The organism is Halotia branconii CENA392, from assembly GCF_029953635.1.
Taxonomy (GTDB): Bacteria; Cyanobacteriota; Cyanobacteriia; order Cyanobacteriales; family Nostocaceae; genus Halotia; species Halotia branconii.
Genome location: NZ_CP124543.1, coordinates 5,997,837 through 6,055,507 on the forward strand (window position 1 = coordinate 5,997,837; position 57,671 = coordinate 6,055,507).

The 57,671-nt window shown below is 40.2% G+C and carries 48 protein-coding genes and 2 riboswitches (2 of these 50 cut by a window edge); of the genes, 23 read left to right on the forward strand and 25 right to left on the reverse strand.

The window, feature by feature from the left end:
• The 4 genes from uvrB to QI031_RS26325 form a co-directional block, all read right to left on the reverse strand.
• Window positions 1-1,788, reverse strand: partial view of an excinuclease ABC subunit UvrB gene (gene uvrB / locus QI031_RS26310; RefSeq protein ID WP_281482526.1) — the 5' portion only. It extends 210 nt beyond the left edge of the window; the window shows 1,788 of its 1,998 coding nt (coding positions 1-1,788); it begins with the start codon at window positions 1,786-1,788; the stop codon falls past the left edge of the window.
• Window positions 1,789-2,031: 243 nt separating this feature from the next.
• The gene (locus QI031_RS26315) at window positions 2,032-2,457 is read right to left on the reverse strand and encodes a hypothetical protein (protein ID WP_281482527.1); all 426 of its coding nucleotides are present in this window, start codon (window positions 2,455-2,457) and stop codon (window positions 2,032-2,034) included.
• A 72-nt stretch (window positions 2,458-2,529) separates the two neighbouring features.
• The gene (locus QI031_RS26320; protein WP_281482528.1) at window positions 2,530-3,069 is read right to left on the reverse strand and encodes a DOMON-like domain-containing protein; all 540 of its coding nucleotides are present in this window, start codon (window positions 3,067-3,069) and stop codon (window positions 2,530-2,532) included.
• Window positions 3,066-4,184, reverse strand: a complete 1,119-nt coding sequence (locus tag QI031_RS26325) for a phosphotransferase enzyme family protein (protein ID WP_281482529.1) — start codon at window positions 4,182-4,184, stop codon at window positions 3,066-3,068. The genes QI031_RS26320 and QI031_RS26325 overlap by 4 nt, the downstream gene beginning before the upstream one ends.
• 315 nt (window positions 4,185-4,499) lie before the next feature.
• Here QI031_RS26325 and sat point away from each other — a divergent pair, with 315 nt between their 5' ends.
• Window positions 4,500-5,678 carry a sulfate adenylyltransferase gene (gene sat / locus QI031_RS26330; RefSeq protein WP_281482530.1) on the forward strand — a complete coding sequence of 393 codons (1,179 nt, stop codon included), beginning with the start codon at window positions 4,500-4,502 and terminating at the stop codon, window positions 5,676-5,678.
• 217 nt (window positions 5,679-5,895) lie between these two features.
• Window positions 5,896-8,046, forward strand: a complete 2,151-nt coding sequence (locus QI031_RS26335; protein WP_281482531.1) for a caspase family protein — start codon at window positions 5,896-5,898, stop codon at window positions 8,044-8,046.
• 71 nt (window positions 8,047-8,117) lie between these two features.
• On the opposite strand, the gene QI031_RS26340 is transcribed toward QI031_RS26335, so the two are convergent.
• Window positions 8,118-9,026, reverse strand: a complete 909-nt coding sequence (locus tag QI031_RS26340; RefSeq protein ID WP_281486127.1) for a 1-aminocyclopropane-1-carboxylate deaminase/D-cysteine desulfhydrase — start codon at window positions 9,024-9,026, stop codon at window positions 8,118-8,120.
• 324 nt (window positions 9,027-9,350) lie between these two features.
• On the opposite strand from QI031_RS26340, the gene QI031_RS26345 reads away from it, so the two are divergent.
• The 6 genes from QI031_RS26345 to QI031_RS26370 all read left to right on the forward strand — a co-directional run bounded on the left by QI031_RS26345 (window position 9,351) and on the right by QI031_RS26370 (window position 18,591).
• Window positions 9,351-11,363: a PAS domain-containing sensor histidine kinase gene (locus tag QI031_RS26345; protein ID WP_281482532.1), complete on the forward strand. Its 2,013-nt coding sequence runs from the start codon at window positions 9,351-9,353 to the stop codon at window positions 11,361-11,363.
• Window positions 11,360-11,836: a response regulator gene (locus tag QI031_RS26350; protein WP_281482533.1), complete on the forward strand. Its 477-nt coding sequence runs from the start codon at window positions 11,360-11,362 to the stop codon at window positions 11,834-11,836. Before QI031_RS26345 ends, QI031_RS26350 begins: the two co-directional genes overlap by 4 nt.
• Window positions 11,836-13,821 (forward strand): hybrid sensor histidine kinase/response regulator, encoded by a 1,986-nt coding sequence (locus QI031_RS26355; RefSeq protein ID WP_281482534.1) that lies wholly within the window; start codon window positions 11,836-11,838, stop codon window positions 13,819-13,821. Before QI031_RS26350 ends, QI031_RS26355 begins: the two co-directional genes overlap by 1 nt.
• Before the next feature lie 264 nt (window positions 13,822-14,085).
• A complete protein-coding gene (locus QI031_RS26360) occupies window positions 14,086-15,750 on the forward strand; it encodes a choice-of-anchor I family protein (protein WP_281482535.1) in 1,665 nt (554 codons plus the stop codon).
• Window positions 15,751-15,968: 218 nt separating this feature from the next.
• Window positions 15,969-17,924, forward strand: coding sequence for an amylosucrase (locus QI031_RS26365; protein ID WP_281482536.1), 1,956 nt, complete (start codon window positions 15,969-15,971; stop codon window positions 17,922-17,924).
• Between the two features lie 61 nt (window positions 17,925-17,985).
• The gene (locus QI031_RS26370; RefSeq protein WP_281482537.1) at window positions 17,986-18,591 is read left to right on the forward strand and encodes a Uma2 family endonuclease; all 606 of its coding nucleotides are present in this window, start codon (window positions 17,986-17,988) and stop codon (window positions 18,589-18,591) included.
• 39 nt (window positions 18,592-18,630) lie between these two features.
• Here QI031_RS26370 and QI031_RS26375 read toward each other — a convergent pair whose 3' ends face one another.
• The 5 genes from QI031_RS26375 to QI031_RS26395 all read right to left on the reverse strand — a co-directional run bounded on the left by QI031_RS26375 (window position 18,631) and on the right by QI031_RS26395 (window position 23,333).
• Window positions 18,631-19,257, reverse strand: a complete 627-nt coding sequence (locus QI031_RS26375; protein WP_281482538.1) for a restriction endonuclease subunit R — start codon at window positions 19,255-19,257, stop codon at window positions 18,631-18,633.
• Window positions 19,258-19,276: 19 nt separating this feature from the next.
• Window positions 19,277-20,344: a glutaminase A gene (gene glsA, locus QI031_RS26380; RefSeq protein ID WP_281482539.1), complete on the reverse strand. Its 1,068-nt coding sequence runs from the start codon at window positions 20,342-20,344 to the stop codon at window positions 19,277-19,279.
• Window positions 20,345-20,658: 314 nt separating this feature from the next.
• Complete coding sequence (locus tag QI031_RS26385) at window positions 20,659-21,375, reverse strand: class I SAM-dependent methyltransferase (RefSeq protein WP_281482540.1); 717 nt, start codon at window positions 21,373-21,375, stop codon at window positions 20,659-20,661.
• Window positions 21,376-21,402: 27 nt separating this feature from the next.
• Window positions 21,403-22,098: a response regulator gene (locus QI031_RS26390; RefSeq protein WP_281482541.1), complete on the reverse strand. Its 696-nt coding sequence runs from the start codon at window positions 22,096-22,098 to the stop codon at window positions 21,403-21,405.
• Window positions 22,095-23,333, reverse strand: coding sequence for a sensor histidine kinase (locus tag QI031_RS26395; RefSeq protein WP_281482542.1), 1,239 nt, complete (start codon window positions 23,331-23,333; stop codon window positions 22,095-22,097). Before QI031_RS26395 ends, QI031_RS26390 begins: the two co-directional genes overlap by 4 nt.
• 456 nt (window positions 23,334-23,789) lie before the next feature.
• Between QI031_RS26395 and QI031_RS26400 the strand changes: the two genes are divergently transcribed.
• The 3 genes from QI031_RS26400 (at window position 23,790) to QI031_RS26410 (ending at window position 25,812) form a co-directional block, all read left to right on the forward strand.
• A complete protein-coding gene (locus QI031_RS26400; protein ID WP_281482543.1) occupies window positions 23,790-24,656 on the forward strand; it encodes a hypothetical protein in 867 nt (288 codons plus the stop codon).
• A 295-nt stretch (window positions 24,657-24,951) separates the two neighbouring features.
• On the forward strand, window positions 24,952-25,476 hold the full coding sequence (locus tag QI031_RS26405; protein WP_281482544.1) for a Spy/CpxP family protein refolding chaperone: 525 nt from the start codon (window positions 24,952-24,954) through the stop codon (window positions 25,474-25,476).
• Between the two features lie 54 nt (window positions 25,477-25,530).
• Window positions 25,531-25,812 carry a DUF2147 domain-containing protein gene (locus QI031_RS26410; RefSeq protein WP_281482545.1) on the forward strand — a complete coding sequence of 94 codons (282 nt, stop codon included), beginning with the start codon at window positions 25,531-25,533 and terminating at the stop codon, window positions 25,810-25,812.
• A 66-nt stretch (window positions 25,813-25,878) separates the two neighbouring features.
• On the opposite strand, the gene QI031_RS26415 is transcribed toward QI031_RS26410, so the two are convergent.
• On the reverse strand, window positions 25,879-29,001 hold the full coding sequence (locus tag QI031_RS26415; protein WP_281482546.1) for an MFS transporter: 3,123 nt from the start codon (window positions 28,999-29,001) through the stop codon (window positions 25,879-25,881).
• A gap of 637 nt (window positions 29,002-29,638) precedes the next feature.
• Between QI031_RS26415 and QI031_RS26420 the strand changes: the two genes are divergently transcribed.
• Together QI031_RS26420 and QI031_RS26425 are read left to right on the forward strand one after the other, a co-directional pair.
• A complete protein-coding gene (locus QI031_RS26420; protein ID WP_281482547.1) occupies window positions 29,639-29,842 on the forward strand; it encodes a chlorophyll a/b-binding protein in 204 nt (67 codons plus the stop codon).
• Window positions 29,843-29,884: 42 nt separating this feature from the next.
• Window positions 29,885-30,088: a chlorophyll a/b-binding protein gene (locus QI031_RS26425; RefSeq protein WP_281482548.1), complete on the forward strand. Its 204-nt coding sequence runs from the start codon at window positions 29,885-29,887 to the stop codon at window positions 30,086-30,088.
• Between the two features lie 92 nt (window positions 30,089-30,180).
• Here QI031_RS26425 and QI031_RS26430 read toward each other — a convergent pair whose 3' ends face one another.
• The 7 genes from QI031_RS26430 to QI031_RS26460 all read right to left on the reverse strand — a co-directional run bounded on the left by QI031_RS26430 (window position 30,181) and on the right by QI031_RS26460 (window position 37,353).
• On the reverse strand, window positions 30,181-31,320 hold the full coding sequence (locus QI031_RS26430; RefSeq protein ID WP_281482549.1) for a sensor histidine kinase: 1,140 nt from the start codon (window positions 31,318-31,320) through the stop codon (window positions 30,181-30,183).
• A gap of 179 nt (window positions 31,321-31,499) precedes the next feature.
• A complete protein-coding gene (locus tag QI031_RS26435; protein WP_281482550.1) occupies window positions 31,500-31,901 on the reverse strand; it encodes a hypothetical protein in 402 nt (133 codons plus the stop codon).
• Entirely contained in the window at window positions 31,902-32,399 is a 498-nt protein-coding gene (locus QI031_RS26440; protein WP_281482551.1) for a Rab family GTPase, read from the reverse strand. It lies immediately after the preceding gene.
• Window positions 32,400-32,413: 14 nt separating this feature from the next.
• On the reverse strand, window positions 32,414-34,201 hold the full coding sequence (locus QI031_RS26445; protein WP_281482552.1) for an OmpA family protein: 1,788 nt from the start codon (window positions 34,199-34,201) through the stop codon (window positions 32,414-32,416).
• A gap of 99 nt (window positions 34,202-34,300) precedes the next feature.
• On the reverse strand, window positions 34,301-34,891 hold the full coding sequence (locus QI031_RS26450; protein WP_281482553.1) for an OmpH/Skp family outer membrane protein: 591 nt from the start codon (window positions 34,889-34,891) through the stop codon (window positions 34,301-34,303).
• Between the two features lie 363 nt (window positions 34,892-35,254).
• Window positions 35,255-36,592 (reverse strand): SLC13 family permease, encoded by a 1,338-nt coding sequence (locus QI031_RS26455; protein WP_281482554.1) that lies wholly within the window; start codon window positions 36,590-36,592, stop codon window positions 35,255-35,257.
• A gap of 116 nt (window positions 36,593-36,708) precedes the next feature.
• Window positions 36,709-37,353, reverse strand: a complete 645-nt coding sequence (locus tag QI031_RS26460) for a universal stress protein (RefSeq protein ID WP_281486128.1) — start codon at window positions 37,351-37,353, stop codon at window positions 36,709-36,711.
• Window positions 37,354-37,560: 207 nt separating this feature from the next.
• Window positions 37,561-37,672: riboswitch (cyclic di-AMP (ydaO/yuaA leader) on the reverse strand.
• A gap of 891 nt (window positions 37,673-38,563) precedes the next feature.
• Here QI031_RS26460 and QI031_RS26465 point away from each other — a divergent pair.
• Window positions 38,564-39,880, forward strand: coding sequence for a sensor histidine kinase (locus tag QI031_RS26465; protein ID WP_281482555.1), 1,317 nt, complete (start codon window positions 38,564-38,566; stop codon window positions 39,878-39,880).
• An 82-nt stretch (window positions 39,881-39,962) separates the two neighbouring features.
• Here the strand turns inward: QI031_RS26465 and rnc are convergent, their stop codons facing one another.
• The 5 genes from rnc to QI031_RS26490 all read right to left on the reverse strand — a co-directional run bounded on the left by rnc (window position 39,963) and on the right by QI031_RS26490 (window position 45,144).
• Complete coding sequence (gene rnc / locus QI031_RS26470; protein ID WP_281482556.1) at window positions 39,963-40,646, reverse strand: ribonuclease III; 684 nt, start codon at window positions 40,644-40,646, stop codon at window positions 39,963-39,965.
• 75 nt (window positions 40,647-40,721) lie between these two features.
• The gene (locus QI031_RS26475) at window positions 40,722-40,979 is read right to left on the reverse strand and encodes an HNH endonuclease (RefSeq protein WP_281482557.1); all 258 of its coding nucleotides are present in this window, start codon (window positions 40,977-40,979) and stop codon (window positions 40,722-40,724) included.
• A gap of 541 nt (window positions 40,980-41,520) precedes the next feature.
• Entirely contained in the window at window positions 41,521-42,945 is a 1,425-nt protein-coding gene (gene glgA / locus QI031_RS26480; RefSeq protein WP_281482558.1) for a glycogen synthase GlgA, read from the reverse strand.
• Window positions 42,946-43,063: 118 nt separating this feature from the next.
• A complete protein-coding gene (hemC, locus tag QI031_RS26485; protein ID WP_281482559.1) occupies window positions 43,064-44,035 on the reverse strand; it encodes a hydroxymethylbilane synthase in 972 nt (323 codons plus the stop codon).
• Between the two features lie 410 nt (window positions 44,036-44,445).
• Window positions 44,446-45,144, reverse strand: coding sequence for a phosphatase PAP2 family protein (locus tag QI031_RS26490; RefSeq protein WP_281482560.1), 699 nt, complete (start codon window positions 45,142-45,144; stop codon window positions 44,446-44,448).
• Between the two features lie 413 nt (window positions 45,145-45,557).
• On the opposite strand from QI031_RS26490, the gene QI031_RS26495 reads away from it, so the two are divergent.
• Window positions 45,558-46,550, forward strand: coding sequence for a YegS/Rv2252/BmrU family lipid kinase (locus QI031_RS26495; RefSeq protein WP_281482561.1), 993 nt, complete (start codon window positions 45,558-45,560; stop codon window positions 46,548-46,550).
• A gap of 6 nt (window positions 46,551-46,556) precedes the next feature.
• Window positions 46,557-48,119, forward strand: coding sequence for a metallophosphoesterase family protein (locus tag QI031_RS26500; RefSeq protein ID WP_281482562.1), 1,563 nt, complete (start codon window positions 46,557-46,559; stop codon window positions 48,117-48,119).
• A 425-nt stretch (window positions 48,120-48,544) separates the two neighbouring features.
• On the opposite strand, the gene QI031_RS26505 is transcribed toward QI031_RS26500, so the two are convergent.
• Complete coding sequence (locus QI031_RS26505) at window positions 48,545-48,949, reverse strand: hypothetical protein (protein ID WP_281482563.1); 405 nt, start codon at window positions 48,947-48,949, stop codon at window positions 48,545-48,547.
• Window positions 48,950-49,299: 350 nt separating this feature from the next.
• Between QI031_RS26505 and QI031_RS26510 the strand changes: the two genes are divergently transcribed.
• Window positions 49,300-49,890, forward strand: coding sequence for a thioredoxin family protein (locus tag QI031_RS26510; RefSeq protein ID WP_281482564.1), 591 nt, complete (start codon window positions 49,300-49,302; stop codon window positions 49,888-49,890).
• Between the two features lie 118 nt (window positions 49,891-50,008).
• On the opposite strand, the gene chlP is transcribed toward QI031_RS26510, so the two are convergent.
• Window positions 50,009-51,265: a geranylgeranyl reductase gene (chlP, locus tag QI031_RS26515; protein ID WP_281482565.1), complete on the reverse strand. Its 1,257-nt coding sequence runs from the start codon at window positions 51,263-51,265 to the stop codon at window positions 50,009-50,011.
• A gap of 650 nt (window positions 51,266-51,915) precedes the next feature.
• Window positions 51,916-51,991, forward strand: a riboswitch (Fluoride riboswitch).
• A 321-nt stretch (window positions 51,992-52,312) separates the two neighbouring features.
• Here chlP and QI031_RS26520 point away from each other — a divergent pair.
• The 6 genes from QI031_RS26520 to coaBC all read left to right on the forward strand — a co-directional run.
• Complete coding sequence (locus tag QI031_RS26520) at window positions 52,313-53,653, forward strand: voltage-gated chloride channel family protein (protein ID WP_281482566.1); 1,341 nt, start codon at window positions 52,313-52,315, stop codon at window positions 53,651-53,653.
• A 157-nt stretch (window positions 53,654-53,810) separates the two neighbouring features.
• Window positions 53,811-55,481, forward strand: a complete 1,671-nt coding sequence (locus QI031_RS26525; protein ID WP_281482567.1) for a dipeptide ABC transporter ATP-binding protein — start codon at window positions 53,811-53,813, stop codon at window positions 55,479-55,481.
• Between the two features lie 349 nt (window positions 55,482-55,830).
• Window positions 55,831-56,322 carry a GNAT family N-acetyltransferase gene (locus QI031_RS26530; protein ID WP_281482568.1) on the forward strand — a complete coding sequence of 164 codons (492 nt, stop codon included), beginning with the start codon at window positions 55,831-55,833 and terminating at the stop codon, window positions 56,320-56,322.
• A gap of 94 nt (window positions 56,323-56,416) precedes the next feature.
• Window positions 56,417-57,037, forward strand: coding sequence for an alpha/beta hydrolase (locus tag QI031_RS26535; RefSeq protein ID WP_281486129.1), 621 nt, complete (start codon window positions 56,417-56,419; stop codon window positions 57,035-57,037).
• A 152-nt stretch (window positions 57,038-57,189) separates the two neighbouring features.
• A complete protein-coding gene (gene isiD / locus QI031_RS26540) occupies window positions 57,190-57,402 on the forward strand; it encodes a protein IsiD (protein WP_281482569.1) in 213 nt (70 codons plus the stop codon).
• Between the two features lie 222 nt (window positions 57,403-57,624).
• Window positions 57,625-57,671 carry the start of a bifunctional phosphopantothenoylcysteine decarboxylase/phosphopantothenate--cysteine ligase CoaBC gene (gene coaBC, locus QI031_RS26545; RefSeq protein ID WP_281482570.1) on the forward strand. Its footprint extends 1,189 nt past the window's final position, so only the first 47 of its 1,236 coding nucleotides appear in the window; the start codon lies at window positions 57,625-57,627; the stop codon falls past the right edge of the window.

Consider the following 57,671-nt stretch of genomic DNA (forward strand, 5'->3'; position numbering starts at 1 on the left):
TAAAATTGCGTTACTCGATTTTCTCATAATTGATTGTGGGGTAATTCCGTGCATCTGGTTATATGCTCTTTGGATGCCACGCCGCCTGTCAGTCTCATCAATAGCTTTAATCATGCTGTCAGTAAGATTATCAGCATACATAATTGCTTGTCCCCGTACATGACGCGCGGCTCTACCAATAGTTTGAATTAAAGAACGCTCGGCACGCAAGAATCCTTCTTTATCTGCATCTAAAATTGCTACTAAAGAAACTTCCGGCAAATCTAAACCTTCCCGTAGCAAATTCACACCAACTAAAACATCAAATTTGCCTTCGCGTAAATCTTGCAAAATTTCAATGCGCTCAATTGAGTTAATCTCTGAATGCAAATACCGCACATTAATACTATGGTCTTGCAGATATTCGGTTAAATCTTCCGCCATGCGCTTCGTTAATGTGGTAATTAACACTCGTTCATGGAGGTCAATTCTATCTTTGATTTCTCCTAATAAATCATCAATTTGTCCTTCGGTGGGACGCACAGAAATTTCTGGATCAATTACCCCAGTAGGTCGAATAACTTGCTCAACTATGTGATCTTCAGAAACTTCTAACTCCCAATTACCTGGGGTAGCGGAAACAAAAATACACTGATTCACCTTTTGCCAAAATTCTTGTGCTTGCAAAGGACGATTATCAGCAGCACTGGGAAGCCGAAACCCATGTTCAATTAAAACTTTTTTCCTAGCTTGGTCGCCGTTGTACATACCACGAATTTGTGGCACTGTAACGTGAGATTCATCAATTACTAATAACCAATCTTTAGGGAAATAATCAATTAAACACTCTGGCGGTTCCCCAGCTTGTCGTCCTGCTAAGTGACGAGAATAGTTTTCGACACCGTTGCAATAACCAACCTCACGCAACATTTCTAAGTCATAACGTGTGCGTTGATCTATGCGTTGCGCTTCTAATAATTTCCCAGCTTGCTCTAAATCTGCTTTTTGTTGTTTTAATTCTGCCGCAATGTCATCACAAGCCACCTCTAACCGTTCTTCTGGGGTGACGAAGTGACGCGCCGGATAGATGTTCACTGCTTCTAAACTTTTGATAATTTCACCAGTCACCGGATCAATATAGCGAATCGCGTCAATTTCATCGCCAAAAAACTCTACACGAATAATTCTGTCTTCATAAGCTGGGCCGATTTCTAAAACATCACCCCGGACGCGGAACTTTCCTCGACCCATTTCTATATCGTTGCGGCTATACTGCACTGATGCCAAATCGCGTAAAATCTGGCGTTGATTGACTTCCATACCTATTTGCAGAGGAATGGCAGCTTTAAGATATTCTGCTGGCATACCCAAACCGTAGATACAGCTAATAGAAGCAACGACAATCACATCACGACGTTCAAAAAGCGATCGCGTCGCTGAATGTCGTAACATATCAATCTCATCATTAATCGAAGCTGTTTTTTCAATATAAGTATCGCTAACTGGAATATACGCTTCTGGTTGATAATAATCGTAATAACTGACAAAATACTCAACTGCGTTGTCGGGGAAGAAATCCCGCAATTCGTTACACAACTGAGCTGCCAGAGTTTTATTGTGAGCGAGGACTAAAGTCGGCTTACCAATTTTCTCGATGACTGCGGCTACAGAAAACGTCTTACCTGTTCCCGTCGCCCCTAGTAAAGTTTGATAGCGGCTGCCAGATTGGATACTGGTAGTGAGTTGGGCGATCGCTTGTGGTTGATCACCTGTGGGAGCGAAAGGAGCTTGAAGATAGAAATTTTTCATAAAGTTTTATGAGAAATAGAAAGACCCTATCTTATGGTAGCGATCCCACTAGTCCTTTGTAGAGACGGCAATTTATCGCGTCTGAATCGACCTATGAATATTTTTAAACAATGGTTTAATTTGCGAAAAGATAAAAATGATTAGTAGTAGATATATGAGTGGTTAACAACTAATAAGTTTTTTAAGGCTTGAGGGAAGTTATTTCCGTTTCTTAGTGCCTCCCTCAGATATCTAAACGGAAGTTTAACGAACAGCAACAGCTTGTAATTGTTGCACATGAGTTTTAAAAACAAACCAAGTCTCACCTTGGCGGTTACATGGCAGCGGTTTTTCAAATCTGACTTCCCAATAATCTCGCAAGCGTTCACCGTTACCGTTGGGACTCACCACCCGACTATCATCTCTACTCACAATAGACGAGACAAAAAATTTCTCACCTTGTCCAACGCCACATTTTTGATCTGCTTGTTGAATATCACCTGACTGGAGATACCAGCTTTGTGTTCGCTTAAAAGTAGTACCGCCTGGATTTGTAACTCTTAAAACGCGTATTACAGGAGTAGTTTGAGAATATACGGTGTCAGCACTGACTACCCCCAAAATTCCACACACTAAACTAAGACTCAATATTAATCTCTGCGGAGGCAATTTTTTGTTAATACTTCTCATTGGGAAACTTTTAAATGTTTAGTATAAGTTTCAACCATAATTGCATAATTTTATATGAATTTTAGGTATAACTCACAACGTTATTATGAAACTTTCTCGCAGATGAAAGTCAGCTTCTACACCTTGATGAGTTAATGCCCAATAAGTCACTTCACCATTTGTGCATTTGATTACAGTTGTAATGCCTACTACGATCGCCTGATCTGCCAAGATGATTTTACTTAAATCCATATCTAAGGTGATCGCTAAACTATCTAATTGCTGCTTTGCACAAAATGGCAGTATTGTCAATATTTTTTCCTCTTGCATTCCTTGACGATATCCATCAAAGCGATAGACATTCCAATGTCCAGCAGGAGAAAGGTTAAATTCCCAATAACGTTGAGAATCTTTGATGCAAACAAAGAACTCAAAGCAGGTATCTTGCCATAATTCGTGCTTTCGCATCGGTGTAGTTGATGATGGTGCGATCGCTATTTCTTTTAGATTGCCTAAAAGCTGATAATTAATTGCCAGTTGATGATTATTTCGGACGATATCACCTGTAATGTTCAAATTAGGCAATATTTCAGTAGAGGGAAATGGTTGCAAAGAAAAAATTTGCTTGTTCATTTCATATCTTGAATAATAGTGCGAATCTGATTTTCTTGAGATTCGATACTCTCAGTTAATTTAAATTGGACGATCGCTCTAATTAAGTTATGTTCTGGATGCTTGACTTTAAAGTAAACATCTCCAGCTAAATAATCAGCAAAAAATCTCAGTCCCAATTCAAAAGCAATTAAACGAATGGCATCGTACATATAGGCATAATCATTTTCCGTCAAAAATGCTTTAGCGATCGCCAAATAACCTTGGAGGATTCCCTGACACAAGTCAGTATCGAAATAAACATCTTCCCACTGTTCTGTTTCTTCTCCAGCAGGATTGCAACCTGAACGCAGACAGTCACCGATATCATAATGTACCAACCCAGGCTTAACGGTATCGAGGTCAATCACGCTAACTGCTTGCTGGGTAACGGTATCAAACATGACGTTGTTGATTTTGGGATCACCGTGCATCAGCCGCAACGGTAGCTTGCCTGTAGCTTTAGCATTTTCTAGAATATGGGCAAAAGTCTGGCGATCGCTAACAAACTGCAAGCAATAATTCACCTCAGGAGATTGACGCGCCGTTGTTTTCGCCAAAATCTCAATATAGTTTTGCAGATAAAGCGGTGTAATATGGAAACCTTCTAAAGTATCGGCAAGTTTTTCAGCAGGTAAATCACTGATTAAATTGTGGAACATACCCAAGGCGTAGCCGATTTCTGGGGCAAAAGAGCGATCGCCTAAAGTATCAAAAGACTGGGAACCTTTAATAAAACTAATTGCTCGCCAAAATGATCCCTCAGCATCATTACAGTAATCCTGGGCATCCTTCGTCAACAACACACGCGGCACTTCCCAACGACGATTGACAGGAGTGCATTGTAAACGTTGGTGAACATGCTCAGTTAAAATACGCATATTCTGCATCACCAGTTGGGGCTGACGAAACACCTGTGTATTGATACGTTGCAAGATAAAATGCTTTTCACCAGAAGCAGCCAAAGTTACCAAAAAGGTGTCATTAATATTACCACTTCCAAACGCTCGTACGCCTGTAACTTGACCTTGAAGCGTGAATTGCCCCGCAATGGCAACCAGATTTTCCGTATCTTGTGCCTGAATATCTTCTGTCATATTGGTTTTTACCTACTCCCCACATCCATTGCACAAATGCAATAGGGGATATCGTAGCCTAAGTTTCATCAAAAGGCGACGGGAAACCCACTTCTTCAAGGAGTGGGAGGAATAGTACTTCGGCTTACTTCGACTTCGCTCAGTAACCAACACTCAGTAACCATCGCCCCGTCGTTGTCAGTTGTTAGTTAATTACTGCCCCATGCCCCATGCCCAATTCTCAATTCCCAAAATCTTTTTCCCGCCGTGCCAGCATTTTGATAAGTTAGTACATAGTTTGAAACAATTGCAGTTAACGCAAAGAGGGGATTTAAGTTGAGTCACTATCCAGATGCCATTGCCCCCCACGGTGGACAATTGGTTAACCGTATAGCTACAGCTGAACAAAGGGCAGAATTTCTTTCAAAAGCTGACTTTTTGCCGCGAGTGCAACTTGACGAGCGAACAGTTTCTGATTTAGAAATGATCGCGATCGGCGGTTTTAGCCCCCTAACGGGTTTTATGAACCAAGCAGACTACGATCGCGTGGTTACGCAAATGCGGTTAGCCAATGGTCTTGTATGGTCAATACCGATTACATTGTCGGTAATACAAGAAGTTGCTACTTCCCTTAAGGAAGGTGACTTAATTCGTCTGGATAACCCCCAAGGAGAGTTTATTGGGGTTTTGCAACTCACACAAAAATACCATTACGATAAAACCCGCGAAGCGATTAACGTCTACCGCACTGATGATGCTAAACATCCTGGTGTGCAGGTAGTTTACAACCAAGGTGCTGTCAATCTTGCAGGTGATATTTGGCTACTGCAACGCGATCGCCATGCTCATTTTCCTGCTTACCAAATCGATCCAGCCGCTTCACGGCAGATGTTTAAAGATAAAGGTTGGCAAACAATTGTAGGCTTTCAAACTCGTAATCCTATCCACCGCGCCCACGAATACATCCAAAAATGTGCTTTAGAAACTGTGGATGGTTTATTTTTACACCCGTTGGTAGGAGCCACAAAAGAAGATGATATCCCGGCTGATGTGCGGATGCGTTGCTATGAAATTTTGCTAGAACATTACTATCCTCAAAATCGGGTAATTTTGGCAATTAATCCCGCAGCCATGCGTTATGCTGGCCCTAGAGAAGCCATTTTTCATGCTTTAGTTCGTAAAAACTACGGTTGCACTCATTTTATTGTCGGACGGGATCATGCTGGTGTTGGTGACTACTACGGCACTTATGATGCTCAATACATCTTTGATGAATTTGAGCCGAGTGAATTAGGTATTGTACCTATGAAGTTTGAACACGCTTTTTACTGTATGCGTACCAAACAGATGGCGACAACTAAAACAAGTCCCAGCAAGCCAGAAGAACGCGTTCATCTCTCAGGTACAAAGGTTAGAGAAATGCTACGTCGAGGTGAATTACCCCCACCAGAATTTTCTCGTCCGGAAGTAGCAGCGGAATTGGCACGGGCGATGCGAGTACAAGTACTGGCTTAACAGTGAACACTTCGACATGGTTCGACTGCGCTCACCAGCCGCTCAGTGCATCGCAGTTAATAGTGAACACTTCGACATGGTTCGACTGCGCTCACCAGCCGCTCAGTGCATCGCAGTTAACAGTGAACACTTCGACATGGTTCGACTGCGCTCACCAGCCGCTCAGTGCATCGCAGTTAACAGTGATAATTGGTAACTGATAACTGATAACTGATTTATGAAGCGTCGGACTTTTTTTAAACGGATTGGTTCAATACTGGCGGCGTTGGGTGTAGCTGAGACAGAGTGGTTGGCTTTAGGCGATCGCTATTATCAAGCCTTGGCACAACCCACTCCGCGTAAATTGGCATTGTTGATCGGCATCAATCAATATCAAAATCAAAAAAGCCCATCTTTGAGTGGCTGTCTCACTGATGTAGAACTGCAAAGAGAACTATTGATCCATCGGTTCGGTTTTCAAGCTGCCGATATTCTCACTTTAACTGAAGAACAAGCTGATAAAAAATCAATAGAGACGGCTTTTGTGGAGCATCTGGGCAAACAAGCTAAGTCTGGGGATGTAGTTGTCTTCCACTTTAGCGGCTATGGTACTCGCATCAAATCCGCAGAACTGGCGGATACAGTGCTAAACGCTTTAGTTCTAGCCAAAGAGTACTACATAGAAGATGAGAAAATAGTCAACTACTTATGGGAAGAAAATTTACTGCTATTACTGCGATCGCTTTCTACTGATCGTGTTACAGCAGTATTGGATACTAGTTACTATACTCCTACTGGGCAATCCACAGGCTGGGGGATTCGCGCCCGTCCAGAGTTAGTCGCCACACAATTAGCAGCAGCAGAACTCGACTTTCTCGAACAACTCAAAAATCAGACTACACTCAAAACACAAAACCCAGAATCGAGCAATGTAGCGGTATTATCTGCAACTTCTGACCCCAAACACTTAGCCAGAGAATTACTATTTTCTGGTTTTAGTGCTGGATTATTTACCTACGCCTTAACCCAATATCTCTGGGAAACTACCCCAGCCCAGACAATTCAATTTAGCCTTTCTCGTATTGGCAGTTCGATGAATCAGCTAAGTAGTAAACAGCAACCAGGGTTATTGAGTAGTAAGAAGAATAAAACTTTAACTATCGGCAATTTTTTCCCAGACAATTTGATGGCAGCAGAAGCAGCAGTCATCAAAGTTGAAGAAGACGGAAAAACTGCTGATTTGTGGTTAGGAGGAATACCTCCACAAGTGTTGGAATATTATAGTGCAAATTCCCGGCTATCCTTACCAACGGGAGAACAATTAATATTGCGATCGCGTAGTGGATTAATTGCAAAAGCCTCAATAGCCCAATTTGCAGCTACAAATTCCCTCAAAGTCGGACAACTTCTCCAAGAAACTGTTCGCGTCTTACCTCGAAATATCAAATTAACGGTTGCTTTAAATACTGAACTTGAAAGAATTGAACGGGTAGATGCTACAAGTGCTTTTGCTGCAATTGATCATGTTTCTCCTGTGATATTGGGAGAACGAGCCGCCGATTATGTGTTTGGTAAACTATTACAACCTCCCAGTCGCTATGGATTATTTTCTTTAAATGGTGAGGTGATTGTTAACACCACTGGGGAAGTTGGAGAAGCAGTGAAACTAGCAGTGCTGCGGTTAGCGACAAAATTCCCCACCTTATTAGCAGCGAAACTATGGCGACTCACAGAAAATGAAGGTTCTTCTCGCTTGGCAGTCAAGGCAACTTTGGAGATCGTTAACAGCTTATCGTCACGGGTTGTAATCAAACGGGAAACCTCACGAACTGTAAGTTTAGAAAAATCGAGTTCAACTTTAGCTTCAACTACTCCCATTCCCATTGTGCCTATCGGTAGTCAGATACAATATCGAGTGCAAAATCAAGGCGATCGCCCATTATATTTAATGCTACTGGGATTAAAAAACAATAGAACAGCGATCGCCTTTTACCCTTGGCAAACTTTAGAAGAATCTGACATTTCCGAAACCCAACCCATGCTGGAACCAGTAGTTATTGCCCCTGGTCAAACAGTCACAGTACCACAAACAAATGCTGCACCGGGATTAATGGTTTCGGGGCCAGCTTATGAATGTGAATATCAACTGATTTTCAGCACTGCCCCTTTTAGTAAAACTTTGGCAGTTTTAGAAGCCGCTAAATCTCCAACAGCAGATCGACAGTTCATGAGTACATTAGTAAACCCTTTAGAAGTTGCAAAAGCTTTACTGCAAGATTTGCATAATACTAGTACTATCAAAGCCGAGATGAACGGTACAACCTCAGAATCATATATGTTAGATGTGAATAATTGGGCAAGTCTTAATTTTAGTTTTCAAGTAGCTTGAGGAGGCAGGAAAGAGGCAGGGAGCATACTTCGACTGCGCTCAGCAACCAGGGGGCAGGGGCAATTCGATTTTTAGAAATGCGATCGCTCTTTCATACCGATGTTACCTTGTAAGCCTCCAGTATGGATCAACAATAAGCGATCGCCTGGCGGAAAAAATCCCTGCTGTAATAAATCCATCACGCCGTAAAACATTTTAGCGGTATATACGTAATCAAGAGGTATGCCGTGTTCTTGCTGAAATTGCTGGCTAAACAGTAATAATTCATCGTTTACCTTGGCATAGCCGCCGAAGTGGTAATTACATACTAATTCCCAAGATGCTGGAAAACTATTAGGTTTGGGTGTATTCTTCAGCAAGATTTCGATTTCCTGTCTGAGAAACTCTCCATTTTTGAGTATAGGAAAAGCGATCGCTCTTTGCTTTGGATGCAGCGAAAGGACAATACCAGCTAAGGTTGTACCCGTGCCGCAAGCTACACATACAGTATCAAATTCTGCTGCTTCGCAAATAATCTCAGTACAGCCACGTATACCGTTTAAATTACTACCACCTTCAGGAATCACAAACACTTCACCAAAGCGTTGCTGTAAGTCTTGCTGCAACTGGGGTGTATTTCGCTGTCGGTAAGTCTCACGGTTCAAGTAGACAAGCTGCATACCCTGCTGTACAGCAAAACTTAAGGTGGGATTTAGCGGTAGTTTCTCCTCTCCCCGAATCACACCAATGGTGCGGAAACCTAAAAGATTTCCAGCTGCCGCAGTCGCAAAAATATGATTAGAATAAGCACCGCCAAAAGTCAGCAGGGTTGTGAAGTTTTTTTGTTTAGCCTCCAAGAGGTTGTACTTAAGTTTGAACCACTTATTACCGTTAACTAAAGGGTGCATCAAGTCGAGACGCAACACAGATAATTCAACATTAGCCCGATGAGCGATCGCACTGTTTATTTGCTGTATGGGAGCAGGCAGTGGAGTTAACATTTCATACTTCACAGAATGAATTACCTCTAAAGATAGACAAATGCTTCTATCTACTGGCTGATAATTAAATGTAGTGGACACTATATTTCACTTAACCCTTCTCTACGAGATCCTAAGCGTAGCTAGCTTCTTTGTAGGGTTATAGATTCGCTTGGCGTTAACCAAATAATTACTAAATTCGTAATGACGCTCCTGCGTCGCTACCGCTTACGCTAACGTAATTCGTAATTATTTGGTGTCATAGCTTCCACCAATTTATGTAAAGCCTGCGGCATAGCTGCGCTTAGAGCGTAGCGGGGCGTAGCCCATTATCAATTACGAATTATGTTGACTAGGGGTGATGAAATCAAGATGCTGATGCAGAGCATCAATTGGGCTGCTACACCGATTGGAACTGCAAAAAATTGGTTACAAAGCTTACGAACTGCGATCAGCATTTGCCTAGGGTCTTCTTTACCCATGATGCTGTTTTGGGGTACAGATTTAGTTCAATTTTATAACGATGCCTATCGTCCCTTGTTAGGAGCCAAGCATCCTCAGGCATTAGGACAACGAGCGCAAGAATGTTGGTGTGAAACATGGGATGTAATTGAACCTATATTGACAGGGGTTTTAGCCACAGGTCAAGCAACATATTTAGAGAACCAGCTACGGTTGATTAATCGCTACGGCTACCTTGAGGAATGCTATTTCACCTTTTGTTATAGTCCTATTGAAGATGAAACCGGAGCGATCGCGGGGGTATTGATGGTAGCTACCGAAACCACAGCAACTCCTGCGGGGAACACTAACACCATCAAGCAGACGGAGTATGATACCCTCAAAGCCGAAATAACCGAGTTGCACTTGATCACAGATACCTTACCAGTCTTGATCTCCTTTGTGGATGCAGAACAACGTTATCGCTTCAATAACCGAGAATATGAAATATGGTTTGGGCATTCGGCAGCGGAGGTCTATGGAAAGTATCTTTGGGAAGTTTTGGGTGAATCTGCTTATGAAGCCATTCGTCCCTACGTAGAGCAGGTATTGGCAGGACAGCAAGTTGCCTATGAAACCCAAGTACCTTACAGATTCGGTGGCACACGCTACATTAGATCTACTTATGTACCTCGGTTCAATAATCAGGGAACCGTTGAAGGATTTGTGGCATTAGTCAGCGATATTAGCGATCGCAAGTTGGTAGAGGAGGAGTTGCGCGAAAGCAAAGAACGACTGAGATTTGCATTACAAACCGCAGAACTGGGCGATTGGGATTTGGATTTGAGAAACCAAACTGCTCAGCGTTCCCTGCGTCATGACCAAATCTTTGGCTATGAATCTCTTCTGCCAAAATGGACTTATGAAATGTTCCTAGAGCATGTTGTACCAGAAGATCGGGCTTTAGTCGATGCCAAATTTCGGACTGCTCTCACTAATAATCAGATCTGGAATTTCGAGTGCCGTATTCGCCGTGCTAATGGGGAATTAAGCTGGATATGGGCACGCGGGCATATCTATTTTAATGCCCAAGGAGAAGCAGTCCGGATGTTAGGACTGATCGCCGATATTAGCGATCGCAAGCGAGCTGAAACAGAAATTTGGCAATTAAAAGAAAGCTTAGAGCAACGCATTCAAGAGCGCACAGCCCAATTAAAAATTGCCAATCAAGAATTAGAATCCTTTTCTTATTCAGTTTCTCACGACTTACGCGCTCCATTGCGCCACATTGCTGGTTTTGTAGAATTGCTACAAAAACGGGTAAATTCAGCGATTTTAGATGAAAAAAGTCAGCATTATTTACGGACTATCGCCGCTACTGCAAAACAAGCAGGTATTCTAATTGATGAGTTGTTAACATTTTCGCGTATGGGGCGCACTGAAATGCGTCACATCGCCCTGAATATGGAGCAACTAGTAGCAGAGACCATACGCGATCTAGCTACAGAAACTAAAGGACGCAAAATACTTTGGCAGATCGACTCTCTACCAGAAGTGCAGGGCGACCCCTCAATGCTGCGTCTTGTTCTTTACAACTTAATCGGGAATGCCGTTAAATATACCAAGACTCAAAACCCAGCCAAAATTACTGTTGGAAGTACCAATGATCAAAACGAAGTTATCTTTTTCGTGCGAGATAACGGCGTTGGCTTTAATATGCAGTATGTACACAAGCTGTTTGGCGTATTTCAACGGCTACATACTGACCCCCAATTTGAAGGTACGGGCGTGGGATTAGCAAACGTGCAGCGCATTATTCATCGGCATAATGGTCGAGTCTGGGCAGAGGGTATAGTTGGTAGGGGAGCTACCTTCTATTTCTCGCTGCCCAAGTTGTTGAGAAAGGAGAAGGAATGAAAGAACTGAAGCGAATTTTGCTGATTGAAGATAGTGCCAACGATGCGGAGTTAGTATTAGCTGCTCTCTCGGAAAACCATCTTGCCAACGAAGTAATAGTGGTACGTGACGGAGAGGAAGCACTAGATTATCTTTATCGGCGAGGACTGTTCCGCTTACGTATGGAGGGACATCCTGTAGTAGTGCTGCTCGATTTGAAATTACCTAAAATCGATGGGCTAGAAGTGCTGACACAACTCAAATCTGACCCCAAAATGCGAGTAGTGCCGATAGTAGTATTAACTTCTTCAAAAGAAGAACCAGACTTAGCTCGATGCTATGAATTAGGAGTTAATGCCTATGTTGTGAAGCCTGTAGATTACCATGAATTTGTTGATGCCATTAAGGGTGTAGGGCTATTTTGGGCAGTAATTAATCGGCCTCCTTTAGGCGCTCTACCTTCTGCTCCTCATCGTTTACAGGAGAACAAATAATGGGTTTACTGCATTTCCTCCTGTTGGAAGACAGTTTGTTAGATGCAGACCTGATTCAGGTGATTCTCAACGAAGGGGGCATTGATTGTGAATTGTTACGAGTCGAAACCAATGCTGACTTTCTGGCAGCTTTGGAAACCAAGACTTTCAGCTTAATTCTTGCCGATTATGATCTGCCATCTTTTGATGGGATGGCTGCCCTCGAAATTACCCGCGATCGCTTTGCCGATATTCCTTTTATTTTTGTCTCTGGGGTGTTGGGTGAAGAATTGGCAGTAGAAGCTTTAAAAAACGGTGCTACCGATTATGTATTAAAACAACGATTAGGGCGATTAATTCCTTCTGTACAACGGGCATTGCGAGAAGCCCAAGAACGCCGCGATCGCCTACGTGCTGAAGAGTCTTTACAAAAAAGCGAAGCTAAGTATCGCCGAATTGTGGATACATCTTATGAAGGCATCTGGATGATTGACGCTCAAGGGTATACAGAATTTGTGAATCAACGAGTGTCACAGATGTTAGGTTATGCGGCTGAAGAAATCCTTGGTCGTTCCTGGTTTGATTTTATGGATCAGACTGATGATATGTCCACTCAAGAGCAGCTCGAATGGCTGACAACTCCAGAAAATGAACTCAAAGAGGGACGATGGCATTGCAAAGATGGTTCCTACATCTGGACACTGATTTCTGCTAAAGCCATTTATAATGATCAAAATCAAGTTGTCGGTGCGATCGCCATGCTAACTGACATTACTGATCGCAAGCAAGTTGAAAAAGAACGTGAACATCTTCTAGAACGCGAACAAGCAGCACGAACAGAGGCAGAGGCCGCTAACCGGATCAAAGATGAGTTTTTAGCAGTACTTTCTCATGAATTGCGATCGCCATTGAATCCGATTTTAGGTTGGTCAAAACTCTTACAAAGCCGTAAATTTGACGAAGCAGCCCTCAACAAAGCCCTAGCAACCATTGAACGCAACGCTAAATTACAAGTTCAACTAATTGAAGACTTGCTAGATGTTTCTCGCATCCTTCAAGGTAAACTCAATCTCAACATGGCAGCAGTTGATTTGGCATTCACCATTGAAGCGGCAATGGAAACGGTGCGTTTGGCAGCAGAGGCCAAATCTATTCAAATTCAAACGATGCTTGACTCTGATGTCAGACAAATTTTGGGTGATACAGCACGTTTACAACAAGTCTTCTGGAATCTTTTATCGAATGCTGTCAAGTTTACACCGGATGAGGGAAAAGTAAGTGTGCGATTGGAATACATTGACACTCATGCCCAAATTACCATTAGTGACACAGGTAAGGGCATCGATCCTGAGTTTCTACCTTATGTATTTGATTATTTTCGCCAAGCTGACAGTAAGACTACTAGAAAGTTTGGTGGTCTTGGGTTAGGTTTAGCAATTGCCCGTCGCTTAGTCGAGATGCACGGTGGCACAATTGATGTAAAAAGTCAAGGTGAAGGGCAAGGAGCTTTTTTTACAGTTAGGCTACCGTTAATCAAGAATAACGCCATGATCAAGGGTACACAGGTCGATTTCACAAATGTCACTACTGCTGATTCTCCCCTTATAGGGATACAAATTTTAGTTGTGGATGACAATACTGACACCCGTGATTTTTTTAGCTTTGTGTTAGAAGAGTTTGGTGCATTTGTAACCGCAGTGTCGTCAGCGAGTGAGGCATTACAAGCTTTAACACAAGCAAAACCAGATATCTTGATCAGCGATATTGGGATGCCAGAGATGAACGGCTATATGCTAATGCAGCAGGTGCGGGCTTTAGAAGCAGAACAAGGCAGAGAAAAGATACCAGCGATCGCCTTAACTGCTTATGCCAGCGAAATCGATCATCAACAAGCACTAAAAGCCGGATTTCAGCAGCACCTCGCTAAACCTGTACCCCCAGAAGAATTGCTGACGGCGATTTCTAGTTTATTACAGTCAGAAGGGTCAAAAGTAAAGAATACGTGAAAATACGGATTTTTACCTTCACTTAACCTAAAAGTTCTGTTTACTTAACCTTTGACCAATAATTTGCAAATGTACCCGTAGTTGTTAGTCGTTTCTATCCTGCGTAATAGCTGTCAATAACTATAGTCTACTTGACCAAAGGAGATGAAGACTCCGCATAGCTACTTTACAGCTAAGTGGTGCTTTTTCGTGCGCTCAATTTGCGGTTATGAGTATACCGCGTCTGACATCTAAAAACTAAGCGTTCAATTATTTGTTGAGATTATGACCATCCAAAAGCTTATCGCCTTTATTGCTCCATCTGCCATTTTATTAGGAGTAATGACAGCTCCTGCTGAGGCAGTTTCGCTCAAAACTCTCGGCACTTATAGTACAGGATTCTTTGATGAGGGGGGTGCTGAAATTCCGACTTATGACCCGCTGACCCAACGTTTATTTGTGGTCAATGGAGGAGCGAAAACTATCGATGTGATCAGCATCAGTGATCCTACTAAACCATCACTACTATTTAATATAGATATCACGCCATTCGGTGGAGGAGCTAACAGTGTTGCATTTAAGAATGGCTTGCTAGCAGCAGCGGTTGAGGCAGTGGTTCCTCAAGATCCTGGTAAGGCTGTGTTTTTTAATGTCAATGGCGATTTTCTTCATTCTGTCAACGTAGGTTCCCTACCTGACATGCTGACTTTTACACCAGATGGCAACCGCGTACTGGTGGCAAATGAAGGTGAACCTAATGATGACTATACGATTGACCCTGAAGGCTCAGTCAGTATTATTAATCTGGCGGATTATAGTGTAATCAATGCTGGTTTTAGCCAGTTCAATAGCCAAATTGCTCAGTTACGAAGTGCCGGAGTACGGGTTTTTGGGCCTAATGCAACCGTAGCACAGGATGTAGAACCTGAATATATCACCGTTTCTGAAGATTCTACTAAGGCTTGGGTGTCGTTGCAAGAGAGCAATGCGATCGCAGTCTTAGATTTGATGAAGAATGAGATTACCAATATTATCCCTTTAGGCTTTAAAGATTATAACCAGCCAGGAAATGGCATCGATGCTAGCGATCGCGATGACGCTATTAATATTGCTAACTGGCCTGTACTAGGTATGTATCAACCCGATGCGATCGCTTCTTATACTGTCAATGGTAAGACTTACATTGTTACAGCCAATGAAGGTGATACCCGCGATTATGACGGTTTTAGCGAGGAGGTACGATTAGGAAATAATGCTTATCAGCTAGACTCGAACGCCTTCCCTAACGCCGATGAGCTAAAACTACCGGAAAATCTGGGTCGCCTGACACTAACCAATACTTTGGGCGATAGCAATGGCGATGGTCTGTTTGAGCAGATCTACGCTTTTGGAGGTCGTTCCTTCTCTATTTTAGAGTGGGACGAGGCTACTAAAACACTCAAGCAAGTCTACGACAGTGGCGACGACTTTGAGCAAATTACTGCCCAACGCTTACCTAATTTCTTTAACTCTAATAACGATGAGAACAACTTTGATACTCGCAGTGATGACAAGGGGCCAGAACCAGAGGACGTGAAAATTGCCGAAATTAACGGTCGTTTTTACGCTTTTGTGGGATTGGAACGTGTCGGAGGTGTAATGACCTACGATATTACCGATCCTTTGAATCCTGTTTTTATAGACTACGTAAACAATCGCGACTTCACCTCTGAAACAACCTTAAATGGCGAAACTAACCCGGCTGTCAAAGACTTAGCCCCAGAAGGTTTACTTTTTATCTCCGCTACCAATAGCCCTAATGGCAAGCCGTTATTGGTTACGGCTAATGAAGTTAGTGGTACAACAACAATCTTCGCGATAGAGACGAAATCTGTTCCCGAACCTGGAGCTATTTTTGGCTTACTAACAGTTGGTGCAATGGGCATCCTGAAATTTAAGCGCAAGTACTAGTAGTTCATCGCATAAAATTTGGTAACTTATGGTAGTCAGATCCCCGACTTCTTGAAGAAGTCGGGGATCTTGCAGACTTGTGGAAAAGTGATGATATTAATAGGTACTTTTCATGGTAAGATCCTTATCTGACAAGGATTTTCGAGTTTAAAAAAATATCTAAATCTCTATTTCAACCTGCGAAATGTGGGTTTTAGGGTAATTTTAAGATAAATACTATGTACGAACAAATTTCTCACTCCCTGTTAAATTCCATACTAGATGATTTAAAGCCAGAAATTCGTCGGCAAGATTTACGGCATTTTTATACCCGTCTGGGTGCAAACTTTTACGCTATTCATTCGCTATTTTTTACGTTATACGGGCATCGAGATGATTTTCAACTGCAAATGTTACGGCTAGTTGAAACAATGGCGAAAGGCTATATTGATCGCTCTCCAGAGTTAGAGCAATTGGATATTCAACGTGAGCAAGACCACAATTGGTTTTTGTCACAAAAATGGGTAGGGATGGCTCTTTATTCCAACGGTTTTGCAGAAAATCTGGCAGATTTAGAGAACAAAATAGCCTATTTTCAAGAGCTAGGCATCAATATGGTGCATATTATGCCAATTTTGATGTGTCCTAACGGCCAAAGTGATGGGGGCTATGCCATCAGTGATTTTAGACAAATTGACGATCGCGTTGGTGATTTAGAAGATATCCGCCGGATTGCTAAGGAGTTTAGAAAGCGTGATATCTCGCTCATTTTGGATATTGTACTCAATCATACTTCTGACGAACATGAATGGGCGCAAAAAGCGAAGATGGGCGATCGCAATTTTCAAGATTACTATTTTATTTTTGAAAACCGAGAAACCCCTGATATGTTTGAGCAAAACATGCCAGAAGTTTTTCCTGAGACAGATCCGGGCAATTTCACTTGGAATGCCGAGATGGAAAAATGGGTGATGACGGTTTTCCATAGCTATCAGTGGGATTTAAATTACAGCAATCCCACAGTTTTTATTGAAATGCTCGATATCATTCTTTTTTGGGCAAATCAAGGCGTAGATGTTTTGCGACTCGATGCTGTGGCTTTTTTATGGAAAAAGATCGGTACTTCTTGCCAAAATGAGCGCAAAGCACATTTAATTTTGCAGTTAATGAAAGATTGTTGTCAAGTGACTGCGCCCGGTGTGTTGTTTATCGCCGAAGCAATAGTTGCCCCTGTGGAAGTCATTAAGTATTTCGGCGAGGATGCGATCGCCGCCAAAGAATGCGAAATTGCTTATAACGCTACTTTAATGGCGTTATTATGGGATGGAGTCGCCACTAAAAACACTAAGCTACTTTACCAAGGCATCAAAAGTTTACCTAACAAATTAGAACGCGCTACTTGGCTAAACTATGTGCGTTGTCATGATGACATTGGTTTTGGTTTTGACGATCACGATATTCGCGTAGTTGGTTATGAACCGAGAGCGCATAGAAAATTTTTAGTTGATTACTTAAGCGGTCACTTTGAGGCATCATCATCTAAGGGACTAGTATTCATGCCTAATGAAGCTACAGGAGATGCGCGTATTTGTGGTTCATTAGCTTCTTTGGTTGGATTAGAATCTGCACTAGAAACTGCTGATGAGTATTTGATTGCCCAGGCAATTAATAGAATTTTATTAATGCACGCAATTATTCTATCTTTTGGAGGCATCCCTCTAATTTATAATGGCGATGCGATCGCTGTACTCAATGATTACAGCTATATTGATGACCCAAGTAAAAGCAACGACAATCGCTGGGTACACCGCCCTAAAATCAATTGGGAAAAAGCCGACTTACGCAAAAAACAAGGCACGGTGGAATATACAGTATTCAGTGCTACGAAAAAAATGATTGCTATCCGTAAAGAAATTTCTGCATTTGCTGATTTTAATAACCGTGAATTGCTGCACCTCGAAAATGAACACTTGCTATGTTTTATTCGTTTCAATCATCAACGCCCATCAGAAAAAGTGCTGGTCGTCGCCAACTTTGATGCCAATCCACAATACTTGTATTTAGATTCACTTAGAAATACAGGCTTCAACATTTATGGTCAGTTTGTTGATTTATATAGTGGTATAAAACCAGAGCAATATGATGGTCGTATTACTGTAGAAGGATATCAATTTTATTGGCTAACAGAGACGTGAAAAAGCAGAGGGGCAGAGGGGCAGGGGGGCAGGGGAGAAAGATCAATCGGTGAGGTTGAAAATGACTGCACAACTACCAATCGCAACAGAAATTACCCCAACGGTGTTAAAATTTCATCCCGTTATTAACATGACGGATGACCAATTATTTGACTTTTGTCAGCTAAATAAGGATTTTCGCATCGAACGCAAAGCCAATAGAGAAATTGTGATTATGTCTCCTACGGGTTCGGAAACTGAAGAACGCAATTTTGATTTAATAGGACAATTATGGTTGTGGACTAAGCAAGATGGTACGGGTGTAGGATTTGGTTCTAGTGGTGGTTTTACATTACCCAACGGTGCTGTACGTTCTTTTGATGCTGCTTGGATAAAAAAGACACGTTGGGAAGCAATACCAGCCGAATCACGTAAAAAATTTGCTCCTATTTGTCCAGACTTTGTAATTGAATTGCGTTCGGAAAGCGATCGCTTGAAAGATTTGCAAGAAAAGATGCTTGAATATATTAATAATAGTGCTTTATTGGGATGGTTAATTGATAGAAAAGAGCGCAGAGTTTATATTTATCGCCCAGAAACTGCGGTTGAGGAATTAAATAATCCTTCAACATTAAGTGGAGAAGATATTTTATCTGGTTTTGTATTGAATTTAATTAGTATTTGGTAACAAGGTGCTTCACAATTCGTAATTCTGATGTTTGCAAGTTCAAGCGATCGCAATTTTAATCAATTTTTTAAAAATCTTCAAAACATCATACAAATCATTACCGGGGTTACGCATTGAAAAAACTTTTGATGTTGCGTATTGATTAGTACTACCTTTAACTAACTTGATAAAAATAAATTCACTACCCGTCGCAATCATTCCAAAAGTCGGCTTGTTAATAGTCGGACTACCAAGCATATACGCAAGTATTTGTGCTAGTCCGGCTTCAATTGAAAATGATGCTTTTTTTGATTCAATAATCATCACCCAAAGTTGGTCGCGCAAAACCAAAGTATCAATGCGACCTTTGACGATAATATCTTTGTCTGGGACTTCGATATCAATTGATTCTTCCGATTTGACGTAGAATGGTGCAAGGTAAAAATCACCGATAAAAAGCAACGGATCAGTTATTGCTTGACGAACCATTCCTTCTAGTAAGGGTGGATAATTAAGCAGGTTGAAATAACCTTGTTTAATTTTATCGAGCAGTTGTTTATCGTAGTTGGTCAGTTCTGACAAATCGCGTTGCCACTCAAAGAAAAAGTCAGGTTCTTGGACTAGTTGAATGCCGAAGTTGTCTATCAGGTAACGAAGGTTGATGTCTCTTGCTGGAATTGTCTGCATGGTCGCTTTTCGCTGGTCTTTAACCGATTCCTTCCTTTAACTGTAGCCTGTCATATTTTGCCTTCTCTGCTTCTGCTGTATTTTCAATCCAATCTTGTAATATATATTTTGGCTTGGCAAAATTAAATAGGTGCAAACCAAAGTCTTGGGAAAGATCTTCGCAGACTTTCATACCTCTAACACTATTTCCCTTGGCATCCAGAGGCGGTGAAAAAGTCCCAATCCCCAACTTACCGGGAACAACAGCAGTAATTCCCCCGCCTACGCCACTTTTAGCAGGTATTCCTACTCGGTAAGTCCACTCGCCAGAATAATCATACATGCCACAGGTCAGCATGACACTAATCACATATTTAACATAACGCTCATCAATTGCTCGTACTTTGGTAATCGGGTTAACACCACCATTGGCAAGAGTAGCAGCCATCATGGCTAAATCGCGGGTATTTACCAAAATCGCGCATTGTTGAAAATAAAGATCGAGAGTTTCTTCAATGCGATCGCTCACTATGCCAAAATTAAGCATCAAGTAAGCCATTGCTCGATTGCGATTGCCTGTGGCTTTTTCTGAGAGAAATACCGGAACGTTAATATTATGTTCTCTACCAGTGTAGCGGCTAAACATTTCCAGCAGACGTTTGAGACGTTCAGTAGCTCCTTTACCTTTAATTAAATCAGTAGTGGCGATCGCACCTGCATTAATCATGGGATTATAGGGACGATTCGTTTTTTTATCAAGAACAATCTCGTTAAATGCGTCTCCTGTCGGTTCAACACTGACCTTTTTACAGACTTCTTTTGGCCGGCGATCTTCTAATGCTAAACCATAGACAAATGGTTTAGAAATCGATTGAATTGTAAATAATTGATCGCAATCTCCAACCTCGAAGATTTTACCCTCTGTTGTGACTATACAAATACCAAACCATTCTGGTTTAGCTAATGCCAGTTCGGGAATATAGTTAGCGACGATACCTTTTTTAAGGCATTTATGCTTTTCGTATAAATCTTTTAGATAAGAATGAAATGGCGAAGCTACCGTTGGAATTGAACTAGTGAATGAGCGCAAATCGCTTGTGTCAACCATAATTTTTTTCAATTTTTAATGCGAGGTTAAGGTTTTTATACCAATTCTTCATGAAGATACACTAAATTTTGTAATTACGAACCGCCCTACGGGTTCAGCAGTTCCTCATGGGGGAAACCCCCAAGACCGGACTGCTTCACCAAGAACGCCAAGAAAGAAAAGGATATGATTAAGTGTAAGTTTATAGAGAATTGATATTAGTAAGTGTAGTATTTTAAATACAGCGGTTTTCTAATGAATGAAATACACCACTTTAGTCCCTAGCCCCTAATTCCTAGCCCCTTTTCCTTATTAGACAGAAGCGCTATATCTTCTCAAAACTGCACTTTGTACAAATCAAATAATTCCCCTGATTGTCGCCTAACTATCTTAGCGCCAGCAGTTTTAATCGTTTTTTCCCATTCTTTTATCGGTTCTAAAAATACCTCAGCCCCTAAATAAGTTTCTAGAACCGCCCAATCCTCAGCTAAGGGCTGTTCTGCATTGAGAATGTCAAATACAAACTGTCCACCCGATTTTAAAACTCGTTTGACTTCTAATAATACAGCACCCCAATATTCCAGGGGATAATAGCAGCTAAATCCCGTGGCGATCGCTAGATCAAACTGGTCTATGGAATAATTTAAGTGATGAGCTGGGCCTAACTCTACACCTTTGAACAGTTTTGAATTTAACTGCGAACCACGAGAATTGAGAGTATCCCGTGCCATATTACTCACTTCTTGTCCGTAAAAAAACGCTTGCCAATCTCGCCAAGGATATATTAAAAAACTGACACCGCAGCCAAGATCCAAACAGTTTTGATTTTTTTGAGGTTGAGCAATTTCCCAAAAGGGAGAAACAATTCTGCCTGTTAATATACCAGCAATCCATTCTTGATAGATGGGCATTTCCTGGACTTCTGCTGGTAGTTCAAAAGTGTTACCTTCATACTGTTGGTTAAAGCGATATGCTACTTGTGCTATCCTCTCGTCCCATTTGTCTGAGTTATGAATATTGCTTGCGAGATTTGAAAATGGCTTTTTAGACATTCAGTTGATATTTTTTAGTACTTTGTGTCAATAATATCGCTTTGTATTCTGTTTCACTAATGCCGTTTCATCATCCAAGAACTGCAAAAACGAATTGGCAAAAATTGCGGCTTGAGTGCGATCGCGTAAATTTAACCGCATTAAAATATTAGTAACGTGGTTTTTGACGGTACGTTCGGCAATAAATAAAGACTGGGCAATTTCACGGTTATTAGCACCCAATGCAATCAATCGTAAAACATCCTTTTCTCTGGGAGTCAGTTGTGCAAATTCAAGTGGTATATTTGGGGTGTTTGAAGCAGTAGACTCGCAAACAGGGGTAATTATTTTCTCTAGCAACCCAGGTCCTAAATGGGTATGTCCGGCATACACTGACCTAATAGCATTAGCTAATGGTTCTAGGGGCGTATCTTTGAGTAAGTAGCCTTTTGCACCTAATTTTATCGCTTGAGATACGTACTCATCATCATCAAAAGTCGTTAAAATTAATACTTTAATATTTGCAAATTGCTGGCAAATAGCTTTGGTTGCGGCAACCCCATCCATTATCGGCATTCGTACATCCATTAATACAACATCTGGTTGTAGTATCTCAACTTGAGTTATGGCTACCTTACCATTTTCAGCATTTCCAATTACTGCAAAATCAGTTTGTGACTCTAACAGACTTTTTATACCCTGCCGTATAATTGTTTGGTCATCTACCAATAAAATGCGAATCATGATTCCAAGCTTGATAATGGAAATACAGCCATCAGATAACAACCTCCTTGAGGTTTGCTAGCGATTGAAAGTTTACCTCCAAGTGCAGAAGTTCTTTCCTGCATTCCCTGTATTCCAAATCCTCTGGTATTTAGATCGGGGTCAAATCCAATACCATTATCTTCTACACGCAAATAAAATGAATCTTTGGTTGCCTGTATAGCAATTGTAACCTCAGTTGCCTTGCTATGCTTGGAAACATTGGTTAAAGCTTCCTGAAGAATGCGGTAAATTGTTCTGTTTATGCTTAATTCTTGGGGAACAGATAGGATGTCACACTGGGAATAATCGGGAGTAATTTGGGTTCTACTTTGGAAATCTAAAATTAAAAGTTTAATTGCAGCATCTAAAGATTTACCTTGCAAAGGATCGTAGCGTAATGCTGTCACCGAATAGCGAACTTCTTGTAAAAGATTAGCGCTAAGTTGCCTGGCTTCTAATAAAAAGCCTTTGGCTTTGGCCATGTTGGATTCTAAATATACTAATGCATTTTCAAGTTGAATACTTTGTGCTGTTAGTGAATGTCCCAAAGCATCATGTATTTCGCGGGCGATGCGGTTGCGTTCCTGTAGTGTTGCTTGGTCTTCAATACGCAAAGCATATTCACGCAAACGCCTGTGAGCGAGAGCAAGTTCAAATAATGCATTAACTAAAAGTAAAATAAACACTAAAATTAAGCTGAATAACATCACAAAATGTAATTTTATTATCCAGACAAGATTTCTCAAGTTTTCTCCCTGCAACATTTCTGGTGGTGGTTGTTTAGGCGGAAAACTTAAAGTATTTAAAGTAAAAATAAAACATATTAAAACTAAACCAGCTACTAGTAGACTTCCAGATAATTTAAATACTGAAAGACTGCGAATCACTACAACCAAAAGTAACACAGGTGAAAAACCAAAGCCGTTATCTGCTCCAATATTTATTAATAAAATTAAGAATAATTGGATGAAGGTATATATTATTTTTGATAGTTGATCGCCATTGGGCAACCTTAAGCCTAATATCCCAAAAATAGCAATACTTAAAATTAATAAAAGAGGATTAACTTGAACAGAACTTCTCCAATTTCTGATGGGAGGAAGATTCATGATAACTACGGCTATACCAAAAAGAGTCCACTCCAGATATAACAATAAGCGCAGTGGATGTTGTTCGAGTTTTATATTTCTTTTTAATTTAAAAATTAAATTCATATTAAATTATCAGTTTAAAATAGTTATTTCTTACTTTACTTTAAAAATTTGAAATAAAAAATCAAAAGCAAGAATTTATAAAAGGATTAACATAATTCAGCAATAAACAGAGGCATTTGAGAATCAAGAGAATTGGTTGAAAAATATCCTATCTTCTTTATCTCAATTCTTCAATACTGTCAAACTGCCTATTCTGAATTATGTCTATCCATTAATAACCACGGCATGAATCATGGCTTTGGAATCTCATTTAAATCTATATTAAATGCCGATATCCAGAGTCTTTGGTACTATTTTTGCTACTTGTAACTGGGACTAAAGTACCGGATCGAATTAGAGCGTTAGTACCATGTTAATTTTAGTCAGTATTTATACGATAGCTAGGTGGAAAAAATGTTCCACAGCGTCAAATATAAACAGTAACTAAATCCATATCGTCACAAAAAAGGAATGCAAATGAAAAAAGTACTCTGCACAGCATTACTGGGTATGTTTGTTTTCGTGAGTAGCCAAGCCCAGGCACAAAATATGGATCGAGATAACCTCAGACAATCCGCAGACAAGGACAAATATGGACCAGTCTTCATCATTGACCCAAGTCGTTATGCACCTGTAACGCATTTTATCTTTCTTGAGACCAAGGACGACCAGGTAACGGCTGACTATAAAATCAAGGTAGCCCAGATGATTAGGGCTATTGGTTCTCAAGATGGGTTTCGGGCCAGCATGACACTGGCTGATATCGATTTGAAGCGGATAGTGGTTTACTACCAGTTTGAAACTGAAGGGCAATATAAAGCTGCACGTGCGAATCCAACTTTAATGGCACTTGCTCGGTCTTTGCAATTGGCCTCTGCGCGGTTTGACGACTACGCAGTTAGACCACTGGAACAAAGTGCCAGTGGCAGTCCCAACGGTACCCCACCGCCGGGTTACTATGCTCAATTCCGTATGGACGATGGAGTTGGGATCAACGAAGCAGTGGTGGTGAAAGGCCGCAGACAAGAGGAATTAACAGCTCTCATGCGGAAAGCTGGTACAGCAGCCAATCCGAACACCTCTGCGGGCTTCATAGACTTTACTTTCCATGAAGCAATTGATGGAAGCCGTAATATGAATCTTCTCCACTGGTCAAGTGTGCGGGCGATGGCCGTAGGTGCGCTTGGCCCTCTTGTCCAGAATCTCATCAATGGCGGTCTAACTGGTGGCACCGATGGGTGGGGCCCGACTGGCCCTGGTTATATCGGGGTTCATGTTTACAGCATTGTCGATATTCAGAACGGTCAACGCAAAGACAATTTTTCGCCCCGCTTGCAAAGGTAGGTATTTTAGACCTTGCTGAATTGCGGTATGAATCCAGATGTAGAGACTAGCAATTGCTAGTTTCTACAAGATTTTGATATCAAAAGTTGTAGAAAGAAAGAGTTTTAGAAACCTAATTTTTGAATTTCATCCTGATAGCCACAATCTTTAATTTCATATTGGCAATTAAGTGAATAGGACTAAAGTACTGAACAAAATTAGAGACATAGTACCATGTGCGTTCTAACTGAGATTTATATGATGAAAACATGGAACAAATAAGCAAAGTTCCTCAATAAAATGCTCAGGAGTTCGTATGAAATTCAGGTTTTTCTCGGTGCTAATCTTTACCACAGCAGCTATTACTACAATTGCATCTGCGCTACACGCACAATTTCCACCAAATCAAGGTCAATTTCCCGAAAAAGAAGGTTTTCCTAGTAGAGAACAGGGACAACAAAGCTTTTTTAAGGATCTTAACTTAACCCAAGAGCAAAAAGACAAACTAAAAGAAGTTCAAGAAGAAAATAAGTCTGCAATTGATGAGATTCTCACAAGCGAGCAACGCGATACTTTAAGACAAGCTTTTGCAGCAGGTAAGAAACCACCAGAAGCGATGCAGTCACTAAATTTATCTGATGACCAAAAGCAAAAAATTCAAGAAATCATGGAATTACAAAAGCAAAAAATCTCTGAAATTCTCACACCCGAACAACAAGAAAAACTACGCGATCGCCTGGAGGAAATACACAAGCAAAATCCTCCAGGGAGTTTACCACCAGAAGGTTTTGGTCAGTTTCCTAATGGAAATGTACCAATTGGTATTCCACCAGAAAGTTAAAAGTCAATTGACTAAACTAACCATATTTTTTCACTTTAAATATCCAAGTCAATTATGAACATTAAACAACAAGTGTTCTCGCTGGCAATTTCAGTAACGTCACTACTTTATTCCAATGTATTTGCTAGTGCTGTAGTTGTTAAAACCGAAGTGCCAAAACTTCAAACCTCAACTCAAATCATCACTCAACAATCGACTTTATCAATTGAGGGAATCTGGCAAGCTCAAGATAAATATCGCATTCAAATCTATCAGAATAACGGTATCTACAATGGAAAAATTATTTGGATAGCACTTGGCCAAGAAACTAAAGATGTCAAATGCACTATCTGTTAAACAAAAAGCCCACACTTACCTTTTGGTAAAGTCTGGGCTTTTTTTAACATAAGATAACTTGTGAACTTACAAAGGTGCTACAGCGATCGCTCCTCCTAATGCCGAGAAAATAGCTGAGACGACTGCTGTGGCAAATAACCACCAAGCTGCTGTGGCTGCGGCTTTGCGGGTTTCTTCTGCTTGCCGTTGTGCTTGATGTTTCACCTGTTCTAAGCGACGTTGCGCTTCATGTTGTATGCGTTCTGCACGTTGTAAAACTGTGTTGCGCGCCCGTTCAATTTGGTCGATGATGCGGTTAGCATCTTCCTCGGAGATATCCTCACGAGAACTCATGATTGCCACTAGGGTATCACGGTCGAATGAAGATAAGCGATCGCGTAAGGCATCAAACCCAGCTTGGGGATCATCAAAAAATGTGCGGACATCGTGCTTGATGCCATCATAATTGAGTTCTGGGCGCTCCAAAGAATTGAGGTAGTAGCGGATACGAGCAAAAACTCCATCAATTACATCTTGAATCCGTCTTTGGATACTCCGCACCTGTTCTACAAATTGATCGCGTACCGAAATGATATTATCGGCAATTTGCGCTGCTTCTTCGTCGGTCATGTCTTCACGAATTTTTAGCAGAGCAATAATTGTCGAACGATCAAAATGAGATAAGCGATCGCTAAAACTTTCCATCCCTACTTGGGGATCATGCAATAATAACTGCACATCCCGTTTGATCCCTTCTGGATTAAGTTCTTCTTTACCAGTTTGTCGCAGGTACTCTTCTAAATAAGTTTGGAAGTTTCGCACTCTTTGCTGGGTGCGAGTAGCGAGGCGGCGGGGCGCTTTGATCACGTTGCGAATTGATGTTTGCACAGAATCAATTATTTCATTGACCTGGGTTTCACTCAAGTCTTGGCGTTGACTGAGCAATTTCACCAAAGTATCCCGATCTACTTGCGATAAGCGACGACGCAAAGCGACAGATCCCTCTTTGGGGTTTTCAAATAGTCTGTTGAAGTCTCGCTGAATCCCTTCGGGATTGAGTTCTGCTTTACCAGTGTTTCGCAAATAATCAGCGATCGTGGTGGTAACAGAGTCATATTGCTCTTTTGCTTTTTCGGCTAAAGCTTGCGGTGTATGCCGAATGCTGTGCCAAGATTCCTCAACAGAATCGATGATTTGATTAACTTGTTCTTCGCTCAAATCTTGTCGTTGGCTTAACACCTGTACCAAGGTATCGCGGTCAAAGCGAGACAATCGAGCGCGAATTGCTGTCATTCCAGCTTGGGGATCTTCCAGCAGCTTTTTCAGATCCGCACGGATCGCATTAGGATTTAATTCGCTTTTACCAGTGTTACGCAGATATGATTCTACATTTAACCACAAACTTTCTGCTTGAAATTGTGCCTGTTCTGCTAGTCCTTTGGATTCAATTAAAACGTGATCGCGTTGTTTTTCTAATTCGTTGAGAATGTTGTCTACTTCGTATTGTTGAATATCAATACGTTGTAGTAATATTCTCCGCATTTCTTGGCGGTCAAGTTGTGCTAATCGTCGCGATAAGGTTTCATAATCTGCGTCTGGATCTGCTAACAGAGGTTTAAAGTTATGTTCAATTCCTTCTGGGGTCAAATCTGCTTTTGCTGTGACGATCAGATAACTTTCTACCGCACGTTGTAAGTCTTGGACGATTTCTCTTTCTTCTTCAGCGGTGACTAAGACTAGCACTTCTTTACGGACAATTTCTAGCCGTTCTGTAATCCGCTGAATTTGACCTTGGGTCAACAGTCCTCGCTGTTGCAAGGTTTTGGCGAAATCGTTGCGAGAAAGTCGCTCTAGTTCTCTGCGGACTGTACCAGGATCGGCGGCTGGGTCGTAGATCACATCACGAAATTCCTCAGCCATTCTTTCGGAACTCAGTTGCCAAGCATAGGTATTCAGCAGGTAGTTTTCGGCATCAGCCCGAATTGGACTGTAGGGTTGCGATGGTGTAGGTAAGCCGAGTTTATCTGCTTGTTCGGTGGCTTTGTCTTTGGCAGTGGTGAGCGATCGCAAGATCTTTTCGACATCCAAATCTGACAAATCTGCTCGTCCTAATACAACACCAGTCAAAGCAGAGATTCCTTGCTGGATTGTTTGTTGAATTGGTCCTGGAGTTGCCTTTTGATCAGCTTCTTTAGACGAGCGCATTTCAGCTGCTAGCTGATCTAATTTGGCGTTGAGTTCATCTGTTTTAGTTTGTCCTGATGGCAGTGATTTTAAGTAGTCCATCAACTCACCCAAGCGGTCTTGCACTGGTTGTTGCTGCCCTACTACTTGTTGCCAGACGTTATACAGTGTGTCAGAAACGCGGTTAATGTCTCGTCTAGAAAGGTCAGTACGACTGCTAACTAAATCGATAAACTTCTGACGATCAATGTTGCGTAAATCAGGACTACCCGCAATTGCTAGCAATTGTGGGTCTTTGATTAATCTTTCAAATTCACTACGAATTTGCGATAAATCTAGTTCGGGGGGACGTAGTCTTTCTAGATAATCTTCTACGTTCTCCCGAATACTCATAGGATCGATAGCGCTGCCTACTTCTCGGCGGACAGCGGCGGCGGCAGCTTCAGCTGTGGCTACTACTTGCTGGTTAATGGCTTTTGCGCCCATTGCAGCGGTAGCTGTACCCATAATCGCCTGAAAGCCAGAAGTGGCGGTGTTGACCACCGAACCAATTAAAGAACCAACGGTAGTGGAACTTACCCACATCAAAAGTAAAAAGTATGCACCCCAAATTACTAACCCCAGAATTGCTCCTAGTCTGGGATCTAAAACCAAGAGGCTGAGTTTGACCGCCAAAAAAGAAGCAATTAACAAGGCGATCGTCACAGTGACTAATGTCCAAATCCCTACTGCTGTACCAATTTTGCGAATCGTGCCGCCCAAACTTCCGACTTCCCCATTATCTGAATCCGAATCAGATGTATGTCCCATGTAGGAAATACCAGCTGCGACGGAAAGATTGGTCAATACTAATTGGAAAGCAAAAGCCAGGATGACACCGGAGATTAAAGCGACAAAAAAACGTGGCCCAGAGGTGAGAACCGATGCCTGTGCTGGCGTGACAGCTGAGGGATCTATTACTGGAGCCTGTGCCAGCCATAATAATGGCTGGCAGAGTCCCAGTATAATTTCCGTACTTTGAAACATTGTATTTCCTTCTTCTAAGTTAAAATTTGGGGGGATTAAGAATTTCGTGAGTAGCAACTGTGGATATATTAGGACTCCTATTTGATTTTTGAAAAAAACTTAGTGCATTTTTATTCCTTCTTCCCTCCTCCCTGTTGCCTGTTCCCTGCCTCTACGAGTAATTCACCGAATTAAATCCGATCACTATATGTGTGTACCTATGACAATACCTAACTCTTGTAGCTCTCAGAATCGTGGAATTTAGGCTTTCAATGCATCCCTCCCAAGTTTGAAAAGCATATCTAGCGCTAGATAGAAGTTTGGATATTTAACAAAATAATATTCATTAAGTTTGCATAGATTTATGAAGAGCAAAGTCTACTAAATATCGCTTGCCAATATTTAATTTCTAATTGCTTAATCGCCGCTAATAGACTTTTTTAAATTATAGGTTTCTGACAGAATTACAATCAAAGGTTTACATTTATTTACAAATATATTTTTTATCACCCTCTCAAGGCATATTTATCACAACTGATAAGTTTACAATCATCGTCCACAAGAAGTGCTTGTAGTTTGTACCCATTGACGGAAAGCAACTTGCTTGTAAATAGCTAAAGTTAAGTTAAGAAACAAAACGAATTGTTGAGGAAAAAAAATGGAAACTCGCTCCTCCACAGATTTACCCACAATTGCTACAGAATACAACGGTCGTGATCGCAATGCATTCCTGTTTGGCTTTAACCCTCAAGCTGAACTATGGAATGGTCGTTTAGCAATGATTGGCTTTTTAGCTTACTTACTTTGGGACTTAGCAGGCTATAGCGTCCTGCGCGATGTTCTGCACTTAATTGGCTACTAAAAATTAAATATCTAAAAACTTACTTAATTTGGAGAAATAAACATGGAAACTCGTCCTAATACCGATTTACCAATTGATGCTAAAGCTTATAATGGCATTGACCGTAATGCTTTCATATTTGGCTTTAACCCTCAAGCTGAACTGTGGAATGGTCGTTTAGCAATGATTGGCTTTTTAGCTTACTTACTTTGGGATTTAGCAGGTTACAGCGTTTTGCGTGATGTACTGCACTTAGTTGGCTACTAACGTTTTATATTTGTTGCAAAAAGTCAGTAATTGAAACGTTACTAAAACTTACAAAGCATCAGTTAGGTTGATGCCAAGAAACCCAACATTTATTAAAAAAAGTTTGTTGGGTTTTGTTGCATAACTGGTCTAGGTAGGCGGAACCAAAATCTGGAACCGCCTTTTGGATTTGGTAAATAACCAATCTCTCCTCCCCAGCGTTCAATGATAATTCGGCAAAAATAAAGACCCAGCCCTACTCTACCTGATTTATTTTTACCTTGAGAAAATTTTTGAAACAAAGTATCTACTATCTCTGGTGAAACACCACTACCTTGATCATCTATAGTAAACAGAATATATTCTCCATCTGCTTGTAAATCAATCACTACAGTAGAATGTAGAGGACTATGGCGATAAGCATTTTCTACAAGATTAGAGATTACTCTATCCAAACGCGATTTATCTGCAACAACTTTCCAGTCTGCGCTAAGATCAATTTGACTGGCAAGCTGTAATTGCATATTGTGAAGCACATAAGTAGGTTTAAAAAGCTCAATCACCTCTTGTGCAGAACTTAAAAGACTAGGTGCTATCTCAGGAGAAATTGTAAAGGCTTCTAATGATAACATTTCAGCTGAAAATAAATCTAAAATATCCCTAATTAGCATTTCTTGTCTAGTCGATTGCTTCCTACCAATTTCTAAATATTCTTTTCCTTTAAGTGTTAAATTTTCAAATTCCAAAAGAGCTAGACAGCAGTTTATAGCACTTAATTGTCCTGCTATATCGTGAATAATACAATGAATTAATACATCTTTTTTTTGATTATCTTTGATTAATCGTTGATAATCTAACTGATTTTCTCTACCTTTTTGGATCAGATATTGTTTATTTGTAAATTTGTCTCCCAACAATTCGATTAATAAAATTTTTTTTGTATCTACACAAATTGCATAAGCTTCCAATTGGCATTCTTCCCCATTTAAATCTACCTCGCTCCATAGACCTGAACTCAATTTAATATTGCTATTATTTTGCCAAAACTCCTCTGCATCAATGAGAAAGTTTTCTAAAAAAGAAAACTCTTCTTGAGGTATTAATATATCCATACCTGGCGTAAAGTTTTGACGACAAAAATGTACTAACCAAGGAGGTACATTGCTAATTATTTTGAATAGATTAATATCAACCCGTTCTAAAACAAGAATATTCAGGGTGGCAAATATATCAGAAAGTATAGAATCATTCATAAAATTAAGTAGGACAACGTAAACACTTAAAAAGTTTGTAGTAAGAGCTTTAGCCCTTTTTCGAGGAATAAAGTCCTTACTAGGAGATCAATTATACTAATTTTACATTGCTTAACGTAGTTTAATTTATTCCAGCAGACTCACTTAAACACCCACAATAAATTAGTTTGGAATCTTGACTATTGATTTTGTCTGTTAGTTAATTTTTCCTGTAACAAGCTATAGTCATTAGTATTTTGTTGAATAAGTGAGAGATAATTTTTATCTCCAGTACTATCCAACAGCAACACCCAATCTCCTTCTTGAGAGGAGAAAATATGAATATCTGTACAAATCCCAGACTCTATTTTGATGAGGGGTAGAAATAGTGAAATATCATCTAACGGTAGCAAACCTTCTAGAAAAAAAACTTGCTCTACTACATTTTCTCCTTGACGGAGGTTAGTAATACCGAAAGCTGCCAACTTACCGCCCCATGCTAAAAGACAGCCATCTTTTTGGACTAACAGATAAGCTAAAGAACGTGCTTCTTTAAGAAAATTCAAAATATAACTAATTATGGGAGTGGGGATATCTGACATCTATCCATCCAATATTTTTTTAGCAAGACTTTGGAAAACTTCTTCTACACCTAATCCATTTTTTGCACTAGTTTTAATCACACTCCAACCTTTCTGAATAACAGCATCTATTTCGGAATCTTCAATTTCCCATTCATTAGTCATATCCCATTTATTAAGTACCAAAATAAAAGGAACTTTACCAATAGCATCTTCTACTCTTATTTGCAGATTAAAAGCTTTTTCTAAAGTAGAATATCTTGTGCCATCTACTACTAATACATAACCAGATGAACCTCGTAAATATGACGTTCTGACTTTTTGAAATTCATCTTCTCCATAAAGATCCCAAATAATAAAATTTAATTTCTTATCTTGAACTTCTATAGTTTTTTTATCAATTTTTACACCTACAGTAGTATAATATCTTTCGGAAAAAACACTATGCACAAACCTTGCTATTAAACTAGTTTTACCTGTGGCAAAAGCACCTACCATACAAATTTTTTTCTGGATCATAAATCGATGCAGACTTAGTTAGGGATATTAGTTAAAATAACTTGAAAAGATACTCTACGGTTAGATGTTTGAATTTCTGGTGTCAACTCAGTTTGTAAAGGTAGGTTAGAACCTACACCCACAATTTTAAATTGACTAGTATTGATTCCTTGAGATTTTAAGTAAGATAAAATTTTATTAGCACGGGCTAGACTGAGTAGCATGTTTATTTGTTTGGTTCCAGATGCATCAGCGTGTCCTATTATTTTAATTTGTACATTCTTACGTAAGTATTTAGCAGTATCCAACAGTTTTTGGATAGCTAAGATTAATTGTGGCAGTTTAGTGGCTTCACTGGAAATTAACTCTGTTGTTCCTCCAGAAAAAAGTAAAATTTGCTGTTCAATTTGATTTTTATATAATTCCAGTTCCCTGAGTTCAATTTCTCTCAGATTTGCATCTTGAAACTGAGTAATTCCTGGAATAAATCGCCATGATTTTCTAGCTTCTACAATCCACTGACGAGGTGCAGAACCACTAGCAGAAAGAATGCCGTTATTGTCAACTTTTAATGATACTGTTTTGGGTGGTTGGAGTAATTTTTCAACTCTTTTAGTAGTAAATTTTGGTTCTAAAGAGAAGTAAGGTTGCCATTGACTGATAACCGTTTGAGGATTAAGATTTGTAGATTGTATCAGCGTCTGAGGATCTACTGCTAAAGGATCACGCATTCCGGAAATAAAATACTTGCCATTGTGCTGTTTGGTGTTAATCACAATAATTCCTGGCTGAGAGTTAAGTTGTTGAAGATAAGCGTGCCAACGCAGTTGTCCTCGAATGGCAAAAAAGCTCCAAATACTACAAGCGATCGCTATTACACTCAAAAAAGCCCATGCATAAGTATAATTTTTTTTAGAGGCAGATTTATACTGAATTGCTAAACAGGTTTCTAAATCAGCTGTACTTGCCTGAAATGGCTCTGTATCCCCTGTAAAGGTATTAATTTCGTGACCAAGTTTCAGGTGAATTTTCTCTATTGTTTCTTGAAAAACCAACCTTAATTCTTGAGGAGGATTCCCACGTACAATACATGCCAGTACTGCTTGTGGTCCTTCTTCAATCCAAATAGTCAGTTCTCCAAAGCGCAGACTTTGTAGTTTATCTTCTTTTTGTACTCTAAAAGAGTCTTTGACAAAATCTTGAATAGCCGTCAACATAGCAGCAACTAAATCTGCATCTTGTGCGGCTATCTGACTTGCTACCGAATGTTGTAATAATAATCCAGTTTGTTTATGTATTAAGAATACCTGTTCTACTCTATAAACTAATGTACGTAGAAGGACAATTTCGGCAAATGATTTACCTGTACGTTGCGCTTCTAATCTCCACTTAAAACTTTCTGGTGACAAGCTATGTTCTAAGGTTTGATTGAGAGATTGCATCATCTCCTCTAAAGCTGAAGAAATTGCCTTGCGAGTAGCTGGCCCCATTATCGGAAAAAACGCCTCTGAAAGCACATTTAGATCTTGTTTAACCGAGGTTTGAATGGCTGATTCAACCGTCGAAACAATTGCTTCACCTAATTGTTTATCTTGCTTTGACCGTAAAATCACAGCTTCTGGAAGTAAGCGACTAATATCTTCTGGGTGAATATGTGGGTTATCTAATCGCTCGTAAAGTTTTTTAACTTGCGGTGGCTCAATACCAAGTAGTAAACTGCGAAGTTCACTTAGTTCATCAATGACTTTTGTACTATTATTAACTGAATATAGTTCTGCTTCAGAGGATATTTGAGGTTTTTGATTAGAGAAATTTTCAGTCATTACGAAAATCCCCCACTTGACAATTTAGATAAAGTTGCATTTTTTTGTAGAAACTACAAAGAAAACTAGAAGAGTGAAGGAACACATTGTTGACAAAAATTAAGACTTATGATCTGTATTTAGGCGAATAGCCAAGTCTGTAAATAAAACTGCAAGATGAGAACGGTCGGTCTTATTTCTATGAAGCTCTTGAGTTTCTCGTTCTAGCAAGGTCAGAATTTCATCATATTTTTTTTGAATATCATCTTGGAGGTTTTTAGATTGGTTAAGAATCTGCTCACGTAATTCCCGCTGACTATTGGTAGTTTGTTCATCAAGTTGGGTGATTTTTTTCTCTAAAGATATGGTGACATTTCTTTGTTCTTCAGTAAGCGATCGCATTTTAACATCACGTTCTGATTGCTCATTTTTTAGCCGTTCTGTTAAGGATTCAACTTCTTTTTTGATATAATTTTCTAAAGAATCTAAACGTTTTCTTGTCTCATCTTTAATGTTAGTTAACTCTTTAACTAAACGTTCTTCTAAACGCGTAAATCTTTTTTCTACCTCTCTAGTTTGATTGCCAAAAAGTAGTTCCCTAACTTTATCTAAATTACCACTTTCACTCACACCATTATTACTAAGTTGATGTGTACCTCCTTTTACTAGTTCTCCAGAATTATTATTGATATATTCTTCAGGCGGGTTCATATTTGTAATCCTTTTTGAGGGTGAGATTTGCTTTTACTCTCAGGTGTAATCCTATTTGCGTGGTTTGGATGCTACTCGGTAAGGAAGCGTAATTGAATACAAGCAGAACTTACTTAACGATTACAATTTTACGTTATTACGTTCGCTCTTAGCGTTCCCGCAGGGTGCAAAGCGTAAAGCCTACGGCATAGCTACGCTTAGCACTAAGTGTTCCCGCAGGCTAGTAATCGCAAAGGCTTGGTTTTTTTACCAGTGCGTAAGTCTTAACAAGAATAAATCGTACTATCCTGAAAGTGTCAATGTATTTATAGTTTTTAAATTTTTGTAAAAAATATAGGTGTGAGTTTAAACTTCTCTCTTAATCTAAATTAAAAAGCGAATCAACACGTACAATGCTGAAGCTACAAGTTGCAGTAGCATTACCGGAATACCATAGTGGAGAAAAGTTTTAAACGAAATACGTCGTCCGTGCTGTTCAGCAACTCCCGCAGCGACAATATTAGAAGATGCTCCTACTAATGTGCCATTGCCTCCCAAAGTTGCACCAAACATCATGGCATAAAACAGGGGCAACACTTCAGGAGGAAATTGTCCTTGAAAGTCTTGTGCTAAGACTTCCGCAGGCGCTAGTCCGACAGTAACAATGTATTGTTTGAGTAAGGGTACCATTCCTACTACTAAAGGAATATTCGGTACTAGGCTGGATAATATGCCGACAAAAAATAATAAGACCAACGAACCTAGAACAATATTTTTACCCAAAATTACTGCCAATATTCCTGATAAACCATTGATTACACCTGTTTTTTCTAGCCCTCCAATTAGCACAAATATACTCATAAAAAATATGAGTGTACTCCAGTCTACATCCCGCAAGATATTATTTACTGAATCAATTTTGCTGTTATGAGATAGCAATAAAGCTAAAGCTGCTCCTAACAAAGCAACAGCAGCAGGTGAGATGGGGATTGGTAAAGATTCTCCGATGACAAAAAAGATTAATACGAAAGCTACAATTACTGCACCCAAAGTTAGAACTCGTGGATGATTAATTTGGGGGTGTGGTAGCTCTTCGAGATTATCTAGTTTGGTATTCCAAATTTTACGAAATAAAAATGGTAACGTTACTATCACAACAGCAACGGCAATTACTCCCCCTAAACTCAAGCGTAATAAATAATCTATAAAGCTAATATTAACGGCATCACCAACAATAAAAGTAGCTGGATCACCTACTAAGGTAAGTAGTCCGGCACTATTAGCAACTAATACCATTAATATCAGTAAAGGCACAAAATTAAAGCCTAATTCCTGTGCCATTGGCGGAATTAAAGGTGCTAATAACATGACTGTAGTAGCATTTGGCAAAACTGCACAAATAGGGGTAACAATAGCTACGATACCAACTAATAAACGCTTGCCTTCCCCTTTAGCCAAAATCACTATTTGAGTGGCTAAATAATCAAATATTTTGGTAGGCTCGAAAGCCCGTATTAACACCATAACTCCAAAAAATAAGCCCAGTGTTCCATAACTGTTGCCGATGTAATCGACAGCTTCTTGCATAGTCATGATGTTGGTAAAAATTAATAACAATGCTCCCAATAAGGCAATAATAGTCAGATGTACCCATTCCATCATGATTAAAATAATCACGCTTAGAAATGTGAAAACACTCAAGAGCGCTTGCCAGTTTTCCACATTACACCTCTCGAAGTTTATTAAGCTGCTTAGTAGTGAAAAAAGCCACCTACAATATAGGTGACTCGTTTATAAATCTTAGTTAGGTGAAAAATTACCGAATTTCAGTACCCGGATTATTCATCAATACAATTAGGAATACCAACAACGGCACAAGGAAAATTAGTATCTAATGTCTGAATTATGGGATGATTAACAGATTTACAGCCTAAAAAAAGTATATTAGCAGCTTCTAATTCCACAACTTTTTTCAGTTCTGTGGCAATATCACCAAACCGCAAATGAGATTGGAAGGAACCTTGCCATTCCTCAGCTAGACTTCGCGCTTGCCAAAGAATTGTGTCTGCTTCTTGGAGGGTAGCTGTGGATTTATCTTGTGCAGACTTTACATCTACCTGCAATTTGGGTTGAATTAAAACGGGTGTAATAGACCTTGAAACGTTACTGACTGCACATTCTAGCTGAGGTATATATCTGCTAAAACTCAAAGATTCAAGATAGTGACTTTTGTGATTTCGTTCAACTACATAAACTGCTTGTACTGTGACTTGGGTGTTGGTAGCTAAACGTGTTTGGTGAGCAATCCAGAAAGCGATATCTAGAGCAGTATGACTGTTAGGAGAAGCGTCATAACCAACAATTAAGTTGACTGGTTTTTCTTTTTGAGTATTTTTAGTCAAAGGTTTCTTTGGCTCTGGTAGTAATACCATTTGCTCAATTAAATCATCTCTACCTATGGTGCTTTGCAAGCGCACTAACATTGACTTGATTTCCACAGTTATAACTTCTCCCCAATGAAATGAATGATGAATGAGAAGCAGGATAATTAAAGGATGAAGTGAGAATGATAAAGTATATTTTTCATCCTAACTTCTTAATAAGAGGCTGCACCAAGGGCATTCGCCGAAGATCCTTTATTTTTTATCCTTTCTTTCAGGAAACCCCAATAACAATTAATAAGTCTTGGGGGTTCCTTCCATTGCCTACGAAGTTAGCTGACGGGCTAAGACTGGAAGGTGTCTCTCGCAAGATTAGCCCCAAACATTGGTTCCTCCGTTCCAAATTCAGGTTTAATGAATTTGAATTAGGCTACCCACTAAAGAAATGATAGTCTAGTTTACTGTTTTTGAGTAGAATGCCTATCGATAAAATTGAGAGGGAATTGTGAAATTATAAATCTTTTTTTGAGTTTTGCATACTGGTAATAGCCTTATTGAGAAGGTTTGATGCTTTTAAAATTAGCTCTCAAACATTCACTTACCAATAATATTCTTAGGTATCGCTAAGACTGTGGCAATATTCACTAACTGTTGATCCTTCCATAAATTCTATTAGGATATTTATCATTCGCCGTTCAGTCTACCATTGACAGGTGTTTATTAACAATGCTGGTTTTATTGGCGCTATTAGCATTTTTTAGCACTTAATTCTGCAAGATAGAACGATAAAATTACTTTTGTGATGTATCAGAAAGTAAAATATCATAGTGCAATCAAGCATAAAAGCTATTATCTGCTTGATTAACAAGTAGTTACAAAGATATAGCTGTTGCCAAATAGTTTAGGACATAAGCTGATCATAAAACCCTGATACCAAGAGACTTTCAAGCCTATTTCCTGTTATACACGCTGACTATGGATTTTATATCCTGATTGAGAATTAATATCATGTCCGGCTTATTAGTTATGAATCCCGCATCTGTGCAAAAACCTGAAAACTCTTTCTCGTCTGTTACTGAGTTTCGACTGCGCTCAACTGCCGCGCAGTCGAAGTATGCTCCCTTGCAGTCTTAATGATAAGTCTTTACCCGAACACGAGATAAAACAGTCATTAGACAAATTGGTGGCAGTGGTAAATCTACTTCTTTTGGTAGGTGGAGCTTCTTCATAATTTTGGTAAAAATGCGCCGTACTAGTTACACTAGTTGGATATGGCAATTGACTCATCTATCTCCTAGCCGAATTTAACATCATGGATTTTAGTCAAGTACTGGCTGAAAAAACTGATACAATCCTTTATCACTGGGTGATAGCAGTTCGCAAGGATAGGCGAATTGAAAGTGCGGATGATCTATCTTATACAGCAATTAGAAATCATATCCCTGATGTCTTGAAAGCGATGGTGACGGTGCTTTCTAAATCTGAGGATAGTGATATCAAGTCGATTGTAACTGCTAGTTTCCAGCATGGGGTGCTGCGATTTGAACAAGGTTTTGATCCAGCAGAAATTGCCCGTGAGTATCATCTATTACGAACAGTTATTTTTGAAACTATAGAAACAGATTTATTGAGGATAACACCCGCAGGGATAATTCGTTCTATGCGTTTGATTGACGCTGTGATTGATGAAGCGAGCGCGCGGTGTTTTAAAAGTTATGTCAATGAGCGTTTGCGAGAAATCCAGTATTTATACGCATCATTAACAAGCCATAATCAAGAACTTAAACGCTTAGTTAATGCCAATCAAGATTATATTTCACAACTAGCTCACGACTTCAAACATCCTCTAACTTCGATTATTGGATACTCGGATCTGTTTTTACGCCAACAACGCCAGAAAGATACTGATGTCAATATAGAACATATTGAGCGCGTATTACGTAATGGCAGACATTTACTGCGCCTGATTAATGATGTCTTAGAAATTTCCCGGTATGACGCAGGACAGATCAAACTCCAGCCAGAATCTACTGATGTGCGTGAATTAATCAAAAATGTGTGCGAAATGTTAGAGCCGATGGCTGCACAAAAAAATTTACAAGTTGTGGTAAACTGCGATCGCGCTCCAGATAAAGTAATTACAGATTCTTTACAATTACAGCAGATTGTAACTAATCTTTTGAGTAACGCCATTCGCTACACTAAATCAGGAACCATTAAGATATTGTGTCAAATTTTGGATGATGATAGACAAGCGATCGCTTTGATGTTGCCCAGTAATTCTGTTTTAGAAAATCTCTCTCCTGCAACCTCTGAAACAATGGTAACTGCTTGCGAGGCAATTTTGGATCACAAACCATACTTTGCGATCGCGATTTCTGACACAGGAATTGGCATTGCACCAGAAGATCAAGGCCGAATATTTGAACCTTACTTTCGTGCTAATTCTGCCAATCAGCCGCCTCTTCCCGACAGCACTGGCTTAGGATTAGCAATAGTTTACCGCTTAGTGAAACTGTTACAAGGACAAATCAACTTAATTTCTCAAGTGGGGATTGGTTCTACTTTTTTTGTGAAATTGCCTTTGCAAGTAGAAATACATAGTAAAGAACAAAGAACTGTCAACTAAAATAATTACTAATTCGTAATACTTCGGCTACGCTCAGTACAAGTTCGTAATTCGTAATTATAATTTTCAGGATCTTTTAGTTTTATAACAATCCTTGTTTTTGTAATTTAGCTAAAGCATCTTCAGCTGCTGCTTTTTCTGCGTTTCTTTTGTTACGTCCTTTACCTACGCCGTAGTCTTTTTCACCTACAAATACTTTAGCAATAAACTCTGGCGCGTGAGGCAAACCGCCTGCTTGGACTGTGATATATTTGGGAGGATTAGGAGTAATATTGCGTTGCACCCATTCTTGAAAACGATTTTTTGAGTCTACATTGGAGCGATGTACAACAACTTGCTCAGGTACAGAATCAAACAAAGGCTCTACAACAGCGCGAACCGCTTCTATATTTGAATTGTTGTCTAGATAGTAAGCACCAATCACAGCCTCAAAAGTACTACTAAGTAAATTGGGATTTTGGTAGCCTCCATCTCGAATAGCACCTTTACCTAGGCGCATTCTAAAATCTAAGCCTACTTCTTCAGCAAACTTTGCTAATTGCTTCTCATCTACCAGTGCTGAACGCCGACGAGTCAATTCATCTTCTCCCTTTTCTGAGTGATGACGGTAAAGATACTCACCACTGATAAAGTTTAGTATAGCGTCACCAAGAAACTCTAGACGTTCGTTGTGTTCACCTTCTGTAGGATTTTCATGAACATAAGAGCGATGTGTCAGTGCATGGCGTAAAAGTTTTTCATTATGGAAGATTAACAGTTTGTGCATTATTGTTTTCTTTTACATTATGAGTTTAATCTAATGGGAAGGACAGACAGAATGCCCAACCCATCAGACAATAACCTAATAAAAATCAGGTTTATCTAAAAAACATTTACCTTTTATCCAACCAGGTGGATAGAGACTATTTCCACGAGAACGATTGCAGTATAAACAAGCTGGACGAAGATTTTCAAAAGAATTAGAGCCTCCAAGACTTTTAGGAAGAAGATGTTCAATTGTTAGCTGGTTTAATGGCACATATTCACCACACCACCAACAGTAAGACTCATACAAACTGATCAATTGCTGCTTTTTATTACGTCTTTGTTGAGTATTCATTTTGTCGATGTTCCATTAAATTTGTTATTTACAACAGCATCGAAACATCAAACATCAAAATAGTGTTCCACAATGGAATCTCCAGAGATAATAATTATTCTCTGGAAATTTATATGCAAAACTACACTCAGCCTACTCATTATGAGTTTTACTAAATTTATATAGATTAGAAGTCGCAAATGCAATAATTTCCGATTCTTACTAGGCGTGCAATCAACTAGCTGAATGACTAACGATTCCAGATTTCAGGTAACTTAGTCACCCAACTAATTGACTATACGCCCAGCAAGAATTGGGAATTGCTACAGATGCGACCACCAACCTCCGCTTTTAATTTTGAGATGATGATTTGTCTGCTACTATGACAATAATTATAAATCATATAATTTGATTAATGTCAATATTGGATGTGCATAAATATTCCTTAAAAATGAGCGATCGCCTTTTATATCTAAAAGGATAACATCCTCCTACATTGTATGCGTTAGCACCAGTGAGGAGGATATCAATTAAGTCAGCATCGTTTACAAAACTTACTAAATTACTGTTTCGTTAATACTAACTCTGGTTTTGATATTTGCTCTTCTTCTTCTGGCAAGCCATAGATTGATCTGTACAACTTCACGTATTGCTTGGCAGATCGATACCAGCTAAAGTCTTGACTCATGCCGCGTTTTTGTAACTCCTGCCATTGGGGTTTGAAACGGAAGCCTTCCCAAGCCCGGATCATACAGGTAAACAAATCTAGGGCTTCATAACGATCAAAGCAATAACCAGTACCAGTTGCATTCACTGGATCGTGGTGTGTTACTGTATCAACTAATCCACCTGTACGGCGGACAATAGGTACACAACCATAACGCAAAGACATCATTTGGCTGATACCGCAAGGTTCAAAACGACTAGGCATCAAAAAGGCATCAGCACCAGCATAAATTCTCCGAGATAAGGCATCGTTATATAACAAGTAAGTTGCCATACGTCCGGGATAGCGGGATGCTAACTGCCACATTTGGGTTTCATAGTAGCGATCGCCTGTCCCTAATAATACAAATTGTGCATCTGTATACGCCATGAAGCGATCCAGAATTTGTAAGATTAAATCAATGCCTTTTTGCTCTACTAAACGTGTCACTATTCCAATTAAAAATGCATTGGAATTGACTTCTAACCCGACTTCTTCTTGCAGAGCAATTTTGTTAGCTTTACGTTTATCTAGGGTATCGGCTGTGAAGTTTTGGGCAATATATTTGTCATCTGCGGGATTATAAATATCCAGATCAATACCATTAATAATCCCGGATAATTTACCACTGATGAAAGACAGCAAACCTTCTAATGTTTCACCATAAGCAGGTGTTTTAATTTGCTCGGCATAAGTTGGAGAAACTGTATTTACCTTATTGGCAAATTGCACCGCCGCTGCCATTGTGTTGTGTCCTTGCATGTACCAAGGACACCAAGTAATTTTTTCCAAGAACCAACGCCACGGCCCTTGATAAGCCAGATTATGAATCGTGAAAACAGTGGTAATATCAGGGTCTTGGTGCATCCATACAGGAATCATGCCTGTATGCCAATCGTGACAATGGATAATCTCTGGCTTCCAATAATTCCAGCAAAATTCCGCTGCACCATTGGCAAACAAAGTGAACCGCCAATCTTCATCATCACCAGAATAAATGTGGCGGGGTGAAAAGGCCAGATGTCCAAATAAGTACAAAGGAACATCAGTACCAGGCAGAACGCTTTCGTAAACGGCAAAATGCTGGAACATGGCATCTCCCCACCAAATAGGTTCTTGAGGAATTTCCATTTTGTCTGGTAAAAAGCCGTAATAAGGCAAGAAGATTCGGACATCATGCCCCATTTGTCTCAAGATTTTGGGCAATGCTCCGACGACATCACCCATTCCTCCTACTTTCGCAACGGGAGCTGCCTCTGCTGCAACGAATAGAATCCGCATGGTAATTTTTGTTTCCCTGGTTTCGTCTATATTTTCAATCTAAACTTACGATCTACTAGGCACAAATTTTGTGCAAGGGTAATCACTTCTTATCTAATCACAATGCTTGCTCAATAGTTTATGAGCCGCGTTGAATCTCAGTGAATATTTCCTCCAAAATTTCTTGTGCGCCTTGTTGTCGCAACATCTGTGCTAACTCTGCACCTACGGCTTCAGGGTTGCTGGCTTTACCAGTAATAGTATCTTTGACTAGCTTTTGACCATCCACGCTAGCGACTATACCTGTTAGTGTTAAATTATCACCATTAATTTCTGTGTTAACACCAATGGGTACTTGACAGCCACCTTCAAGGATGCGTAAGAAGGCTCGTTCAGCTAGACAGCGATCGCGGGTTTCGGGATGTTCAATGGCTTTGAGTAAAGATATGAGTTCGCTATCATCGGCGCGACATTCTATCCCCAATGCACCTTGCCCGACAGCATGTAGGGATACTTCTTTGGGTAAAATTTGATGAATGCGATCGCCCATGCCCAATCGTTGTAGCCCAGCTGTTGCCAAAATCAGAGCATCATATTCCCCTGCATCTAGTTTTGCCATGCGTGTATTCAAGTTTCCCCGCACATCTTTAAATGTAAAATGAGGAAATTGATGGCGTAACTGTGCCAATCGCCGCAGAGAAGATGTGCCAATCACTGCACCTGCTGGCAATGTATCAATTTGTTTATCTTTATGCTTTTCGTGTACCACTAATGCATCTGCTGGGTTTTCTCGTTCTGTGATTGCTGCTAGTGTTAACCCTTCTGGTAAATTAGTTGGCAAATCCTTAAGAGAATGCACAGCAAAATCAATTTCCTGATTTAGCATTCCTAGTTCTAATTCTTTGGTAAATAGCCCTTTATCACCAATTTTGGCTAATGCTACATCCAAGATTTTGTCGCCTTGGGTAGACATGGTGTGGACTTCAAAAGAAATCTCAGGAAAGCTTTTCTGGAGTTGCTCTTGTACCCAGTATGACTGAACTAGAGCAAGTTGGCTTTTACGAGAGCCAATACGAATAGTGCGTGTGGGACTAGAAACAACTGAAGTCATAAAACAATATGTTAAACCAGGCGATAATGTCACTCTCGATCTAGACTACCGCAGTGGGTGACTTACCGTGTTGTTATTGCTGTATTCAAGTAAAATTTTATTTTGGTTAGTCTTTACATTTTTTTACATTCCTCCATTCAACGAAACCCTCGTTCTAAATTCACTGCCTAGAACGAGAGTTAAAATACTGAACAGTAAACAGTTATATAGAAGAGGCACAAAAGAATGGCTTGCTCCCTGCAAAAGCCCCCTTCCCTCTGCTTCTTCGGTGAGTTAAGCTGTTAAACTTTTGATTTGCACATTGAGGCAGCAGGGAAAGCAGGGTGCAGGTGAGAAGGATTAATAGGTTTTTCCCCAAAATCAAAAATATGTAAGTTAAATGTGGAACAGTTTAGAGAGGTTGATACGATTTAATCAACTAATTTTCTTTGCCTCATTTTTTGCAATTTCAGCATCGTAATACATATCATCAACCACAAAAAGCCGACTCCATAACCTGCAATTATATCTGTAGGCCAATGGACTCCTAAATACAAACGGCTGATACCAATAGCAGCAATTAAAATAACTATCAAACTGTAAATAACTTTGGCAAACTGAGGATAATGAGTTGCCAACTCATAGGCAATAAAACCATAAAGTACCATAGAACCTAATGCATGACCACTAGGAAAACTAAAAGATTTTTCAGTAATCAAACGATGCCATAATTCAGGTCGAGGTTTAGAAAAAAACAATTTTAACCCTGTATTTAAAATAATTCCTCCCAAGCAAACAAGTACAAAAACTTTCGCTTCTTTTCGGTAACGTCGCCCCCAAAGTAACAAGAATGTAACACCTGCAACTATAGTTACTGTAGTAGGATTACCAAGATTTGTAATAAACAACATCAAATTATCTAAACTTGGATTGGCAAACTGATGTAGCCATAATAAAAAAGTAGTATCAAATGCAAAAGCTTCTCGTTCTAAAACCTCTTCAGCTATTTGTGCTAAAACAAAAAGTATCAGCAGACAACTAGCAAGTCCAACAATACCAATTGTGGTAATTAAAGGAGCCAAACGAGGATGTATATGATGTAACCAGAAATGAGAAATTTGTCGGAGCATACTTTAATATCATTCATTGTGAGAAGTACTAGCTACGGTTAATCTCCTCTATTTTTTTAAAAGTTGTAATTTATATTATGGAATAAGTTCTCTATTTGCTTAAATTTGTACCCACCAAACCCAAATATGAGTGTCAAGTATAATCATTGCAGAATTTCCCAGTCCTCTAAAGCGACGGGTTCTGTGGGGTCGTCATAACGGTATGGCTGTATATTATGCAAAGGATAAGGATTTATCTGTTTATATATATTTATGTACAATATATTAGCGCACGTATAATTTTTGCGATCAGCGGCTTAAACTTGCATTCTTTACAGAATAGGCAAACCTGCCACAAGAAGGAAGTCGATATTTGACACAGATGTTAAGAATAGTTTGATATTCTTAGTGATTACAGCTTAATTTTTATCCTTATGAATCGTTCGGCCTGCCTTATTTTTAATCCGGTTGCGGGTCAAGGTGATCCAGAACAAGACCTATTACAAATTCGGGCAATCTTAGAACCAGCAATTGACCTAGATATTTATTTCACCAGTCAAGAAGTTGGTGCTGATGAACTAGCGCGTGCAGCATTGGATCGAGGAGTAGATGCCATTATCGCGTCGGGAGGCGATGGTACACTGTCAGTAGCAGCAACTGCTGTAGTGGGTACTAATATTCCCTTTGGTGTGATTTCTAGAGGCACAGCCAACGCTTTTGCCGCAGCTTTAGCCATCCCTGACACTATTGAAGCTGCTTGTAATGTCATCTTGCAAGGTGCAACTCGAACTATAGATGTAGCTTATTGTAATGGTAAGCCAATGGTACTACTGGCAGGTATCGGTTTTGAGGCAGAAACAGTAGAACTGGCAGACCGAGAAGCAAAAAGGCGCTTTGGGATTATGGCTTATGTCTTAGCAGGAGTCCAACAACTGCGAAATTTACAGAGTTTTGATGTTGAAATTGAAACCGAAGATAAAATCATTAAAACTAGTGCCTCAGCAGTAACTGTGGCGAATGCTGCACCTCCTACATCAGTATTAGCTCAAGGCCCCGCAGGTATTCTTTATAATGATGGACTCCTTGATTTAACTATAGTTGCTCCAGCTAATAAAGCAGGAGCGATCGCAGCAACATTTCATTTATTTCAAACGGCTTCTACAGGCAATGCCGCCGAACGAGATGATATTGGCTATTTACGGGCGAAACAATTCAAAATTAAAGCAGATCCGCCACAAAAGGTAGTATTGGATGGAGAAATGGTCGGCACAACGCCAGTTGAAATTAAGTGCATACCAGAAGGTTTGACTATTTTTGTACCATCAGTAGCAGAAGTTGAACCTGTAGAAAAACTAGAGGGATTACCAAATTTGATTATTGAAATGAAAGAATTAGCAGAGGAAGCAGAAAATCAGATTCAGGAGTAATTCGCATTGAAACTTGTTTCCGATCCAGCGATCGCCAAAAAAATTAGTAAAATGCAGCAGCGGGTACGGTGGCAAGATCCGCTAATTGTAGAACGTGGTATTGATCAAACTCAATTGGTAATAGAGGATGATCAAAAAGAAAATGATGATTTCTCGTTTTTAGTTGTCGGTGATAGTGGTACTGGAAAACACATAGGATATGATCCCCAGCAGCAGGTGGCGCAACTAATGTCACCCCATCATCAAGAATGCCAATTCATGCTGCACACAGGCGATGTAATTTATCTAGTCGGTTCGAGCGAGTACTACCAAGATAATTTTATCCAGCCTTATCGGGAGTTCCTTTTAGGTGGAGAACATCCCAAAGAAATTGCTTACGACCAAATGATTTTTAAGTTGCCCATTCTACCAGTACCGGGCAATCATGATTACTATAACCTACCGATTGTATTAGGCTTACTTTCAGTAACTACAGTACCCCTGCGTCGTTTATTGCGATCGCGGCTAGATATAGATATTGGCTGGCGTGGTTCCAGAACCGGTGAGGCTTACGCGCGAGCGTTTCTAGATTATCTCAAAGCATTTCAGTTTCCAGGCGACTTAGCCCGGCATTTAGATCAACACTACACCGCTAAGACAGATACAGGTCGTTGTCTAAACTATCAACCAGGGAACTTCACTCGCCTTCCTAATCGCTACTATACTTTTCGCTACCGTGGTATTGACTTTTTTGCGCTGGATTCTAATACATTTAATGATCCGCCGCCGCTGCCTCACACACGAAAAGGTGAAGCTGATCGTCAAATCTTGCAAAAACGCCGTCAGGAGTTTGAACAAGAGAAATCACAAATCATTGAAACCTCAGCAAAGCTGAATCCTGACAATCCCAGCGAAGCTGAACAACTGGATGATTTACAGTCCAAACTGTCGCAAATTGAGGAACTTATTGTTGATATTGATAAACAACTAGCAACTAACAAAACAATTCTGACTGATATCGAACAATTAGAATGGCTCAAGCAAAGACTAATTACATCTTGGAATACCGCAGAAGTTAGAGGTAGGGTAATTTATTTTCATCATCCTCCTTATGTGACGGAGGCCACAAAGTGGCAACAAGCCCAAACTTTAGCAATTCGTAGCCGTCTACGGGAAGTACTAGATGCGGTCGCTGAAACAGTAGGTGATTTAAATCAGGGTCGTCCCTTAGTTGATTTGGTATTAAATGGTCATGCCCACTGTTTAGAACATCTGCAAACTTTAGATACTGGACATGCTGATTCTCATATCCACTGGATTGTTTGTGGTGGTAGTGGGTATAGTTTGCGCCGTCAGAGAACTGAAGGAGCAGATTTAATAGAAACCGTAGGAGATCAAAATAAATTAGTCGCGCGATCGCATCTTTTTATTGGTCGCAACGGTCACGGTTCCAAGAAGCGACGACCATACTCAGGTATTCGCATTGATATTCGAGGCGATCGCCATCCTAAATTTATTGTCCGTCCTTTGGTGGCCGAATGGTATCAGCGACAATGGCATAACCATGAATTTGAACCATTTATTATTTGATATCATGTCCGCGTAATTAGTTATAATTCCCGCATCTGTGCAAAAACCAGGAAACCCTCTTTCCCCCTGGTTACTGAGTTTCGACTACGCTCAACTGCCGCGTAGCCGAAGTGCTGCCCCCAGCGGTTTTAATACAGCAAATTTCATTTAAAAGAGGTACATTTCCCTAGTCTCTAATCCCTAGTCCCTAGCCCCTCTCTTCTTAAAAGACGTACTACACCCAACCGAGAAACGCTGTAAGTCTTTGACCGGACACGATATGATGCCTATAAATTAAATGAACAGACGCGATTAATCACGTCTGTTCAAAATGGGATTTTACCTTCAGGATTTATGTCTTATTAGGTGTGTATAAATCAGGTTTCTTTGATTATTTCTTAAACCTTTAATCCTGTATTTGCACCGACAAAAGTGACAGATATTAACTAAATTACTCCTGGACCTTTGCCGCGTTTGTCACTGCGTTCTGTTAACTCGCCTTCTTTGTCTTCATTTACTTCTTGAAGTTCTTCAACGCGTTCTGCGGTATCTTCTACTGCTTCTTCAGTTGCGTCCCCTGGTGTATCGTAGTACATTTCTGGTTCAACTGCATAGTTATTCAATAAACCTTCTTTGTCTACTGTATAACCATCTGTGGTATGTATACTTTCACTATCAGTTTGGTCGTCGGTAGGAGAGTTTGCTTCTCTTTCTTCTGTAGGAATTGTTTTATACTTGTCTCCTTCTCTTTGTTTACGGGCGGCAGTTTCAGCCGGCACAATTCCTCTATCATAAGAATCGACCCCAGCGCGATCAGAAGTATCTGGAGCTTTTTTAGGTTCGTTAGCCATAAATTATGTCCTCGTTAAAGAATTTGTTGAATAACTTTTGAAGACCAGATTAGTCTGTTACGCATGATCAATCTACTATCTTAAGAAGTGATCTCAAATGAGAACTAAGGGTTTTTCTATGTCTTTAGTTGTAAGTTTTGACGAGCTTTGCATTTCGCTACACTTCATACGGAGATTATTGCTTCAATAAAAATGGCTAGCTTTTTTTATGGATACAATATACCTGATTACTCAATTTAAAATTCAGCATTCCTAACATTGTGCTGTTCAATGTTAATTTAAAGTGGTATTTAGCCCCATAGAATTAATTTGGGAACACTTTAGCTATTTTAGTATTAGATAAATTTCTTATGATTAAAGACTCACCAGTAAATACGCCTGAAAAGCCTGCATCTACGATTGGCGTGCGTCTGAGAAATTTCTTAGTTGCAATAGTAGCGATCGCTCTTAGTGTTGCTTTAGTCTTAGGCTTGCGAACTGAGACAACTTCAGCTTCTTTAGCTCAATTAGAAGAGACATCCATACCCCTAGAAGTAGCTATCAGTAACGGTAAGCCATCAATAGTAGAATTTTATGCAGATTGGTGTACTGTCTGCCAAAAAATGGCTCCAGATATGGCCGAACTAGAACAGCAGTATGCTGATCAAGTGAATTTTGTCATGCTGAATGTAGATAATACTAAATGGCTACCAGAGATGCTGAAATATCGGGTAGATGGCATTCCCAATTTTGTGTTTTTGGCTAAAAATGGAGAAACTATCGCCCAAGCGATCGGCGATCAGCCCCGCCTAGTCATGGCAAGTAATTTAGATGCTTTGGTTACTGGTTCATCTTTACCTTATGCCCAAACTAGCGGGCAAGTTTCCAAATTCTCAGCCCCCGCTGCACCAGCCAGTAATCAAGATGATCCACGCAGTCATGGTAGTCAAGTAGTTAACTGAGGCAGGGAGCAGAGGGGCAGGGTGCAGAGGGGCAGGGAGCAGGGGAGCAGGGGAGCAGGGGGCGGGGGAGAATAATAATCCTATGCCCATGCCCTATGCCCCATGCCCTATCCCCCATTTAGGGAGCTAAAGCGTTACCGCGAATCAGACTACCAAGAGTCTTAGCAGTAATTTTCAGTTGAGTGATGGGGTTGGCGGGAACAACTGTCTTATACAGATAGCTATCAAATGTGAGCTTCTGCACATCCATATCACCGCACATTTCCACAAAGGCCTCGCGGGTAGCATCGGAACGATAGAACACACTTTGCAAGATATCCAATACCTTGTAAGTGAGTCCGTATTTTTTATCCCAGCGCTTGATGTAAACTTTGAGGTCGTCTTCTGTGGGAATACGGCTACCACTATTGGACATTTCCACAATAGTTTCGGCACACATCCGCCCAGACTTAGCGGCAAAATAAATGCCTTCACCAGAAGACTTAGTAACATAGCCAGCAGCATCTCCGACTAAAGCGATGCGACCGACAACGCGACGAGGACGGGGATGTTCAGGAATTGGATGGGCTTCGACTTTGATAATTTTACCGCCTGCTAGCTTTTCAAAAGCACGGGCGCGGATACCAGCTTGCAACTGTTTGATACTGGCTTTATTAATATGCATTGTGCCAGTACCCACGGCTACGTGGTCATATTTGGGGAAAACCCAGGCGTAGAAGTCGGTAGAAACATCATTGCCGACATACATTTCGGCAAGGTTGTTGTAATACGCCATTTTATCTTCGGGTAGACGAATACGCTCTTGGAAAGCGATCGCATAATTGTAATCCCCAGCATCCATTTCTTTGGCAATCCGAGAATTAGCCCCATCCGCTCCAATAATTAAATCCACTTTCAGGGTTTTAGTAATACCCTGTCCGCCGCCTGCTGTATGGTCAACGTAATGGATCGTATAAGGATCGGTATTGTTTATGGGTATATCGAGTTTATGAACAGTTGCATTAATTAAAGTTGCGCCGAGTTTGGCCGCGCGATCGCGCATGAAACCATCTAGCACCTCACGGCGGCACATTCCTATATATTCTTCTTGATTTACCAGATTGATATCAACCTCACGATTAGAGGGCGAAATCATTTTCATCTTTCGCACTTGGCGATCAATAATCTCTGGTGGTAGGTCAAATTCGCCCACCATACACAGGGGAATAGCTCCCCCACAGGGCTTAGCATTGTCTAGCTTACGCTCAAACAAATAAGTTTCAATTCCTGCTTTGGCCAGTGTTTCAGCGGCAGATGAACCAGCAGGGCCTGACCCAACAACAGCAACCCGTAGTGTCAAAGGTCTTCTCCCAATCTTGACATTTACCGAAAGCATCGTATCACGGTCTTTTGGCTGATTTCTCGCTTACCCTCCAGGTTTTCACGTAATTGCAATATTCCTTAATTTTTCGACATGAAGCAGAGTACAAGGAATAGCTTTTCACAAGCAGTCTTGGAAACCAGCACCATACCTGTAATTTTGCTAGAAAATAATGAATTTAATACCAATTTTGAAGCTGCATAGAATTTGATCCCCCCTAGTAGTCTGTCAACCCAAAAATGACAGGTGGAGGCAGGCAGGGGAAGCAGGGGGAGAAAAGAACTGGACTTTTTCACATTAACTCCGCAAAGTTGATGTGACAGAGTACTAGCTCTGCTTAATAAAGGGAGAACTGGAGAAAATCTCTCAAAGTTCTCCTTTTTTACGGGGATTTAGATATATGCAACCTGACATTAAATTGGTATAAGTGAGTTTAAATTAACTAGCACAACTCGACAGAAATAAGCAGATCATTAAAATGAGTCAAGCTAAAAATGTAAATATTTATACAGCAAATTTTTATTTAAATAAAGTACATTTCCCTAGCCTCTAGTTCCTAATCTCTAGCCCCTTTCTTCTTAAAAGGTGTACTAAACCCAACCGAAAAACTCTGTAAGTATGAATTGTTCATGACTTGCTTGCAAGTTGTAAAAACTTCTGTAAAATGTGACTAAGGTGATGAGACTCGCCTTCTAAAATATTTAGAAAACCGCCTCCTCGGCTGATAGTTTCTACCTCAAACCTGTAAGTAGCTGCGTGTGTAGACGCGGTAGATTTTTATTTACAGGAGGTATGAGCCAATAACTTTAGGAAGGGCGGAAAATATTTATTTAAATAATTAAAAACACCTTACTGGCGATTACTTTAAAAGTAATTTAGTATCAGCGATGAGGTCATTTATGAAACTCCAGGGTTCAAGTAAACGTGAGTTCGACGGTTGATGTAAGGTTCATCAAATTTTATAAATATCCATTTCTCAAGTAAAAAAAGAAAATACTATAAACAATTTTTGTCACACATTTGTAGTGTATTTTAGTTACGAATTACGAATTACGAATTAATATGAACTATCTTCGTCAGTTTGAACCATTTATTGCCTTACCACATCTCATAAAATGGTTGCCTATTTCGTTTATTGTTGGCATTTTGGCTGGAACTGCTTCTGCGGTTCTTTTGGTATCATTGGAATGGGCAACTGATTGGCGAGAATCGCATCAGTGGATCATTGCCTTATTACCACTTGGCGGTTTTTTCAGCGGTTGGATTTATCATCAGTTTGGTCAAACTGTAGAAGCGGGAAATAACCTTTTACTTGAAGAAATCCATAACCCTAAAGAAATTATTCCTTTCCGTATGGCTCCTCTTGTTCTATTAGGAACAGACCTCACTCATTTATTTGGTGGTTCAGCTGGTCGTGAGGGTACAGCATTACAAATGGGTGCTTCTTTGGCAGACCAGTTGACTAAAATATTTAACTTTCAAGGAGCAAGTCGGCGAATTTTGCTAACGACAGGTATCAGCGCCGGATTTGCTTCAGTTTTTGGTACTCCCTTAGCTGGAACTGTCTTTGGTTTGGAAGTTTTAGCAATTGGTAGAATCCATTACGATGCCCTTTTTCCCTCTTTAATTGCAGCGGTAGTTGGCAATCAAGTGACTTTGCTGTTGGGTTTACATCACACAGTATACCGACACGCTCCGTCTATACCAACGCTGACAACTTGGGGGCTGATTTCGGCAATTATTGCAGGTGCAATCTTTGGGATAGTAGCGAGATTTTTTGCTCAATTAACTCATAAAATCAGTCACTTCTTTAAAGCCAAGATATCTTATCCTCCAATACGTCCTTTAATAGGCGGTGCGTTGGTAGCTACAATTGTTGGGTTAAGTGGCACAACTAAATATATTGGCCTTGGTATTCCAACTATCGTTGATTCTTTCTATGTTCAGCTACCTCCTTGGGATTTTGCAGCAAAACTTGGTTTGACTGCTCTGACTTTAGGAGCAGGTTTTAAAGGAGGGGAAGTGACTCCTTTATTTTTTATTGGTGCAACCTTAGGCAATGCTTTATCTTTGATTTTGACATTACCTACACCACTATTAGCAGGTATGGGATTTGTTGGTGTGTTTGCAGGTGCAGCTAATACGCCCTTGGCATCAACTTTGATGGGAATTGAACTCTTTGGGCTGCAAGCAGGAATATTTATTGGTATTGCTTGTGTAGTAAGCTACTTATTTTCAGGACATTCCGGTATTTATGTCGCCCAGCGGATTAGTTTGAATAAGTATTCTTCTGTACATTTAGAAGATGAAGCGACTTTGGGTAATTATGGGCAAAAAAAAGTTGAACCAAAAATTGAATTATCTGACGATCTCAAAGAAAGAGGGAGCAATTATCATGAGTAAATTGAGCGTTAACCCATCAGCAAACGATCATTAGATCGTTAATCAATCCCCTACACTACAGTTGGGTGCTTTTAAATTACCGCTACACTTATTAGAGTTTAGAGTCAATTTGGAATATAACAGCTGGTAGCTGATAGCTCAGGGCTGATAAATAACTATGAGTAAAGTCTTATTTGGGATTGAAAATCTGCGAGTTGCTTATCCTCAGCGTAGCCAAGAGGAACTAAGCTGGGCAGTTGATGATGTATCTTTTACTTTGCAACCAGGTGAAAAAATGGGATTGGTGGGAGAATCTGGTTGTGGTAAATCTACCTTAGGACGGGCAGCCATGCGCTTGTTGCCAACTTCTAGCCGTGTTGAGGGACGGGTAACATTTCAAGGACAATCAGTATTTGATTTAACGCTACCTCAACTGCGAAAATTTCGGGGGGAAGCAGTAGCGCTGATTTTCCAAGATCCGATGACGCGTCTTGACCCGTTGATGACAATTGGCAAACACTGTATTGAAACCCTGCAAGCGCACTCACCAAAATTATCAGATCAAGAAGCCAAAGAAAAAGCGATCGCCACTTTAGCAAAAGTAAATATTCCCGCCAGTCGTTGGCATCAATATCCCCATGAGTTTAGCGGTGGAATGCGGCAAAGAGTAGCGATCGCCTTAGCTTTACTACTCAATCCTAAGTTAATTGTCGCCGATGAACCCACAACTAGTTTAGATGTTACCGTTTCCGCACAAATTTTACAAGAATTAACTCGTTTGTGTGCTGAAGAAAACATGGCCTTGCTGCTGATTTCTCACGACTTGGCAATGGTAGCTGAGTACTGCGATCGCATCGGTGTGATGTATGAAGGCAAAATGGTAGAAATGGGGGCGACAGAATCTGTATTTAAACAACCCCAGCACGAATACACGCGATCGCTCTTACAAGCAGCTTTGCATATTCAAGCTGTACATGATGATGGAGAATTAATAATTGCGGATGCCCAAGAACAGCAATCATCCATTATTCATGAGCAATCTCCAATTTTGCAAGTTACAGAACTCAAGCAACATTACACCATAGAGCCTAATTTGATCGAAAGGCTATTTAAAGGGCAAGGTCAAATTATTAAAGCCGTAGATGGCATTAACCTAGATTTGTATCCGGGGGAAATTTTAGGATTAGTTGGCGAGTCAGGTTGCGGCAAAAGTACATTGTCACGGACAATATTGCAACTCATTCGTCCGACATCTGGCAAAGTCAAATTTTTAGGCCAAGATTTAACTACGTTGTCACGCCAGGAAATTCGTTCTTCCCGACGACAAATGCAAATGGTGTTTCAAGATCCCCATGCTTGTCTCAATCCAGCTATGACTGTAGGGCAAAGTATCGCTGACCCTTTGTTTATTCACAATCTTGCTGATGTAGCCAAGGCCAAAGAACAGGTTTTATGGATGCTGCAAAAAGTAGGATTAACACCCCCACAAATGTATTATGAACGTTATCCCTCAGACTTGTCTGGTGGACAACAGCAGAGAGTAGCGATCGCTCGTGCTTTAATTACTCACCCTAAACTTTTAATTTGCGATGAGCCTGTGAGTATGTTAGATGCTAGTGTGCAGTCGCAAGTACTGGATTTAATGTTGCAATTAAAGGCAGAATTTGAGTTAACTTACTTATTTATCACCCATGATCTTTGGTTAGCGCGGTTTTTATGCGATCGCATTGCTGTGATGTATGGAGGCAAAATTGTAGAGTTAGGACAGACAAAACAGATTTTTGCCAATCCCCAACACCCATATACTAAAACCTTACTAGCTGCTGCTCCTTTACTAGCACGAGCTTAACAGTTATCAGTTAACAGACATAGTTGGGTTTCAATGCTTACTATATGCTTTAATAACTGTTCCCTGTCCTCTGCTGCTATATTCTTGAATATTTTCTCCCTAACAGCAAAGATGACCTTTTTTGAATTAAAAATTAAAAATGTAAAATTAAAAATTAACAAGAAGAATATCTTGAAATGTTGAGCGCCGGGAAATCCGGACGCACTCACTTTTCGCTTTTTAATTAATTCTGGGTACAAGCCCCGACTGTCTTGAAAAGTTTCCTGCCAAGGGAAACCCTCCCGCAGAACTTTTCGCTGATTGCAATTTTTAATTAATAATTTTTAATTTTTAATTGGAGCGAAGCGACTTGACTATCCGCCATGCGACTGAAATTGACTTACCTGCAATTGTGGCAATTTACAATGCTGCAATTCCCAGCCGCACCGCTACCGCTGATTTAGAGCCAGTTTCTGTAGAAAGTCGCCTAGCTTGGTTTCGGGGGCGATCGCCTTTACAGCGGCCGCTTTGGGTGATAGACCTAGAAGGTGTAGTTGTCGGCTGGCTAAGTTTTCAATCATTTTATGGACGACCAGCATATACTAAAACTGCCGAAATTAGTATTTATATCGCCCCAACTTTTCATCGACATGGTTTGGGAAGGCAACTTTTAGCAAAAGCAGTTCGCGAAAGTCCAAATTTAGGCATCAAAAACCTAGTCAGCTTTATTTTTGCTCACAATCAACCTAGTTTAAAGCTGTTTGAGACATTCGGGTTTCAACCTTGGGGAAATTTACCCCAAGTTGCAGAACTTGACGGCATTGAACGAGATTTAATAATTATGGGACTGCGAATTAGCTGAGAGGCTCAGATCCCCGACTTCTTTAAGAAGTCGGGGATCTTGTTGTTCACAAGATAGGATTTACTTGAAGAGCAAAATATTTAGGAGTAAGCTTCTGTCTTTACAACATATTACTTTCTCAGCCTCAAATTCTGAACCTCCCGCCGGCTTGATAGTCACTCTGCACGGTTGGGGAGCTAATGCTGAGGATGTTGCATCTTTATTACCTTTTTTTAGATTACCTAATTACCAATTTGTATTTCCCAATGCGCCTTATCCTTTTCCTGATTCTGCAACAGGTAGGGCATGGTATGACTTGAGAATGGAGAATATGTTTCAAGGGTTAGCAGAAAGTCGACAACTGTTAACAGATTGGTTGCAATCTTTAGAAAGTAGTACTGGTGTACCTTTATCGCGGACTATTTTGAGTGGCTTTTCTCAAGGTGGCGCTATGACCTTAGATGTAGGATTACAACTGCCCTTAGCAGGTTTAATTGTGATGAGTGGATATTTACATCCTGAAATAGCAACAGCAACTAAAAGTAGTTTTCCACCAACTTTAATTATGCATGGCAGAAACGATCAAGTTGTGCCGCTGCAAGCTGCCTTAAAAGCACGGGAAACTGTAGAAGCTTTGGGCGTTGCGACAGAATATCACGAATTTGATATGGGACATGAAATTAGTCCCGAAATGTTAGAGGTGCTACGAAAGTTTGTAGTAAATGTAATGAAATAATCTGAAATGCAAATTTTTCACAAATTCAGGTAAAATCCTGAAAAATTTTACGAAATCAATGCCTGCCAATGAGTAATATAGATTGGGAGGTTGCGCCAAGCGTAACTTAATCCAAGCCGGGGCAATGCTGCAATAAGGGAGGGGCAAGCATTATGACAACTCTAAGCATTTCCAAAAAAGAAATTGCTGCCATGACCGCAGCAGAGGTGGAAGAACTAGCTACACGTTTGGAATTGGATAATTATAACAATGCTTTTGAGGGTTTAAATGATTGGCATGTATTGCGAGCGATCGCTTTTCAGCGCCCGGAGTTAGTGGAACCCTATATCTACCTCTTAGATTTAGAACCCTACGATGAAGCTTAGGATCAAAACTTTATCTCCTTGTGGATAGAGTTTTGTCAGTGGTTAGTGGTCAGTGGTCAGTGGTAAAGATGTTTTAAAACCATCTAACAATCACAAAGAAATGGGGTATTAAACCAGATCAAAAACAACTGACAACTAACAACTGACCCGCCTAGCATGAAAGCTGAAAGTATAAGTGTCAGAATTACTTTGTATTCACCTTAACTTTCATGCTTTATTTTCATGCTTAATCCTGCAACTCTCAAAAAAAGGGTTTTAATTGGTGTAGG

Bases quoted from the DNA above. Each gene is read 5' to 3' on its own strand.
- QI031_RS26475 (WP_281482557.1), bottom strand. From the start codon at position 40,979: ATGAATACTCAACAAAGACGTAATAAAAAGCAGCAATTGATCAGTTTG.
- glsA (WP_281482539.1), bottom strand. From the start codon at position 20,344: ATGGTTGACACAAGCGATTTGCGCTCATTCACTAGTTCAATTCCAACG.
- hemC (WP_281482559.1), bottom strand. From the start codon at position 44,035: ATGACTTCAGTTGTTTCTAGTCCCACACGCACTATTCGTATTGGCTCT.
- QI031_RS26335 (WP_281482531.1), top strand. From the start codon at position 5,896: ATGAAGCGTCGGACTTTTTTTAAACGGATTGGTTCAATACTGGCGGCG.
- QI031_RS26425 (WP_281482548.1), top strand. From the start codon at position 29,885: ATGGAAACTCGTCCTAATACCGATTTACCAATTGATGCTAAAGCTTAT.
- QI031_RS26460 (WP_281486128.1), bottom strand. From the start codon at position 37,353: ATGTTAGTGCGCTTGCAAAGCACCATAGGTAGAGATGATTTAATTGAG.
- QI031_RS26445 (WP_281482552.1), bottom strand. From the start codon at position 34,201: ATGACTGAAAATTTCTCTAATCAAAAACCTCAAATATCCTCTGAAGCA.
- QI031_RS26390 (WP_281482541.1), bottom strand. From the start codon at position 22,098: ATGATTCGCATTTTATTGGTAGATGACCAAACAATTATACGGCAGGGT.
- QI031_RS26340 (WP_281486127.1), bottom strand. From the start codon at position 9,026: ATGTTAACTCCACTGCCTGCTCCCATACAGCAAATAAACAGTGCGATC.
- QI031_RS26360 (WP_281482535.1), top strand. From the start codon at position 14,086: ATGACCATCCAAAAGCTTATCGCCTTTATTGCTCCATCTGCCATTTTA.
- QI031_RS26325 (WP_281482529.1), bottom strand. From the start codon at position 4,184: ATGACAGAAGATATTCAGGCACAAGATACGGAAAATCTGGTTGCCATT.
- QI031_RS26355 (WP_281482534.1), top strand. From the start codon at position 11,836: ATGGGTTTACTGCATTTCCTCCTGTTGGAAGACAGTTTGTTAGATGCA.
- QI031_RS26370 (WP_281482537.1), top strand. From the start codon at position 17,986: ATGACTGCACAACTACCAATCGCAACAGAAATTACCCCAACGGTGTTA.
- QI031_RS26400 (WP_281482543.1), top strand. From the start codon at position 23,790: ATGAAAAAAGTACTCTGCACAGCATTACTGGGTATGTTTGTTTTCGTG.
- QI031_RS26345 (WP_281482532.1), top strand. From the start codon at position 9,351: ATGTTGACTAGGGGTGATGAAATCAAGATGCTGATGCAGAGCATCAAT.
- QI031_RS26505 (WP_281482563.1), bottom strand. From the start codon at position 48,949: ATGGCTAACGAACCTAAAAAAGCTCCAGATACTTCTGATCGCGCTGGG.
- QI031_RS26375 (WP_281482538.1), bottom strand. From the start codon at position 19,257: ATGCAGACAATTCCAGCAAGAGACATCAACCTTCGTTACCTGATAGAC.
- QI031_RS26435 (WP_281482550.1), bottom strand. From the start codon at position 31,901: ATGTCAGATATCCCCACTCCCATAATTAGTTATATTTTGAATTTTCTT.
- QI031_RS26395 (WP_281482542.1), bottom strand. From the start codon at position 23,333: ATGAATTTAATTTTTAAATTAAAAAGAAATATAAAACTCGAACAACAT.
- QI031_RS26315 (WP_281482527.1), bottom strand. From the start codon at position 2,457: ATGAGAAGTATTAACAAAAAATTGCCTCCGCAGAGATTAATATTGAGT.
- QI031_RS26365 (WP_281482536.1), top strand. From the start codon at position 15,969: ATGTACGAACAAATTTCTCACTCCCTGTTAAATTCCATACTAGATGAT.
- chlP (WP_281482565.1), bottom strand. From the start codon at position 51,265: ATGCTTTCGGTAAATGTCAAGATTGGGAGAAGACCTTTGACACTACGG.
- glgA (WP_281482558.1), bottom strand. From the start codon at position 42,945: ATGCGGATTCTATTCGTTGCAGCAGAGGCAGCTCCCGTTGCGAAAGTA.
- QI031_RS26405 (WP_281482544.1), top strand. From the start codon at position 24,952: ATGAAATTCAGGTTTTTCTCGGTGCTAATCTTTACCACAGCAGCTATT.
- QI031_RS26510 (WP_281482564.1), top strand. From the start codon at position 49,300: ATGATTAAAGACTCACCAGTAAATACGCCTGAAAAGCCTGCATCTACG.
- QI031_RS26320 (WP_281482528.1), bottom strand. From the start codon at position 3,069: ATGAACAAGCAAATTTTTTCTTTGCAACCATTTCCCTCTACTGAAATA.
- QI031_RS26465 (WP_281482555.1), top strand. From the start codon at position 38,564: ATGGATTTTAGTCAAGTACTGGCTGAAAAAACTGATACAATCCTTTAT.
- QI031_RS26520 (WP_281482566.1), top strand. From the start codon at position 52,313: ATGAACTATCTTCGTCAGTTTGAACCATTTATTGCCTTACCACATCTC.
- QI031_RS26440 (WP_281482551.1), bottom strand. From the start codon at position 32,399: ATGATCCAGAAAAAAATTTGTATGGTAGGTGCTTTTGCCACAGGTAAA.
- QI031_RS26410 (WP_281482545.1), top strand. From the start codon at position 25,531: ATGAACATTAAACAACAAGTGTTCTCGCTGGCAATTTCAGTAACGTCA.
- QI031_RS26490 (WP_281482560.1), bottom strand. From the start codon at position 45,144: ATGCTCCGACAAATTTCTCATTTCTGGTTACATCATATACATCCTCGT.
- QI031_RS26350 (WP_281482533.1), top strand. From the start codon at position 11,360: ATGAAAGAACTGAAGCGAATTTTGCTGATTGAAGATAGTGCCAACGAT.
- QI031_RS26450 (WP_281482553.1), bottom strand. From the start codon at position 34,891: ATGAACCCGCCTGAAGAATATATCAATAATAATTCTGGAGAACTAGTA.
- rnc (WP_281482556.1), bottom strand. From the start codon at position 40,646: ATGCACAAACTGTTAATCTTCCATAATGAAAAACTTTTACGCCATGCA.
- QI031_RS26420 (WP_281482547.1), top strand. From the start codon at position 29,639: ATGGAAACTCGCTCCTCCACAGATTTACCCACAATTGCTACAGAATAC.
- isiD (WP_281482569.1), top strand. From the start codon at position 57,190: ATGACAACTCTAAGCATTTCCAAAAAAGAAATTGCTGCCATGACCGCA.
- QI031_RS26430 (WP_281482549.1), bottom strand. From the start codon at position 31,320: ATGAATGATTCTATACTTTCTGATATATTTGCCACCCTGAATATTCTT.
- QI031_RS26385 (WP_281482540.1), bottom strand. From the start codon at position 21,375: ATGTCTAAAAAGCCATTTTCAAATCTCGCAAGCAATATTCATAACTCA.
- QI031_RS26415 (WP_281482546.1), bottom strand. From the start codon at position 29,001: ATGTTTCAAAGTACGGAAATTATACTGGGACTCTGCCAGCCATTATTA.
- QI031_RS26495 (WP_281482561.1), top strand. From the start codon at position 45,558: ATGAATCGTTCGGCCTGCCTTATTTTTAATCCGGTTGCGGGTCAAGGT.
- QI031_RS26525 (WP_281482567.1), top strand. From the start codon at position 53,811: ATGAGTAAAGTCTTATTTGGGATTGAAAATCTGCGAGTTGCTTATCCT.